Origin of the sequence: Skermanella sp. TT6 (assembly GCF_016653635.2) — a bacterium.
Classification (GTDB): domain Bacteria; phylum Pseudomonadota; class Alphaproteobacteria; order Azospirillales; family Azospirillaceae; genus Skermanella; species Skermanella cutis.
On record NZ_CP067421.1, the window covers coordinates 285,886 to 343,556 of the forward strand.

The 57,671-nt window shown below is 64.8% G+C and carries 48 protein-coding genes and 7 pseudogenes (2 of these 55 only partly in view); 17 read left to right on the forward strand and 38 right to left on the reverse strand.

Features of this window, described 5'->3' with window-relative positions; translation table 11 throughout:
- Together IGS68_RS29100 and IGS68_RS29105 are read left to right on the forward strand one after the other, a co-directional pair.
- On the forward strand, positions 1-1,053 hold the 3' portion of the coding sequence (locus tag IGS68_RS29100) for a cytochrome P450 (protein WP_201082620.1). It extends 342 nt beyond the left edge of the window; 1,053 of the gene's 1,395 nt are visible here — the last part of the coding sequence; the start codon falls outside the window, past its left edge; its stop codon occupies positions 1,051-1,053.
- A 168-nt stretch (positions 1,054-1,221) separates the two neighbouring features.
- Complete coding sequence (locus tag IGS68_RS29105; RefSeq protein WP_201082621.1) at positions 1,222-1,431, forward strand: CDGSH iron-sulfur domain-containing protein; 210 nt, start codon at positions 1,222-1,224, stop codon at positions 1,429-1,431.
- Between the two features lie 318 nt (positions 1,432-1,749).
- On the opposite strand, the gene IGS68_RS29110 is transcribed toward IGS68_RS29105, so the two are convergent.
- From IGS68_RS29110 to IGS68_RS29125, 4 genes and pseudogenes are all read right to left on the reverse strand, one after another.
- A complete protein-coding gene (locus tag IGS68_RS29110) occupies positions 1,750-3,177 on the reverse strand; it encodes a sensor histidine kinase (RefSeq protein ID WP_201082623.1) in 1,428 nt (475 codons plus the stop codon).
- A gap of 186 nt (positions 3,178-3,363) precedes the next feature.
- Positions 3,364-4,038: a LuxR C-terminal-related transcriptional regulator gene (locus tag IGS68_RS29115; protein WP_201082625.1), complete on the reverse strand. Its 675-nt coding sequence runs from the start codon at positions 4,036-4,038 to the stop codon at positions 3,364-3,366.
- Between the two features lie 430 nt (positions 4,039-4,468).
- Complete coding sequence (locus IGS68_RS29120; RefSeq protein ID WP_201082628.1) at positions 4,469-4,945, reverse strand: CYTH domain-containing protein; 477 nt, start codon at positions 4,943-4,945, stop codon at positions 4,469-4,471.
- 404 nt (positions 4,946-5,349) lie between these two features.
- A pseudogene (locus tag IGS68_RS29125) lies at positions 5,350-5,891 on the reverse strand (recombinase family protein).
- A 151-nt stretch (positions 5,892-6,042) separates the two neighbouring features.
- Here IGS68_RS29125 and IGS68_RS29130 point away from each other — a divergent pair.
- A pseudogene (locus tag IGS68_RS29130) lies at positions 6,043-6,372 on the forward strand (IS66 family transposase); the annotation flags it as partial.
- Between the two features lie 46 nt (positions 6,373-6,418).
- On the opposite strand, the gene IGS68_RS29135 reads toward IGS68_RS29130, so the two are convergent.
- The 4 genes from IGS68_RS29135 to istA (IGS68_RS29150) all read right to left on the reverse strand — a co-directional run bounded on the left by IGS68_RS29135 (position 6,419) and on the right by istA (IGS68_RS29150) (position 13,080).
- Positions 6,419-8,014 (reverse strand): hypothetical protein, encoded by a 1,596-nt coding sequence (locus IGS68_RS29135; protein WP_201082630.1) that lies wholly within the window; start codon positions 8,012-8,014, stop codon positions 6,419-6,421.
- A 783-nt stretch (positions 8,015-8,797) separates the two neighbouring features.
- Positions 8,798-10,438: an ISL3 family transposase gene (locus IGS68_RS29140; RefSeq protein ID WP_201082832.1), complete on the reverse strand. Its 1,641-nt coding sequence runs from the start codon at positions 10,436-10,438 to the stop codon at positions 8,798-8,800.
- Between the two features lie 415 nt (positions 10,439-10,853).
- The gene (gene istB / locus IGS68_RS29145) at positions 10,854-11,582 is read right to left on the reverse strand and encodes an IS21-like element helper ATPase IstB (RefSeq protein ID WP_201082833.1); all 729 of its coding nucleotides are present in this window, start codon (positions 11,580-11,582) and stop codon (positions 10,854-10,856) included.
- The gene (gene istA, locus IGS68_RS29150; RefSeq protein WP_201082632.1) at positions 11,569-13,080 is read right to left on the reverse strand and encodes an IS21 family transposase; all 1,512 of its coding nucleotides are present in this window, start codon (positions 13,078-13,080) and stop codon (positions 11,569-11,571) included. Before istA (IGS68_RS29150) ends, istB (IGS68_RS29145) begins: the two co-directional genes overlap by 14 nt.
- A gap of 236 nt (positions 13,081-13,316) precedes the next feature.
- On the opposite strand from istA (IGS68_RS29150), the gene IGS68_RS29155 reads away from it, so the two are divergent.
- Together IGS68_RS29155 and IGS68_RS29160 are read left to right on the forward strand one after the other, a co-directional pair.
- On the forward strand, positions 13,317-14,960 hold the full coding sequence (locus IGS68_RS29155; RefSeq protein WP_201082834.1) for an ISL3 family transposase: 1,644 nt from the start codon (positions 13,317-13,319) through the stop codon (positions 14,958-14,960).
- 251 nt (positions 14,961-15,211) lie between these two features.
- Complete coding sequence (locus IGS68_RS29160) at positions 15,212-15,907, forward strand: IS6 family transposase (RefSeq protein ID WP_201082634.1); 696 nt, start codon at positions 15,212-15,214, stop codon at positions 15,905-15,907.
- 443 nt (positions 15,908-16,350) lie between these two features.
- Here the strand turns inward: IGS68_RS29160 and IGS68_RS29165 are convergent, their stop codons facing one another.
- The 4 genes from IGS68_RS29165 to tnpA are packed head-to-tail and all read right to left on the reverse strand — an operon-like array spanning position 16,351 to position 19,297.
- Positions 16,351-16,920 carry a YecA/YgfB family protein gene (locus IGS68_RS29165; protein ID WP_247880890.1) on the reverse strand — a complete coding sequence of 190 codons (570 nt, stop codon included), beginning with the start codon at positions 16,918-16,920 and terminating at the stop codon, positions 16,351-16,353.
- The gene (tnpC, locus tag IGS68_RS29170) at positions 16,917-18,485 is read right to left on the reverse strand and encodes an IS66 family transposase (protein ID WP_201070909.1); all 1,569 of its coding nucleotides are present in this window, start codon (positions 18,483-18,485) and stop codon (positions 16,917-16,919) included. Before tnpC ends, IGS68_RS29165 begins: the two co-directional genes overlap by 4 nt.
- Positions 18,486-18,536: 51 nt before the next feature.
- Positions 18,537-18,890: an IS66 family insertion sequence element accessory protein TnpB gene (tnpB, locus tag IGS68_RS29175; protein WP_201070915.1), complete on the reverse strand. Its 354-nt coding sequence runs from the start codon at positions 18,888-18,890 to the stop codon at positions 18,537-18,539.
- Positions 18,887-19,297, reverse strand: a complete 411-nt coding sequence (tnpA, locus tag IGS68_RS29180) for an IS66-like element accessory protein TnpA (protein ID WP_201070912.1) — start codon at positions 19,295-19,297, stop codon at positions 18,887-18,889. The genes tnpB and tnpA overlap by 4 nt, the downstream gene beginning before the upstream one ends.
- A gap of 133 nt (positions 19,298-19,430) precedes the next feature.
- Between tnpA and IGS68_RS36380 the strand changes: the two are divergent.
- Positions 19,431-19,946: pseudogene (locus IGS68_RS36380) on the forward strand (recombinase family protein); the annotation flags it as partial.
- 549 nt (positions 19,947-20,495) lie between these two features.
- Here the strand turns inward: IGS68_RS36380 and IGS68_RS29195 are convergent.
- Positions 20,496-21,254, reverse strand: a pseudogene (locus IGS68_RS29195) (IS256 family transposase); the annotation flags it as partial.
- Between the two features lie 626 nt (positions 21,255-21,880).
- On the opposite strand from IGS68_RS29195, the gene IGS68_RS29200 reads away from it, so the two are divergent.
- Entirely contained in the window at positions 21,881-23,266 is a 1,386-nt protein-coding gene (locus IGS68_RS29200; RefSeq protein ID WP_201082638.1) for an amidase, read from the forward strand.
- Here IGS68_RS29200 and IGS68_RS29205 read toward each other — a convergent pair.
- From IGS68_RS29205 to IGS68_RS29220, 4 genes are read right to left on the reverse strand one after another with little or no spacing between them, the layout of a single operon-like run.
- Positions 23,199-24,341: a clostripain-related cysteine peptidase gene (locus IGS68_RS29205; protein WP_201082640.1), complete on the reverse strand. Its 1,143-nt coding sequence runs from the start codon at positions 24,339-24,341 to the stop codon at positions 23,199-23,201. The two genes, IGS68_RS29200 and IGS68_RS29205, sit on opposite strands and share 68 nt — an antisense overlap.
- Positions 24,253-25,098, reverse strand: coding sequence for a TfuA-like protein (locus tag IGS68_RS29210; RefSeq protein WP_201082642.1), 846 nt, complete (start codon positions 25,096-25,098; stop codon positions 24,253-24,255). Before IGS68_RS29210 ends, IGS68_RS29205 begins: the two co-directional genes overlap by 89 nt.
- On the reverse strand, positions 25,095-26,387 hold the full coding sequence (locus IGS68_RS29215) for a YcaO-like family protein (protein WP_201082644.1): 1,293 nt from the start codon (positions 26,385-26,387) through the stop codon (positions 25,095-25,097). Before IGS68_RS29215 ends, IGS68_RS29210 begins: the two co-directional genes overlap by 4 nt.
- Positions 26,374-27,150, reverse strand: coding sequence for a hypothetical protein (locus tag IGS68_RS29220; protein WP_201082646.1), 777 nt, complete (start codon positions 27,148-27,150; stop codon positions 26,374-26,376). The genes IGS68_RS29215 and IGS68_RS29220 overlap by 14 nt, the downstream gene beginning before the upstream one ends.
- 117 nt (positions 27,151-27,267) lie before the next feature.
- Between IGS68_RS29220 and IGS68_RS29225 the strand changes: the two genes are divergently transcribed.
- A complete protein-coding gene (locus IGS68_RS29225; protein ID WP_201082648.1) occupies positions 27,268-29,028 on the forward strand; it encodes a tetratricopeptide repeat protein in 1,761 nt (586 codons plus the stop codon).
- Between the two features lie 68 nt (positions 29,029-29,096).
- Here the strand turns inward: IGS68_RS29225 and IGS68_RS29230 are convergent.
- Positions 29,097-29,279: pseudogene (locus IGS68_RS29230) on the reverse strand (transposase); the annotation flags it as partial.
- A gap of 103 nt (positions 29,280-29,382) precedes the next feature.
- Between IGS68_RS29230 and IGS68_RS29235 the strand changes: the two are divergent.
- The 6 genes and pseudogenes from IGS68_RS29235 to IGS68_RS29260 form a co-directional block, all read left to right on the forward strand.
- Positions 29,383-29,658, forward strand: a complete 276-nt coding sequence (locus tag IGS68_RS29235; protein WP_201082650.1) for a transposase — start codon at positions 29,383-29,385, stop codon at positions 29,656-29,658.
- Between the two features lie 129 nt (positions 29,659-29,787).
- A pseudogene (locus IGS68_RS29240) lies at positions 29,788-30,987 on the forward strand (ISL3 family transposase); the annotation flags it as partial.
- Between the two features lie 128 nt (positions 30,988-31,115).
- Positions 31,116-32,720, forward strand: a complete 1,605-nt coding sequence (locus tag IGS68_RS29245) for an ISL3 family transposase (RefSeq protein ID WP_201070890.1) — start codon at positions 31,116-31,118, stop codon at positions 32,718-32,720.
- Positions 32,721-32,915: 195 nt separating this feature from the next.
- Positions 32,916-34,193, forward strand: coding sequence for an IS21 family transposase (gene istA, locus IGS68_RS29250; protein WP_201076556.1), 1,278 nt, complete (start codon positions 32,916-32,918; stop codon positions 34,191-34,193).
- Entirely contained in the window at positions 34,190-35,068 is an 879-nt protein-coding gene (gene istB / locus IGS68_RS29255; protein WP_201076558.1) for an IS21-like element helper ATPase IstB, read from the forward strand. Before istA (IGS68_RS29250) ends, istB (IGS68_RS29255) begins: the two co-directional genes overlap by 4 nt.
- A 106-nt stretch (positions 35,069-35,174) precedes the next feature.
- A pseudogene (locus IGS68_RS29260) lies at positions 35,175-35,567 on the forward strand (transposase); the annotation flags it as partial.
- 469 nt (positions 35,568-36,036) lie between these two features.
- Here IGS68_RS29260 and IGS68_RS29265 read toward each other — a convergent pair.
- From IGS68_RS29265 to IGS68_RS29275, 3 genes are read right to left on the reverse strand one after another with little or no spacing between them, the layout of a single operon-like run.
- Positions 36,037-36,519 (reverse strand): hypothetical protein, encoded by a 483-nt coding sequence (locus IGS68_RS29265; protein ID WP_201082652.1) that lies wholly within the window; start codon positions 36,517-36,519, stop codon positions 36,037-36,039.
- Positions 36,516-37,277 carry a hypothetical protein gene (locus IGS68_RS29270; protein ID WP_201082654.1) on the reverse strand — a complete coding sequence of 254 codons (762 nt, stop codon included), beginning with the start codon at positions 37,275-37,277 and terminating at the stop codon, positions 36,516-36,518. The genes IGS68_RS29265 and IGS68_RS29270 overlap by 4 nt, the downstream gene beginning before the upstream one ends.
- Positions 37,277-37,720 carry a hypothetical protein gene (locus IGS68_RS29275; protein ID WP_201082656.1) on the reverse strand — a complete coding sequence of 148 codons (444 nt, stop codon included), beginning with the start codon at positions 37,718-37,720 and terminating at the stop codon, positions 37,277-37,279. The genes IGS68_RS29270 and IGS68_RS29275 overlap by 1 nt, the downstream gene beginning before the upstream one ends.
- Positions 37,721-37,946: 226 nt before the next feature.
- Between IGS68_RS29275 and IGS68_RS29280 the strand changes: the two genes are divergently transcribed.
- Together IGS68_RS29280 and mobF are read left to right on the forward strand one after the other, a co-directional pair.
- Positions 37,947-38,279: a hypothetical protein gene (locus IGS68_RS29280; protein WP_201082658.1), complete on the forward strand. Its 333-nt coding sequence runs from the start codon at positions 37,947-37,949 to the stop codon at positions 38,277-38,279.
- A gap of 4 nt (positions 38,280-38,283) precedes the next feature.
- The gene (gene mobF, locus IGS68_RS29285; protein WP_201082663.1) at positions 38,284-42,681 is read left to right on the forward strand and encodes a MobF family relaxase; all 4,398 of its coding nucleotides are present in this window, start codon (positions 38,284-38,286) and stop codon (positions 42,679-42,681) included.
- Here mobF and IGS68_RS29290 read toward each other — a convergent pair.
- From IGS68_RS29290 to trbB, 17 genes are read right to left on the reverse strand one after another with little or no spacing between them, the layout of a single operon-like run.
- On the reverse strand, positions 42,678-43,082 hold the full coding sequence (locus IGS68_RS29290) for a hypothetical protein (RefSeq protein WP_201082666.1): 405 nt from the start codon (positions 43,080-43,082) through the stop codon (positions 42,678-42,680). The two genes, mobF and IGS68_RS29290, sit on opposite strands and share 4 nt — an antisense overlap.
- The gene (locus tag IGS68_RS29295) at positions 43,069-43,602 is read right to left on the reverse strand and encodes a lytic transglycosylase domain-containing protein (protein ID WP_201082667.1); all 534 of its coding nucleotides are present in this window, start codon (positions 43,600-43,602) and stop codon (positions 43,069-43,071) included. The genes IGS68_RS29290 and IGS68_RS29295 overlap by 14 nt, the downstream gene beginning before the upstream one ends.
- Positions 43,602-44,075 carry a hypothetical protein gene (locus tag IGS68_RS29300; protein ID WP_201082669.1) on the reverse strand — a complete coding sequence of 158 codons (474 nt, stop codon included), beginning with the start codon at positions 44,073-44,075 and terminating at the stop codon, positions 43,602-43,604. Before IGS68_RS29300 ends, IGS68_RS29295 begins: the two co-directional genes overlap by 1 nt.
- 1 nt (position 44,076) lies before the next feature.
- Positions 44,077-44,241 (reverse strand): hypothetical protein, encoded by a 165-nt coding sequence (locus tag IGS68_RS29305; protein WP_201082671.1) that lies wholly within the window; start codon positions 44,239-44,241, stop codon positions 44,077-44,079.
- Positions 44,242-44,244: 3 nt separating this feature from the next.
- A complete protein-coding gene (gene traF, locus IGS68_RS29310; RefSeq protein ID WP_201082673.1) occupies positions 44,245-44,763 on the reverse strand; it encodes a conjugative transfer signal peptidase TraF in 519 nt (172 codons plus the stop codon).
- Complete coding sequence (locus IGS68_RS29315; protein ID WP_201082676.1) at positions 44,760-46,580, reverse strand: type IV secretory system conjugative DNA transfer family protein; 1,821 nt, start codon at positions 46,578-46,580, stop codon at positions 44,760-44,762. Before IGS68_RS29315 ends, traF begins: the two co-directional genes overlap by 4 nt.
- Positions 46,570-47,811 (reverse strand): TraB/TrbI/VirB10 family type IV secretion system protein, encoded by a 1,242-nt coding sequence (locus tag IGS68_RS29320; protein WP_201082678.1) that lies wholly within the window; start codon positions 47,809-47,811, stop codon positions 46,570-46,572. The genes IGS68_RS29315 and IGS68_RS29320 overlap by 11 nt, the downstream gene beginning before the upstream one ends.
- Positions 47,808-48,224, reverse strand: coding sequence for a hypothetical protein (locus IGS68_RS29325; protein ID WP_201082680.1), 417 nt, complete (start codon positions 48,222-48,224; stop codon positions 47,808-47,810). Before IGS68_RS29325 ends, IGS68_RS29320 begins: the two co-directional genes overlap by 4 nt.
- Before the next feature lie 2 nt (positions 48,225-48,226).
- Positions 48,227-49,240 (reverse strand): TrbG/VirB9 family P-type conjugative transfer protein, encoded by a 1,014-nt coding sequence (locus IGS68_RS29330; RefSeq protein ID WP_201082682.1) that lies wholly within the window; start codon positions 49,238-49,240, stop codon positions 48,227-48,229.
- Between the two features lie 4 nt (positions 49,241-49,244).
- Entirely contained in the window at positions 49,245-49,973 is a 729-nt protein-coding gene (locus tag IGS68_RS29335; RefSeq protein WP_201082684.1) for a VirB8/TrbF family protein, read from the reverse strand.
- Positions 49,970-52,324: a P-type conjugative transfer protein TrbL gene (trbL, locus tag IGS68_RS29340; protein WP_201082686.1), complete on the reverse strand. Its 2,355-nt coding sequence runs from the start codon at positions 52,322-52,324 to the stop codon at positions 49,970-49,972. Before trbL ends, IGS68_RS29335 begins: the two co-directional genes overlap by 4 nt.
- Positions 52,324-52,536: a hypothetical protein gene (locus IGS68_RS29345; RefSeq protein WP_201082688.1), complete on the reverse strand. Its 213-nt coding sequence runs from the start codon at positions 52,534-52,536 to the stop codon at positions 52,324-52,326. Before IGS68_RS29345 ends, trbL begins: the two co-directional genes overlap by 1 nt.
- 4 nt (positions 52,537-52,540) lie before the next feature.
- Complete coding sequence (gene trbJ / locus IGS68_RS29350; RefSeq protein WP_201082690.1) at positions 52,541-53,278, reverse strand: P-type conjugative transfer protein TrbJ; 738 nt, start codon at positions 53,276-53,278, stop codon at positions 52,541-52,543.
- Positions 53,256-55,718: a VirB4 family type IV secretion/conjugal transfer ATPase gene (locus IGS68_RS29355; protein WP_201082692.1), complete on the reverse strand. Its 2,463-nt coding sequence runs from the start codon at positions 55,716-55,718 to the stop codon at positions 53,256-53,258. The genes trbJ and IGS68_RS29355 overlap by 23 nt, the downstream gene beginning before the upstream one ends.
- 3 nt (positions 55,719-55,721) lie before the next feature.
- Positions 55,722-56,009, reverse strand: a complete 288-nt coding sequence (locus tag IGS68_RS29360; protein ID WP_201082694.1) for a VirB3 family type IV secretion system protein — start codon at positions 56,007-56,009, stop codon at positions 55,722-55,724.
- A complete protein-coding gene (locus IGS68_RS29365; RefSeq protein WP_201082696.1) occupies positions 56,006-56,311 on the reverse strand; it encodes a TrbC/VirB2 family protein in 306 nt (101 codons plus the stop codon). Before IGS68_RS29365 ends, IGS68_RS29360 begins: the two co-directional genes overlap by 4 nt.
- The gene (trbB, locus tag IGS68_RS29370; protein ID WP_201082698.1) at positions 56,308-57,300 is read right to left on the reverse strand and encodes a P-type conjugative transfer ATPase TrbB; all 993 of its coding nucleotides are present in this window, start codon (positions 57,298-57,300) and stop codon (positions 56,308-56,310) included. The genes IGS68_RS29365 and trbB overlap by 4 nt, the downstream gene beginning before the upstream one ends.
- A gap of 320 nt (positions 57,301-57,620) precedes the next feature.
- On the opposite strand from trbB, the gene IGS68_RS29375 reads away from it, so the two are divergent.
- On the forward strand, positions 57,621-57,671 hold the start of the coding sequence (locus IGS68_RS29375; protein WP_201082700.1) for a hypothetical protein. Its footprint extends 432 nt past the window's final position; 51 of the gene's 483 nt are visible here — the first part of the coding sequence; it begins with the start codon at positions 57,621-57,623; its stop codon lies beyond the right edge, outside the window.

Below are 57,671 nucleotides of genomic sequence, written 5' to 3' on the forward strand. Positions count from 1 at the left end.
CAGCCGATCTTCCAACGTGACAAGCTGGATGGTCTCATTCCGATCATGACCGCTGCCGTGGAAGACATGCTGGTGCGCTGGAACGTTCTGGCGCGATCCGGCACTCCGGTCGACATCGGTGCGCAGATGGGACAACTGGCGCTCGATGTCATCACCCGTGCCCTATTCGGCAAGAGCGGCGGTCCGCTTGCGGAGGACGTGATCCGGTGCATTCCCATCCTCCAGGAATACACGGCCTCGCTGTTCTGGACCTTCAACCCCCTGGCCGGCAAGCTCCCCACCCCCAATCACCGCCGTTTCCGCGCAGCACTGGCCACGATCGACACCATCATTCTGCGCTTCATCCGGGAGCGCACGGCAGCCGGTGCGGGAGATGCCGACATGCTTGATGCCCTGCTCAGGGCGCGCGACCCGGAGACCGGCGCGGCGATGGACGAAAAGGCGCTGCGCGACGAGGTCATCACCCTGTTCCTGGCGGGACACGAGACGTCGGCCAACGCCCTGACGTGGACATGGTATCTGCTCGACCGGCATCCGGAAGCGCGCGACCGGCTTGAGGCGGAAGCAGCTGCCCTCGGCAGCGCGCCGACGACCGCCGGGGATCTCAACCGGCTGCGGTACGCAAGGCAAGTGGCACAGGAATCAGTGCGGATCTACCCGCCGGTCTGGAGCTTCAATCGCCTGGCGCTCGACGCGGATACTCTGAATAGTTATACCATTCCACAGGGAACGACCGTCTTCATCCCGCCATGGGTACTGCATCGCCATCCCTCCTGGTGGGAAGATCCCGAACGCTTCGACCCGGACCGGTTCACGTCAGCGCGTTCGGCCGGTCGGCCCCGGTACGTCTACCTGCCGTTCGGCGCCGGACCCCGCACCTGCATCGGCAGCCACTTGGCACTGATGGAAATGCAAGTGGTTTTGACGTTGGTGGCGTCGCGGTACCGGTTGCGGCTGACCTCCGATCATCCAGTATCGGCCCAAGCCCTTATCACCACGCGCCCGAGTAATCCCATAATGATGAGGTTGGAACCACAGGCGAAGGCCAGCTGATCTTCAGGCGGCAACTCGCCGACCCCGGACGGTTCTGTTGCATTTTTCGAGCCGCAGCGGACAGTATCATCGGTCCTTTTCCCACTAGCGGCGGCAGTGCATCAAGAAGTTCCGGAGCGGACCAGGCTCGCACGAGGGATGTGATCACCAGAAAGCGGAGGGCTGCTGATGGCCGAGGCAACAGTCGAGGCGACGCCGAACGGGCCTTATCTGGTCACCGGCCTGACTGAACTGCCTGATGCTGACGGCAAGGTTTTGCCCACCAAGAGCAAGGTCTGGCTTTGCCGCTGCGGCGCATCGACAATGAAGCCGTTCTGCGACGGCACTCACACCAAGATTGGCTTTCAGGCCGTGGCTGGGTCGGCCGACGGGGGCTGATCAGATAACGCCGGAGAACCGGCAGGATTATATGTCACGGCAGAAAAGCATGTCGCAGCCTAGTTTTTCGTAATGTTGATTCCGCGATCGGGCCGGTGGCGGATTGCCTTGTGATCTCAAAGAACTCAAGCTTTGCGCGAGGTTATGGGCACCGTTGAAGGCCGATTCTGGCCCTCTTGGCACAAACTCTGGTGCTGCCAAAGGTTGAGAGGCAGGGATGCAGACTGGCTTAGCGTATGATTCCGCCCGTTCTATGGGGTCGCCCCAAAAAGGGCGAAAACTTGGTAACGTTCTTGAAAAGTTCGACCTTAGCGTTGTTTACCTAACAACCGGCGCGCTACCCTCAACCAGCGCAGCATCACTGTCCGTCGGGAGCGCGCGTTCGGGCGGCAGCTCGACCGTCACCTCGGTGCCGATACCGGGCTCGCTCGACATCCTGACGGTCCCGCCATGACTTTCCGCCAGCTGGCTTACCAACGGCAGTCCCAACCCGGTCCCCTGGGCCGGACGCGCCCGCCGGCTGTCGGACTGCTCGAACGGCAAGAAGACGCGCGCCAGGTCCTCGGCCGGAATGCCGATGCCGGTGTCGGTGACGATGACGACCGTGCAGCCATCGGCGAGTCGCTCCACGGCAACCTCGATCCGACCGCCCTCGGGCGTGAACTTGACCGCGTTGGAGAGAAGGTTGTCCAGGACCTGGCGGAGCCGCAGCGGGTCGCCCAGCACCATCACACCACCGGCGACCGACGTGAGATCGACCGTGACGCCGGTGGCGCTGGAGGCCTCCCGCAGCCCCCGGATCGCCTCGGCCGCCAGCTTATCCAGAGCGACCGCTTCCTCCCGGAGCTCCAGCTTGCCGGCGTCGAGCTTGGCCAGGTCAAGGATGTCGCTGATCAGCGCCAGCAGCCGCTGGCCGGCATGGTGGATATCGCCGACATACTCCGCCTGACGGCCGGGCAGACGGCCGAAGATGCCGCTCGCCAGCGCCTCCGAGAAGCCGAGGATCGCGTTCAGCGGCGTGCGCAGCTCGTGGCTGACATTGGCCAGGAAGTTGGATTTGGCCTCGTTGGACCGCACGGCCATGTCGCGTGCGACGACGAGGCTCTCGCTCAGGTCCCGGAGCTGCCGGTTGGTCGCCTGAAGCCCCTTTTCAGAGCGCATGTGGCTGCGCATCAACCAGGCCAACGCGCCGACCAGCACGACGAAGCCGGCACCGTAGCCCAGCAGCTTCATCTGGAAGACGCTGACCTGGTGCTGTAGCCCCCCAACCAGCATGTTCTGCTGCTCTCCCATGGCAAGCTGCATTCGCCAGTGGGTGGCTACCGCCTCCTCGGCCCTGCGGTCCGCCACTGACCGGAAAGCAGCCGGATCGGTCCGGAGCAGGGGCAGGTCACGGTCGATCCGGTCGAGGACCTGCCGAACCTCCGCCACCCAGGTCTCGCGCCCGGCTGCCCAGGTGTGCCACCCGGCGCTGCCCGTCTCCGGAAATGCATTCAGCCGGTTGAACACGTTGTCGAGGCGGAGTTCCACCTCCTCGATCACCTCCGGCCGACTGTTCGGCTCAAGCGCCCGGACAGCCACCTGGAAGCGCAGCAGATCGGCGGAAAGCTCTCCGTCATACCGCGAGCCCGCGCCACTGGAGACCACGACCGACTTCTGGATCCCGATCAGGTCGGGAATCAACATCGGCGTGCTGCACAGCACCAGCACGAAGGACACCAGCCAGACGATCTTGCCCAGACCCACGAGATACTTCCCATGCCTGCGGATCAGCACAGGATGCATCATACCCATCAGAAATGTGCGAAACCCGAGAGATTATGCGTTCTGGTCACTTAAAACTGTGTGAAGCCGGGCTCGTGGTCCCTTGGAGGGCCATGCAGCAGGTCGAAGGCCCGGGCACGGGGATGCCCCGCTGCGTGTCCGTGCCTGTCAGGCGGAAACCAGCTGGAGGCCGCGGGTCGGCGTACCGGCGCCTTCCGCCGAGAAGCCGTTGTTCATGGCCCAGATCGCCGCCTGGGTGCGGTTGTTGACGTCGATCTTGCGCAGCAGCGTCTTCAGGTGGACCTTGACCGTCGCCTCGGTGATGCCGAGCTTGTTGGCGATCAGCTTGTTGCTGGCCCCGGTGACGAGGGACTGCAGGATCTCCTGCTCGCGGGGCGACAGGCCGCGGACCGAGTTCAGGGACGACGGTGCGCTGCTGATGTCGAGCAGCATCGCCGCGAGGTTGGTCGGGAACACCTTCTCGCCCAGCATAACCAGCTGGAGCGACTGGATCAGCGCTTCCGGCGAGACGTCCTTGCTCAGAAAACCGTCCGCACCGGCCCCCATCGCGGCGCGCAGCACATCGACCGACAGGTCGCCGGCCAGCACGACGATCCGGGCTGCGGGATAGGCATCCCGGAGTTGCTGCAGGTCGGTCTCGATCGTCACCGACTGTCCCGTGATCACCAGCTCCGGGGTTCCGGCAGCCTCTCCGGCAGACAAGGCCAGCTCGACCGTGCTGAACTCGGCACCCGTCTCGAAGCAGGTGCCGGAAAGCAGATGCTTCAGGCCCTGGCGGAACAGCCGGTTGGGTTCGATCAGGATGGTGCGGGAAGACGTCATGGCGGCTCTCCAGATGCGTTGGTGATCGAACGGCTGCGGGCTCCGAGGCGGTAGGGTACGGCGCGTTCGATGCTGCGTTGGAGAGACACTGCCCGAAAAATGTCACGCAATAAAGAGAAAATTAATACTTTATCGCGGATAAATGGTTCTATGCGGACTGCTGGATCTGCCAGGATCGCTTCAGCCTTTCAGCCTGATGGACCACTCTTATTGCGCAGGGGTGGTCGACGAAGAGCATAGGTCGCTGTCTTCCACGCCTGGCTTCCCAACGGTCGATAACCCTTCGTTAACCCTGATCCGCTAGAAAAGCCAAGCCGGCCAGTTCCCTCCTGTTATGGTCGGTAAAGTGAAGTAGACGTCTTCTGTGGTTCGTACAATTAGCTCGCTTGGGCGACGGGACGAAGGTAGCACGTCCCGTCGTTCAGTGCGTCTAATCGGCCTCCACCCAGGTAGTGTACGGATGCCGCGACAGGGCTGAGTTCGAGTACCGCGGATCTCCGGTGACCTCGGCACCAATCCAGTCAGGCTTCTCAAACGGCTGGTCGGGGTCGTGAAGCTCGACCTCGGCCATAACAAGCCCGGCGTTAACACCCTGGAACTCATCAATCTCCCAGACCACTCCGGCATGAGGCACCTTGTGGCGGACCTTCTCGATCAGGGGATGATGGCACAGCGAGCCGAGCATCTCCTCGGCGTGGTTGGCCGGGATCTGGTACTCGTACTCGTCCCGCACGAGCCCTGCCGGCTGGCTCTTGATCGTCAGGAAGGCTAAGTCACCGGCTCGCCGGACCCGGATGGTCGGCGGGTCACCGCTCTGCTTCAGATAGCCTTGACGGTACGGTTCACCGCCCGTGTTCCTCGGCCACCCATCGCGGACCAGGAACTTCCTCTCGATCTCCAGAGGCATCTTCTCTCCAAAGCTCAACTTGATCTTCGATGGGCCTCAACAGCCTCGTGCTCGCTTGATCGCGATGCACTTGGACGTCATCAGCCAGGGGCATAGCTCAGTTGAAGCTGGCAGGCGAGAAGCGCAAAGACGGTTTATTTCCTAAAATCTCACGTTTGGGTCTATAATCTTTCGTATAAGACCTTTTAGGCAGGTGCAGAGTTCTAAAATATGTGCAAAAAGAAAGCCGCCCCGAAAGGCGGCCTGAGTCTAGGGAGGAAACGCCCAAAGAGGCGTCGCGGTATCGCTACCGCACTGCAACAATGGTATCAAACGTAATTGTGTTCCAGGGAAAAATGCAGGCTACATGCCTGCTTTTCTTTTTTGCGCGCCCTGCCACTTCTGAGCCACTCCGTCGGTTGACCCTACCGCGCCAGCACCCGGTACACACTGGTGCGGGCAATCCGCAGCTTTCGGGCAATCGCGGTGCCGCCCAACCTCTCGGCCTTCAGCGCCAGGACGGCGGCCTTGTCGATCACCGGCTTTCGCCCCGTGTAGACGCCGGCCTGTTTCGCCTTGGCGATCCCCTCGGCCTGCCGCTCCTTCCGGAGGTTGGTCTCGAACTCCGCGAACACGCCGAGCATGTCGAGGAACGCCTTGCCGGCGGCATTGCTGGTGTCGATCGGCTGCTCAGTTGCCTTCAGCGCCACGCCCCTGACCTTCAGTTCGCGGACGATGTCTGGAGGTCTCCGATGGATCGCGCCAAGCGGTCGATCCGGGTCACCATCAGCGTGTCGCCCGGCTGGAGAAAGTCGAACAGGATCTGCAGCTCGGTCCGGCCGGTGCGCCGGGTGCCACTCGCCTTCTCCTCACGGACGACGAAGCAGCCGGCCGCCTTCAGTGCCTCCCGTTGGATGGTCAGATCCTGATCGCCGGTCGAGACACGCGCGTAACCGTAGATCGCCATAAATGCCCCCAATGTGTTGCGCTAGGTTCTTAGGATATTCTAGCACAGGGTTCCATTTGGCGGAATGGAACCCAAAAGGTACAGGCAGAATATGGCCGGGAATGTCTCTCAGCAGTGATGCGCTAGGGAATACTCAAGCGGTACAAATTAGCAAACTGTGCTGCACACCATCGTCCCCAGCCACGCCCGGGCAGTGGCCGCCGAAGTCCTGGGCGGGCATCGGCCCGAGGTGTGGATCTCCGACCGCTACGCCGGGCAGCAGGAACTGGGACAGGTCCATCAGGTCTGTCTGGCCTACGTTCTCAGGGACGTGCAGTACGCCATCGACTGCGGCGACACCGTGGTCGCGCCGAAGATCCGCGATCATCTGCGCTGGGCCATCCGTGTCGGCAAGCGAAGACCGGAACTGAAGGACGGCACGCTGGCAACCTGCGCCGCCAGGGCCGATGTCCGTCGGCAGCTTGGGATTGTTCTTCGGATCTTCCATATGGACAATTCGGTGTTCAACTTCATCGGCGGCAGATCGTTCATTGTGCAGGCAGGTCTGCCTGATCACGGCGTTGGAGATAGCCTATCCATCCAGGGGAGCAGACTTGAACAAGCTCCGGCAGACCGCCCCGTCGCACCCCTGTTGGCAACAACGGTGCGTATAGCGCGAAAGCCATATCCAATGCTCCCGGCTTAATGGCGTCGTAGCAGGACGGCTCTGAATCCTCCGCTGTTTCTTCTTCCGCCAAGCTGAGCCGAAAAGCTTGCCGTTCCAATTGGACACGCTTCAGGGTTTCCAGATCTACTGTCAAGCGGCCATCGCGGATTGCGTCGCTCCATTCGGTCACGGCAACCCGCGCTTCTGCCGGCGGCGTTCCGTTGAACTTGCCGACAAATTCGCTGATGGCGTGGTGGATTCCAGTCGGGGTTGCAAGGTGTTGTTTTACGGCAAGCGTCGCTATCGGGATCCCCCACTCTGTTCTTACTGAAAGGACGTGGCAGCCGTCGAACGCGCAGGCATACCCATAGGTCCCCACACAGTGGCTGAGACTTTGCGCCTCCTGCATCAGCAGGCGCTTATCGGTGAGGGGCACGACAAGATGGCCGTTGGTCGCCTGAAACGGGACGGTGAGCGGCTCCCATGAGAGGTCGTTCGACGTGGTGGGCGGGAAACTCTCACTCAACCGGAAATGAATGCCGATCTGGCGCTTGTGCCACGATTCGCAGACACGCAAGATGTGTTTCGGCCCACGCCCGTGGAACAGCAGACGGGAAGCCCGATCGTAATAGGTCGGCACGCGCCTGCCGGCTGTCACCGACATCAGTTTGGCGATGGCGGGACGGATCAGGTTCCGCGCGAGATCCTGCGCCACATGTCCGGGATAAGCCTGGAAGAGTTGATCTGGCGGGTAAGCGCGCCAGTTGCGCGCTGCCTTTCGCAGCATGTCCTTGGCTGCCGCGATCCGGACCTGTTCGGGCGCTTTTGATGGAACAATTTGATCAATCATGAACTGCATGGCCCGAAAGCTTTCCCAACACAGCGGCGATTGGGGCACTTGGGACGGCTCCAGCAGGCACACCCTCTGGAACAGCTCTGTAAGGTTAAGCTCGGCGCCTTCCGGCAGTAAGTCGGGTCGGAGCTGGTGAAGCAGCCGTACAAACCACGCTGCGCCGAAGATCCGCTGGAGCATGGGAGCTAGCGGCGCTCGGACAGCGATTGCATCGTCGATCGAATTGTCGCCGGCTCTTGCGAGTTCCCATATTACGAAAGGCAGAAGAGGATAAGATTGCGCTGCCTGAGCCCGCAGGTCAGCAAGATCGCGGGACGGACCATACCCCGACCGGCAGCCGGCAAACCAGTTCACGATGCGCTCATCAAGTTGCTTGAGCGTGAGGCCCACAGCCCTGATGCTTGCCAGGGTGCCCGCCGGCAAGAACTCCGCAAACCGCAACAGCGCCTCTTCGGGCTCGAGTTCGATTCCCGCCGTTTCCTGGTGCTGGAAGCCAGCAGGCGGGTCCCAGAGCAGTTTCACCGGTCGTTCCGGTGCGGCGGTAGCCCAGCAGCGCATCCGCGGGCAATGAAGAACGACGGTGCCTTGGTTCTCAATCAGCCTGAGACGCTCCCAGGCGATCATTCCGAAGGTCACCATGCCCCTGATTGTAGCCGAGCGATGCATGAACTGCTCCTGACCGCGATGTATGAAAGGCCCTCTGGGCCATAACTGGTGTGCGAAGGGTCAATCAGGGAGTCACCCGCACGGTTCTGTTGTGTGAATGATCGTTGAAGCCACTGACGGGTCTGGATGAGCCAGCCAGTCGAAACGCAGAAAGCATCACCTATTGCCTCGTGCCTGTTGCATTCCATCGCAGAAATGCTCCCCAAGATTTGTCGTTGCCCCAGTCAGCGTGATGAGATGAACGTCCCCCGTTTCCGGTGCGGCAGCGCTACATGACGGACAGGACGTTTTTCATCAGGAAGATTGTGCGATGTCGGCGGCGTCCGACCATCGATCTGCCGCAGGTTCAGAGCATGGAGGCGTCGGCGATGTCGGCCAGGGAGATCAGCCGGTAGCTCGGCATCGGGCGAGCCGGAAAAAAACCGCGGGCACGACCGTGCGGCAGTCGTCGCAAGGGCGCCGCCGTGTCCTGGCTGCCGCGTCAAGAATGATCCGACAGCGCCATCCCTCCGCTCCCCGGTGACGATAGACCGAGGTCGCCCTTTTTCAGCCCTTCGTCCGGCCTGCCGGAACCCCGCTGGCCGCCGGTCTGGTTCCAGGGGTGATCAGTCCCTGCTCCCGCGCGCGGTCGAGCAGCACTTTGACGCTCGACGGCGCCCAGGTGTCAATCGGCTTCGGAATCTGGGTTCACCCAAGTTTTGTGTGGATGACCCTGGCGTGTTTGGCTCCATCATATACTCGCTATGCATGTGCGAGCACTCGACAGCGGAGTAAGTCGAACCCGGCGCGCCCGTACATCTCGCGCTTGATGACCTTGAGCCGGTTGACCTGACCCTCGACTTGGCCGTTGCTCCACGGCTCGGTCAAAGCGGCGCGCAGCGCGTCCTCATCGCGGCGCAGACCGGTGGCGAACGACGTCAGGGCGCTTCCTTCCGCCTCGCGCAGCCAGCCATCGAGAGCGCCGGCCATCTGGTCCTTCACCATCGTCGTGAAGCGGCGGATCAGATCGACGGCGATGGCGATGGTCGGCGAGCGCTCCAGCAGTGCGGTGACGAACCGCCGGTCGTCGTCGCTGAGCTTATCGGCTTCCCCGGTCAGAAGGCGAACCGCCCGGCGTGGTGTCGGCGGCTCCGGGCTCTTGCTCAGGGCCGGTTTGCCGGGCGCCCCTTTCGGATCGCCAGGAGGGTCCTGCCGCCGGCGCTGTGTCGCCCAATCGCGCACGACAGTGTACTGCCCGGCAAAGCCCCGGTCCCGGAGTTCCCGCCAGAGTGCCGCAGCGTTGTTGCACCCGCTCCGCCAGCGTTCGTCCAGCCAGGCCTTGTACGGGTCGAGGATGCTGGTGCCGCGATCGGCATGACGCCATGTCGGGGCATGACCGGCCCTCAGCCAGCGGCGCACTGTCCTGCGTTCGATGCCGATCGTCCGGGCGATCGCTGTCAGCGACAAACCCTGCTCGCGGAGACGGGCGACTTCAGCGAAGCGGGCATCGCGGCGTTCCTGCGCCGCCTGTGACCGCCGCTCGGTTGTACGCATCGGCCTCTCTGCTGGTGAAGCCGGTTCCGGAACCTCCACAACTGCTGCCAGAGCCGCTGGCTGTGCTGCCGCTCGTGCGGCCGCGCGCAACTCGCGGTGATGCTGATCGAGGAGACCGCGCAGGGCGTCGCTGCCGTTGCGCAGCAGATGCCAGCGATCGAGAATCTGGATGGCGTCGGGCGCGCCCCGGGCGGCGCCGTCGGCATAGGTGCCGGCGCGGTCGCGGACAACTGCCGAGACACTGGGATGCTCCTCCAGCCAGGCCGCCAGAGTGTCGGCGCTGCGGTCGGGCAGCAGGTCGATCACCCGCCGGCGTTCGAGATCGCACAGGATCGTGCCGTAGCGATGGCCCTTACGCCAGGCCCAGTCGTCCACGCCGAGCACACTGACCGGCGGGATCGGCTCGGCATCATCGGCACGGACACGGTCCAGCAGGGTCGTGCGGCTGATCGGCACGCCCAGGGTAGCGGCGTGGCGGGCACCGGGGTTGCCGCCGAGTGCCAGGCCGATAGAGCGATGGATCGCGCGCAACCGGTCGGTCTGGCGTGCCCGCGGGCAGGCGATCCCGGGCAGCGGTTCGGCAAAGGTTCGTCGGGGACACGTGGGCATGGTGCAGCGGAAGCGGCGCATCCGGACGAGCAGGATGGTCGGGTGGCCGAAACACGCGACATCACCGAGGCTGCGCCAGTAGACCCCGTGAACCCGCCGGGACGGCATTCCGCACTCGGTGCACGGGGCCGATGCGGCTGTCGGTTGCGCGCGTAAGGTGATGCGGTGAAAACCTCGGTCGATTTGCTCAAGGACCTCAAGAGTGCCGGGGAAGCCGATGGAATGCAGGGAGATGTTCAAGAGCCAGGCCGCTATGGTGGAGATGACCACTCATATGGCAATCCGGCACTCCAGAGAGCCTTAGCCTCTTCGCGGCAGCAGGCCGGGAGCATCTCCACCTCTGGTTGGTCACACAAAACTTGGGTGAACCGGAATCTGACCCCGGATCGGCGTGCAATATTGACCCCGTGAGAGGGTACTGAACGGTGTGCGTTTTGATCTTCTGCCAGAACGGCACAGCGGACCCTGGTATTGTATCTGATGGCGGAGCGGAGGTTCGGGTGGGGATTTCCGGTCAAGCCCGAAGCCGCCGGAGGCGGGCGCATGCAGTGCGCGGCTTTACCGGGAAGCCGCACTCGAACAGCATAATCGCCAGATGCAATCCAGGCTGACCAAGGTTCGCGGATGAGCAGGAACCGTTCAGCGGCGAGGTCCCTCAAGCACGGTTCTTGAAGCGCCAGCTTTCATTGCCGGTTTCGATGATCTCGCAGTGGTGCGTGAGGCGGTCGAGGAGTGCCGTGGTCATCTTGGCATCGCCGAAGACGCTTGGCCAGTCGCCGAAGGCGAGGTTGGTGGTCACGATGATGGAAGTCTTCTCATAGAGGCGGCTGATCAGGTGGAACAGCAGCTGCCCTCCGGACTGGGCGAACGGCAGGTAGCCCAGTTCATCCAGAATGACCAGGTCGAGCCGGACCAGATGTTCGGCCGTGCGCCCCTGGCGACCGGCCCGGGTTTCGGCTTCGAGCCGGTTGACCAGATCGACGACCGTGAAGAACCGGGCACGTGCGCCGCCCCGGATGCAGCTGCGTGCGATGGCGATCGCCAGATGGCTCTTGCCCGTGCCGGTTCCGCCGACCAGCACGGCGTTGCGCTGCTCGGCCAGGAAGGTGCCGGTAGCCAACTCGCGCACCAGACCTTCGTTGATCGGCGTGCCGGCGAACTCGAACTGGCCGAGGTCCTTGGCCAGGGGGACACGGGCGATGGTCAACTGGTACTTGATCGAGCGCGCCTGCTTCTCGGCGATCTCGGCCCGGAGCAGATCGCCGACGATCCGCTGCACCGGGTGCTGACGCTTCAGCCCATCGGCGATCACCTCGTCGAAGGCGGCGCGCATGCCTTTGAGCTTCAGCTCGGTCATCATCTCCAGAACCTCATGGCGTTCCATCTGGCGAACTCCGCAGGCTGTCGTACCGGGCGCAATCGGCAGCCGGTTCATGTTGAAGGCGCAGGGCGGCGGGGGTGAGGATCGGTCCCGGCAGACTGGCCTCTCGCCTGCGGGCCAGGATGTTGAGGATCACGGCGCTGGACTGAACGCCGTCGCTCAAGGCTTCGCCGCAAGCTGCTTCCACGGCGGCCAGACCATCCGTCAGCACCGCGCTGAGAATGTCCACCATCTGACGGTCGCCGTCGGCCGCGGCGGCGAGCCTCCCCTGCACCCGTCCCAGGGCGCCCGGCAGAACCCAGTTCCGGAACGGCGCCCCGTTCCGGAGAGCCCCTGGCTTGCGGGCAAGAACGGGAACGTAGTGCCAGGGATCGTAGATGGTCTGGTCGCGACTGAACCGGCGGACATGCTCGGCGACAACCTCGCCGTCCTGGCGGATTACGATGTGGTCGGCATAGGCCTGGATCTCGACGGGCCGACCGACTGCCCGGGCCGGGACCGAGTACTTGTTGTTGTCGAAGCGCACCAGACAGGTCTTCGACACCGCCGCCGGCGTACTGTGGAAGCCGTCGAACCGGCCAGCATAGGCCACCAGGGCGGGGCGCTCGGCTTCGAACACCGACCACACCGTCCGGTCGCGCATCTCGGGATGGGGATGAGCCTTGGCATGGGCGACGCACCGGTCGAGCAGCCAGGCGTTCATCTCCTCATAGCTCTTGAACCGCAGGCGCGGTGTGAAGAAGCGCTCGCGCACCAGGCCGACCTGGTTCTCGACCTGCCCCTTCTCCCAGCCCGCCGCCGGCGTGCAGGCGGTCGGTTCGACCAGATAATGGCCGCACATCTGGAGAAAGCGCCGGTTGAACCGCCGCTCCTTGCCAACAAACACGGTCTCGACCGCGGTCTTCATGTTGTCGTAGATGCCGCGTGCGCAGGCGCCGCGGAAAAAGGCGAAGCCTCGGTCATGGGCATCGAACACCATTTCCTGGCTCTCACGCGGATAGGCGCGCACGAACATCATCCGACTGTGGCACAGCCGAAGATGAGCCACCTTGACCACCGTCGTGGTTCCGTTCAGAACCACGATCTCATGGCTCCAGTCGAACTGGTAGGCTTCTCCGGGAGCGAAGATCAGCGGCACATGAGCATCCACCGTGCCGGACACCTGGCGGCTGCGCCAGCGTTTGGCGTAGCGCCGAACCGCGTCGTAGCCGCCTTCATAGCCCAGTTCCCGAAGAGCCTCGAAGATCCGGATCACCGTCAGTCGCTCACGGGTCGGCTTGAGGGCGTTCTCCATCAGCATCCGGTCAAGTGTCGCAGTCCAGGCGCCAAGCCTGGGCAGGGGCTGAACTGAGCGCTCATACCCGAAGGACGTCGCTTCCGATCGCAAAACCTTGCGCACCGTGTTACGCGACAGCTTCAAATCACGGGAAATCTCCTTGATCGTCTTGCCCTTGACGAAAAACTCCCGTCGGATCCGGCCAATCGTCTCCACCGTCAACATCCCCCCGTCCGCCCATCTCGTGGTCGATCCGAGCAGCCTGAAACAACGACATGGAAGGGGGTTAATTTTGGAAGCCGATTACCCTTCTCTGGGGGTCAACTTTGGGTTCTTCGTTCTTTTGTGTGCACGTCCTGGAGTTGTATTAACAGCTTAAGCCAGCGAACTAGCAGGGGCTGATGCCATGGTGCACCGGCCGTCTTATATGAAGATGGCACTCTCAACAATGACGCTGTTTTCTGTTGATCACCCTCGACTTTTCCGAGCTCTTTCCAAGCCTCCACATCACCGATCGGATCGATCCTCACCGCTCCCGAATGACGCTCCGGGTGCAACTGGACCATGTGGACGCCGCCTGTCCGGCATGTGGCGCCCGGTCGGCGCGGATCCACAGCCATTACTGGCGCAGTCTCGCCGACGTCCCCTGTTTCGGACGTCCGCTTATTCTGCTGGTGCGCATCCGCCGCTTCCGCTGCGTCAACGCCGCCTGCCGCCAACAGACGTTCGCCGAGCGTCCGGCGGTGATTGCCCGCCCCAGGGCTCGCCACACTGATCGCCTGCGTGCCCTGCACTATGCCGTCGCCCTGGCGCTGGGTGGCAATGCCGGAGCGCGCATGACGGGTACGATGGCGATCCCCGTCGGCGCCACGACGCTGCTGCGCCGCATCCGCGAGGCGGTTCCCGATCCGGCGCCGGAAGTCCGTGTTCTCGGCGTCGATGACTGGGCTTGGCGCAAAGGCCAGAACTACGGCACGATCCTGTGCGATCTGGAACGGAGACGCGTCATCGACCTGCTGCCTGACCGCAAGGCGGTGACCCTGGCGGCTTGGCTGCGGCGCCACCCCGGCGTCGAGATCATCGTGCGCGACCGCGCCGGCGCCTATGCCGACGGGGCTCGTCAGGGAGCGCCTCGGGCCGTTCAGGTTGCGGACCGGTGGCATCTCCTGCGCAACAGCGGTGATGCTCTGCGCGGCGTGCTCGATCACCATCACCGTCATCTGACCGAAGCCGCCCGCGTCGCGGCAATGTCGGCTCCGGTCGAGACGGTCGCCAACGACAATTGTGCCGATGGCGCGGATGGAGTCGGGATGCCGTCTCCCAACAAAGCTGAACGTCGGTCACTGGAGGCGCGTGGCCAGCGAGAGGCCCGCTTCGAGGAAGCGGTTCGGCTGCGCGCGCAGGGGATGTCGATCAAGGCGGTGGCCAGAATGCTCGGCGTCGAGCGCAAGACGGTCCGGCGCTGGCTGCGCGCCGGGCGGGCTCCGACCTGGCTCCACGCCGACCGGGGCCGGAGCATTCTCGACCCGTTCCGGGATTACTTGGAGACGCGCTGGGATGCCGGATACCGCAACGGCGCCGGGCTATGGCGGGAGATCCGCGATCGGGGCTTCGCCGGACAGGACGGTGTCGTCAAGCAATGGGCCGCCCGGCGCCGCCGGGAGGATCAGCTTGCCAAACGGACTTCTCCCGCCAAGTCCTCGGCGAAGCCGGCACCGCCGCCCACGACGCGCAAAGCCGCGCGGATGCTGATGAGCGAACCGGACAAGCTGGATGCGGAGGAGCGCCGGTTCACGACGGCGCTGCTTGAGCTGTCGCCGCCGATCGCCCAGGCGGTCGATCTGGCGAAGGCATTCTCGACTATGATCAAGCAGGGTCTGGCCGGCCAGCTCGACGGCTGGATCAGCGCCGCCGAAGAAGGCGGCTTCAAAGGCTTTGCCCGGAGCCTCCGTCAGGATGTCGAAGCCGTCCACGCCGCCTTGACGCTACCCTGGAGCACCGGTCCGGTCGAGGGCCAGATCAACCGGCTGAAAGTCGTCAAGCGCACCATGTACGGCCGCGCCGGTTTCGATCTCCTACGCAGCCGCGTCATGGCAGCTGCTTAGGTGAAAACATAGCCTGAAATTCCTCCATAAGCTGTGCACACAAAAGAACGAAGAACCCAACTTTGCACGCCGAATAACAGAAACCGGCTACGGCAAGCGCTCCATGGCGGAAACCGCGATGTCGAGATACAAGCGCATCCTCGGCGACCACCTTCATGCCCGCAAGCTATCCGGTCAGCAGGCCGAAGCTGCCATCGGGCGTTGTCACGAGAACGGTGGCGCTCCGTCAGCGGCGACGATAATTTGCCTGAATGAAGCCGATCTCATATGCCCGTCACCAGTTCCCGCCCGCCGTCATCCAGCATGCCGTGTGGCTTTATCTCCGGTTCACGCTGAGCTACCGGGACGTTGAGGACCTGCTGGCGGAGCGCGGACTGGATGTCTCCTACGAAACAATCCGGCGCTGGGTCGGCAAGTTCGGCCCGGCGATCGCGCGCAACCTTCGGCAGCTGCGATGCAGACCTAGCTCGCGCTGGCATCTTGATGAGATGGTTGTACGGATCAACGGCAGGCAAATGTACCTGTGGCGGGCGGTTGATGATGAGGGCGAGGTGCTGGAAGTCCTGATCCAGCACCGGCGGAACAAAGCCGCGGCCCGAAAGCTCATCCGCAAGCTGCTCAAAAAGCACGGCTTTGTTCCGACCCGGATTACAACCGACAAGCTGCGCTCCTACGGCGCCGCGTTCAAGGAAATCGGACTAAGCGCCGAGCATGAACAAGGGGTCTACCAGAACAACCGGGCCGAAGTCTCCCACCAGCCACTCCGCCGACGAGAACGGAAGATGCAGCGGTTCAAGTCGCCGGGCTCCGCCCAGCGCTTCGTCTCGATGCATGCCGCCACCTACAACACCTTCAACCTCCAGCGCCATCTGATTTCCCGCCGTACCCTACGCGCCTTCCGGGCGCAGGCCATGGCCGAGTGGAATGCTGCAGTCGTGGCCGCCTGAACCAGTCGATGGCTCCCGGCCCTCTGCGAGTCAGTTCAGTTCGTGTGACAAAGCCCATGGCGCACATCGAACAGCAGGCGGTCAGGTCAGCCGATCGAGCATGCACGGTGACGAGCCCGGAACTGAGCTCGACACGGTCAACGACGAGCCCGTCCGGCAACAGGGACAACAGGGGTTCGGTGATCAAGAGCGATACAGGTTGAGAGGGAGCTGATGCCCTTTATGTGAGCATCCCAGCAGCTCTCTGCATCAAGTTCCACCGGGTTTGCGGAAGGGCCAGCATTCACTCGGCGTCTACAGGCCGGGCAGTTCATCGGCCCCCATGCGCCTTACGGTTACCGTTACCGGCCACGCCAGGACGGCACGTGCGGCCAACTCGCCATCGACGACGAGGAGGCTGAACGTAAGCGATGCGAGCGGACCCTTGGCCTTTGGCTGCGTGATCACCGCATGGATCGGTTGCGGCGGGCCTTGAAGTGTTCGCGCAACTCCAGGATGGCCTTGGCTACGGCCGGGACGTCGGCCTCGGCGATGGCCGCCGTGCCGAACAGCACGGGGCCCAGGGCCTGGAACGGAGCATGTTCCGGTTTGCCCGGGTTGGTCACGCTCTTCCAGGCGCGCGGCGCCAGCCGGGTGGCCACCAGGAACCCGAGGGACCAGAAGATCGGGTCCAGCCCTCCTGCGTGGTGCGGCGCCAGATGCGGCCGGTACAGGCCGGGGAACTGCGCCATCGTCTCCGACAGGCGGTTATGGTGGTCCGCCACGGCCTGGACGGCCCGGTGCTCCCGGCTGCTCTCCGCGGCGAGCAGGGCGTGGTCGCCCAGCAGGTCGCCGAGCCAGATCCGCGGATCGAGGAACTTCGGCCCGATCAGCACGGCGGTCAGGTAGCCGTCGAGGCCGTCCAGCCGCGACACCGGCGCCGCCCGGCCCCGCTGGTACGCTTCGAGCTCCTCCGCGTCCTGCATCGCCCTGGGCGCCGCCGGTCCGGTCTGCGCAGCGGGCTCGGCCGTCATGCCGCCCGGACCGTCCCGGCATCGGCGCCCCGCTCGGCTTTCCATGCCCACGGCAGCAGGCGGTCGAGATCGTTGGCCTTCACGGCACCCGACACGATGCGCTCCAGCACGTCGGCCAGGTAGGAGAACGGGTCGAGGCCGTTCAGCCTGGCGCTGTTGATCAGCGAGGCGAGGATCGCCCAGTCCCGGCCGCCCGCCGCGGAGCCGGCGAACAGGGCGTTCTTGCGGCCCAACCCGATCGGGCGCATCAGTCTCTCCACGGTGTTGGTATCCACCTCGATGCGGCCGTCCTCGAGGAAGGCGACCAGCCCGTCCCAGTGACCCAGGGTGTAGGAGATCGCCTTGGCCAGGCTCGACTGGCCGGAGATCTCCGCCCGCACCGCCATCAGCCGGACCTTCAGAGCTTCCAGGATCGGCCGGGACCGGTCCTGCCGGACCCGCAGGCGGGTCTCCGCCGTCGTGCCGCGGATGCGTGCCTCGATGGCGTAGACCTCACCGAGGCGCCCGATCACTTCCCGCGCCACCTCCGACCGGGTCGTCCTGAACACCGCCACGAACTTGCGGCGGGCATGGCTCAGGCAGAAGACGAGCCGGATCGTCGCCCGCCTCCGGCGGCGGACAAGCGCCTTGTAGGCCACATAGCCGTCCACCTGGAGAAGCCCGTCGAAGCCCGCCAGCTGGTCCTGGATCGCCGCCGTGTCCCGCCCCTCGGCGAACACGTAGCCGACCGCCGGTCGGGCCGGTCCCTGCCAGGGGCGGTCGTCCACCGCCTGGGCCCACAGCTGGCAGATCCTGGTGCGGCCCCGTCCGGGATCCAACCGGGGCAACGGCGTCTCGTCGCAGAACACCCGCTCCTGGGATCGGATGTAGAGCAGCAGCCGCTCGTACAGCGGCTTCAGCCACCACGCCGCCCGGCGAACCCAGAACACCAGCGTCGTCCGGTCCAGCGCGATGCCCTGGCCGGCGAACATCCGGGACTGCCGGTACAGCGGCAGGTGCCAGGCGAACTTCGCCACCACCACGTGGGCGACCAGCGCGGTGGTGGCCATGCCGCCGTCCACCACGCGCGGCCTGGCGGCGGCCTGGACCAGGGTGCCGCGGCAGCATCGGCAGGCATACTTCGGCCGGATGGTGCGCAGGACGCGCACAAGGGCCGGGATCACGTCCAGCGCCTCGGCGACGTCCTCGCCGATCCGGTGCATCGGCCCGGCGCAGCACGGGCACGCGGTGCTCTCCGGCTCGATAGTCGTCTCGACCCGCGGCAGATGCCGGGGCAGAGCGCCGACATTCCGGTTCGCCGGACGGCGCGGGTGCCGCCCCGGCTTCCCGGACGTGCGGTCCGCGTTGTCGTTGGCGGCCGGAGCCGCCTCGACGGCGAGGTCGCCGAGATCGAGGACGCCCTGCTCCGGGTCGATCATCGCGGCCCTCTCCGACTTCGCCCCGAAGATCATCGCCTTCAGGGTCTTCACCTGCGCCTGCAGATCCGCGTTCCTGGCCTCCAGATCACGGATGATCCGGACCAGTTCGGCGGGGTCTGCGGGGAGCGGGTCGGGAGGCTCGGCCATGCCCCGGAGCATACCGCAAAAGCCGGCAGCATCCCAGACGGATCAACGCCTTCAGCCCATCCACCGGGGCGTCTTCACGGGTGGCGGCGCGGCCGCGCGCCACTCCAGTCCGTCGAGCAGCAGCGCGAACTGGACCGCGCTCAGCCGGACCGCGCCGTCCCGGACCGGCGGCCAGGGGAATCCGCCGTCCTCCAGCCACTTCGTTGCGAGGATCAATCCGCTACCGTCCCAAACCAGGAGCTTGAGCCGGTCCTTGCGCTTGGAGCGGAAGACGAAGACGTCACCGCAGTAGGGATCCGCCTTCAGCGCCTCGGCCACCAGGGCGACCAGGCCGTGGACCCCTTTGCGGAAATCGATCGGCTGCGTGGCGAGCACGACCTTGAGGCCGGGACGCGGCGTGATCATCCCCGCCCTCGGGCGGCCGCGACGACCGCCGCGGCGAGGCCGGGATCGACGGCGCCGTGGAACACCAGCCGCCCGCTGCGCAGATCCATCTCGATCCGGCCCGGCGCCGTCTCCCGGGATGCTTGACGCCGGTCCCGCGGAGGAGCGGGCGCAGGCTCCTCGACCACCGTGACCGGAACGAACAGCGGCGTCTGCGCCGGGGTCGCTTCCGGGACCGCACCTGCCTCCCGGCGCCAGACCGTGAGCAGGCCGCGGTTCACCCCGTTCCGCCGCGCGACCTCGGAGATGTTGGCGCCCGGCACCGCGCTCTCCGCCACGATGCGCGCCTTCTCCTGTGCCGTCCACACGCGCCGTTGACACCGTCCCGTGATCACCTCGACCCGCCGATACGGCCCGTCTTCATCCATGGCTTCAAGCCTGGGATGAAGCCTGACGCCATCCTCCATCGCCCCCTCCGTGCTCCGTGAACCCGCGCGTAATCTCGCTCACAGACCCGGTTCCGGGAAGAAGGGTGCACTCGCATCGCTTACGGCTGAACTCGTGCGCACGCTTTACGATTGGCTGGTCGGGGAGGACCTGACCCTGCGCCAGATCCTCAGGCGGCTGAACTTCGGCCCCTGGGTCCCGCGCTGCGGCCGGCGGCCATGGTCGCCCTCGACGGTCCACCACATCCTGTCCGACCCCGTCTACACCGGAACCGCTTACTCGAACCGCTACGAATACCTGCCGGCCCGCAAGCCCCGTAGCCGCAAGCCTACCTACTCGGGCAAGGGGAGCCGTCGGCTGCGACCGCGGGAGGAGTGGATCGCAATCCCGGTGCCGCCGCTGGTCGACCAGCCGACCTGGGACTGCGCCCAGGCCCAACTGACACGCAACGCCGCCCTGTCATTCCGCAACAACACCAAGCATGACTACCTGCTGCGCTGCCTGCTGACTTGCGGGAAGTGCGGCCTGACCATGCACGGTGTCACCCGCAAAGCCGCAACGGCCAGTGGCGTGCGTCAGTACTACCGGTGCGCCGGCAAGGATTGCGTCCACACCGCCCGGCCGGTCCCTTGTCCGCGGGCCCAGGTAAGCGCCGACGATCTTGAACGGGCGGTGTGGGATCATGTCCGTAATCTGCTTGCCGATCCCGACCGCCTGCTCGCCCGGTTCAGCGAGTTCGCCGAGGAGGCTGGCCAGGCCGCGGCAGGAGGATCCGATGCCGAACGAAAGCTGCGGTCTCGGCTGGACAGTCTGGCGCGGAGCGACCGGCGTCTGCTCGACGCCTATCAGGCGGAGGTGATCAGCCTGGAGGAACTGCACGAGCGCCGCCGGCAAGTAGCCGACCAGCGCCGCGCTCTGGAATTCCAGCTCGACCAGCAGCATCGCCTAAGCGAACAGCGAGCCAAGGCCCGCGCGGTCATGTCGGACTTGACGGCGTTCTGTGGGCGGGTGCGGGAGCGGCTGGAGAATGCCTCGTTCGCCGATCGGCAGGCACTCTTGCACCTCGTCATCGACCGCATCATTGTTCACGATGACAGTCTGGAGATCCGCCATGTCATTCCCCTGCGCAACCCACCGCCGGGGCGGGAGGCTATCGCCGAAGCGAATGGTCGATTGCGTTCGGATCGTGTGGACCCGGCAGCGTTGCCATGTTGCTCGAAAGACCTTGGACACAGCCGCCTTGATGCCCTCGTGAGCGTCGGAGATCACCAGCTTGACCCCCGCCAAGCCCCGGCGCTTGAGCTTGCGCAGGAAGTCCATCCAGAAGGTTTCGGCTTCCGAGCAGCCGATATCCATGCCCAGCACTTCGCGCCGGCCATCGGTGTTGACGGCCACCGCGATGGTCACGGCAACCGAGACGATCCGCCCGTTCTGGCGGACCTTGATGTAGGTGGCGTCGATCCAGAGATAGGGCCAGTCGCCTTCGATGGGACGGGTGAGGAAGGTAGTCACCCGTTCATCGATCTCCTCGCACAGCCGGCTGACCTGGCTCTTGGAGATGCCGGACATCCCCATCGCTTTGACCAGATCATCGACCGAGCGGGTCGAAACACCGTGAATGTAGGCCTCCTGGATCACCGCCGTCAGCGCCTTCTCCGCCATCCGGCGCGGCTCCAGGAAGCCAGGAAAATAGCTGCCCTTGCGCAACTTGGGAATTTTCAACTCGACCGTCCCGGCGCGGGTTTCCCAATCACGGTCGCGATAGCCGTTGCGCTGCGCAAGGCGGTCGGCCGACCGCTCGCCATGGCCAGCGCCGGTCAGCGTCTGAATCTCCAGTTCCATCAGCCGCTGGGCGGCGAAGCCGATCATCTCGCGCAGCACGTCGGCATCAGTGCCCTTTTCAAGCATCGAACGAAGCGTCATCATCTCATCGGTCATCGTGGTCACCTTGGATCAGGTATGTGTTGTGGTGACCAGACTTTACCCGAGAACCACGATGACCGCCCGTTCCGGGGCAGGCCCTCCGGTCGGCTACGCCTCCCTTCAGGCCTGCCCCGGAACGGGCGCTGCTACACCACGCGTGGGGACAAGACCGCCCGCGCCGCCGAGGTCGCGATCGCCGCTGCGGTCCTTAACCGAATGCTCGACCTGGGACGCCCGAACTCCGTCCGCATCGCATGATCAACTCGGGGAATGGGGCCTTCCTTGCCTCTTCCCCCTCCGCGCAACACGCCGGCGGACATAGCCCATCGCCCTCCCGTGCGGCAGCCCTCATTCCCCTCAAAGTAGCATCCCGATCAGCACCGGCAGGCACGCCCCCTCTGCGAACAGTTTCTCACTCGGCTTCTACAGAATGCGCCCTCAGCAATTCCTACCAACCTTCGGATACGACCGAACTTCCAATCCTGGAGCGACTGTCAGATCACGCAAGGTGCCCGCCAGACGACGCTTACAGATTAAGCCTGGTGGGTGTTAACTTTATAGGTCAAGGGAACAATAAAATGTAGGCGATAATGTTAGTAAAATAACTTAACGGAAATGAGATGTTGCGCCAACGGAGTGTCATGATGAGCAGACGTGTTTGCGAGCAAAGCGACGTTTTACGATCTTCGGAGTCTGCAACTTCCTATATCCGGTCTCGAATCGAAGCTGCGCGAAGAACACAAGGAATTTTTACTGAATTGTTTGAGGCAGAAGCGCTTTGGGCCGCGAGGATGCTGGATGACCAGGCAGATCCACCACGCTGCGATGGTTTATCGCCGGCACTTTCGGTTTCGATCAAGGACGTATTCCGGGTCAAGGGGCACATCGCCCATGCAGGCTCCCATGTTTTCGACGACGATGCTCCGGCCATGCGAGACGCTCCGGTGATTGCAAAATTGCGTCGTTCCGGCGCCGTACTACTGGGTTACACGACGATGTCGGCATTCGGACAATCCAGCCTCGGCATCAACGAGGTATTCGGAACGCCGAAAAATCCTTTTGATGCCGACCGGATACCAGGAGGTTCCTCATCGGGCATCAGTGTGGCGACGGCACTTGATATCACGACCGCAGGCCTAGGAACAGATACGGGTGGATCCGTGCGCATTCCATCGGCCTTCTGCGGCCTTGTCGGCTACAAACCGAGCCGTAAGCGCTTTTCCCTGATGGGGGTTATCCCAGTTGCCCGCAGTATGGAGGCAGTTGGCGTCGTCGCGCGAACAGTCGAAACATGCATAACCATGGACACGGCCCTGACCGGCGGGCTTGATACCAATTTCATCGCCTGCTCCCAGACTCAGGCTCTCCGCTTCGCCATTCCGGAAACTTACGTCGTTCGGCATTGTGATGAGGCAGTATGGCAATCTTTTCGACACGCAGTGAGTGTTCTACGGGACGCTGGAGCCCAGATCTCATATGTGCCCTCCAATTTATTCGATGAAGTTGATGCAGTCGAACCGCTTTCCATAATCCCTGCGTTCGAGATATACGCTTGGCATCGTAGATTGCTCGAAACGCGTGGCCATCTTTATGAACCTGCTGTCCGAGATCTGATCGAGAGTGGGCGAACGATCGCATCACGCGAATACGCTCGCATGCAGGCTTGGAGGAAGCAGTTCAAGTCAGCCTTGGAAGCACTAATCCGCCACCATGGCACGCTTCTGACGCCGGCTGTATGTCTATTGCCGCCGTTTCGGCACGAGGTGGAGGATGCTGAAGCGGCAATGAAGCTCAACAGGCGCATGTTGACCTTCACCATGTTTGCAAACTTGGCCGACAGCAGTTCATTGACTCTACCCTGGCAAACCAACTTGGCTTCATTACCGATCGGGCTAATGTTGACTGGCTGCTGTGACCAGGATCAACGGATTCTGGATGAAGGTCTGGCTGTTCAGCATATCATTCGGCAGGTGACCGGGCATGATACAGGTCAAGAAAATTCAGCCACCCTGAGTGTTCAGCGCTGAAGGCCAGCCTAGTGTAAGCGTCGCGGCCCTTTTCGAACTGCTTGCGGAATGATGGAAACCAGATGGACAGGCCGCTTGCATCCTTGACGGTATAACCAAGCTTTTCGGCACGAATGCAGTTGGCATGGGCTGCTGCCATATCCTTTACAAGCTTGAGGAGATGTTCGTCGCCTGAACGATTGGCAACATTCCTGGTGAAATCCAACAGGTCGACGAAGCCGATGTGCAGGAAGGACTGAGCATAAATGCGACTTTTCCGGATATCCCCATACAAGGTCGTCACATTCTTTTGTAGGTAAGTGCCCAAATCACTCACTAATAACGCGAGGTGATCAAGCTTTTTCAATTCGACCACGGCGAGACAGATGCCGAAGGGAAGTCTCTCGTGATAGCTGGAAATATAATCAGCGATTAGGCTGTGGGTGACCGTTAGGGGATCAGGATTGGTATTGAGCTTAGCCAGCAGCTTATCGTACGGCCAGCCGTCGATCGGTTCAAGCGCTTGGGAGCCGATCAGGAGAGTGACGAAGTCCTTAAATTCGTACGCATTCTCAATATTGGACATCAGGCACGCATCGAAGCCTAGGATGGTGAGCGGCCGCTTCGGAGTGTACTCGCTGTTCTTCAAAGCGTTCCTGATGGAATTCATAGTCAAAGCACGCCCTGCAAGGTCGATGGTCACGCGCTGACCATCGCCATGCCCCCAGAGGACCAAGATTTCGTGGACGCTGGGATATCGCTCCCGCGACCATCTGAGAAACTCAGTGAGTGTTTTCTCTTCGTTGGCGCGGGGCTTTATCGCAGCATCGGGAATTCGCTCGATGACCATGCGGTAAGCAGTCCGACGCGGATCATGTGAATCGTAGCGGGCATCCGGTTCCGTTATTTCATAACGGATGAAACCAGAGAACTCACCAGTCATGCCGATTTCAACCACCGCGTGAGTATGCGGCGAAACGCCGACGCGGCAGAGTTCCCGTAAATCTTTAAGGCTTGCATTGCTCAAGTCGTTGTTGCCGGCATTGAACATCAGCATTGCCCATCGTTTGTCTAGTGAACTGCTCAATTCGGGCATGATCAAGCTTCCTTCCAGGGTAGCGGGACAACATCTCGCGGCGTTTCAACTCTACGGCCTGAGCCCAGAACACGGTGGCGCTGAACTGGTAGGCGACACGCTTTGGCGCCGATAAGTAATTGATATTTTGACTAAACCAATGTAACAGGCTCGATGCGTCACGTCGCTTCTGGTCAATCGCATGTCGGCGGATCCAATGTGACAGATCCGCAGCTTGGGCAGCCGGTAGTTGTGCTGCGGTGATGACCGCTTCGTAATCGCGTTTCGGAAAGAACTGTCGTTTGGCTATTTGAACCAATTGGCGCGCAGTATCTACCGTCATGACACCAGCGTCGGCAGCTGACGCGAAAGTTCGCCGCATGTTGACCAGTGCTTCGCTGATGGGCTTGTATCCGACCGCAGCAGGACCGTGGGTGATCGCGACTTCGTCCTCACCCTCCAGTCTGCCGTCGCGATAGGCCTCATAAATCCAGCCATGTCCGACCATACCGAAAGGACCAAGTTCGACGGCCCGCCAAGCGCCCATGCTGGCTGCGCCGAATACATGAATGCCTTGAGTCATAGCCCATAGGATTTCTTTGTGCCAGACCGCGGGCTGAAAGCCGAAATAGCCGTCGATGATGGCAATTGCGTCCGGCCGGATCAGTGTGGCTTCATAGACATCGCCCTGCGCAACGGGCGACCGGAATTCCGCATCAATAATGCTGGCGGCTTCACTCCGAGGCAGACTTGGTCCGAGGAAAACGATGATCTTCATGCCATGGCCGCGCTCAATCGAGGGCCGGCTTGGTAGTGAGCGGCTTCATACCCGTCCTCTGCCCCAGGAACTACGATCTTTACGACGGGAATACCAATCAGTTGCTGCGTCAGATCAACGGCCAGAACTTGGCTCAGACCGGCTTGGTCCAGTCGATCGACCATCATGGCGACCGCTTGCGCCCGGTCGACTGGTAGGCACCGTGGCGAGGCATCGCCTAGCCTTTCGGCCAGGGAACGAAGCGCCGTACCGGGTCGGGTCCGTAACCTTTGTCGTTGCGCTTCCAGAATGTCTTCCGGAAATGTGCCGTAGTAACTTCGATAATTGTCGTCACGGGCCCCGGCTATCTGTGTGACGCGGCCTTGAGCCGCTTCCAAGATGGCACCGGCTAGTGCAACGGCCGGATTGACGTGGCTGGCGGATCCATCCACCCAGCTGAATGGTGACGTGCCCCATACCTCCGCATCCATGATACGGCACAGGAAGGTCGGGATCAGGATCTTGTCGGCGATGTCCCACAGACCCACCAGCAGGCCTGCCTCGTGAATCCGGTGCAGCAGGTGCCGGCATACCGGATCGGCAACCTGATCAGGGTCGATGCGTCGTGCATCCTGCTCGGATGGTGTTCGGAAGCCCCAAAAAGATAGAGCATCCGCCTCGATGACCTCGGCCAACCCGTGCGCGATCGCCTGCCCGCGGGTGAAACCCGCCCCCAGACCTGTGCTGGACGGCGGGAACAGAGCGGAACCTTCTGGTAGCGGTATCGTTAAATCGAGATTAGCAAAAGCGAATGGCAGCCACGACCTTCGTTGATTTTTCAAGTCCTCGCCCTCAACCCAGAGTAGTCTTGTCCAGTCTGTCAGGATTGCTGAAGTGGCAAGCGGCAAGCTGGAAAGGTCTACTAATTTTCCTACAGAAACCATTTGAGAGGGCGTCGCCAGTCGCAACGGAAGCAGGATGTTTTCAGCGTGCCATGACTCCACCGACTCCATGATCGCCGATAGTTTCGCATCCTCTATTGTTAGCCCTTTGCCCATTGATACGGAAAGTGACTTGCTGTTTGGCCGAGAGGCCATCGCAACGGGTATGCCGATCCTATCAAGCCCGGTAGCGTCAGCGACACGAGTAATGCCAAGTGTCGGCATCCACCGCTTCAGGCGTAGCAATAAGGCGGTTACGTCACCCGTGCGTCCGCTGGAGTGTCGCCATGCATCAGCCACCGCATGAGTCGAGTCCCAGGAGGCGACCTCGCCGTCTGCAGGATGATCAGAAAGGTCAGTGCTGATCATTGACGCTGAACCGCATCAACACTGCGGAGTCCGCAAGGGAAGTAAGATAGGGACTCCGGGTGCGCTGGCGGGGCGCCGATCCCTGGAATGAGAGCCCGCTAGGCCCCGTCACCGACAGGAGATCAGCGTCAGGGCCGTCCTGCTCGAGAGGCTCGCCACGAAGAGCATTCCGAATTTTCCAGACGGGCGGACAGCGATCCAGCAACTCCTGAAGTGCCTGAGATGTTTCCGATTGGCATTTGGGCTGGACCTTTTCAGGTAAGCGATAGGCTTCCATCACCGTATCGGGAATGAAGGACAGCGTTCCATCCTCGCCACGAACTAGAAGTCCGGAATGTTGACTCGGCTGGTATTTGGCCAGTGAGTCCCGGCCCCAGGACCAAGCCCTAGATGAAAGGGCCGGGCTCGTCTCCGCCGCGATCTGTTGCAGACAATCAAGCTCGATCGACCCGACCGGCTGCGGGGCTGGAACACATGTCGATGAGGACTGGGACAGGCTCAATGACAGCAACGGGACCTCGTCTTCGAGGCGTAGGAACGGACCCCGCAGAGCATTGCAGATGCCCCAAATGACAGGACAGTGGTTGAGCAGCCTTTGAAGTTGGTCCCCATCCTCACCATCGGGCAGCATGGGATCCCCACCGGGCTGCTGGTCTTCCGGTAGTTGTAGTTGGGTTAGGTCAAGGTGTTCATCCGGAACAAAGTATAGGTAGCCGTTTCCGTCACGGACCAAGAGACCTTCAATCATAATTTCGTTAGGCATGTCCTATCTCACTGATTATAGTGTTTTATTGAAGAGTATAAGTGGGATAGATAGTCGGTTCGCTACAGGAATAAAGATCACATTCGTTTGGGCAGGTGAGGGCAAGGAACACGCCGTATGACGGATGTCCAGAAACTACGTCGCAAATTGACCGCCGTCATGGTAGCCGATATGAAAGGCTACAGCTGTATGGTCCGCGACGATGAGGAAGCGTCTTACTGGAGCACGGCAGAATGCCTGGATGTTTTCAGGCGTGAGATTTCGTCTAACTGCGGGCGGATCATCCGCGTTGCTGGGGACGGCTTGCTTGCCGAATTCGACAGCATTGTTGTTGCCGTTGAGGTAGCTATTGCCGTTCAGAAGCAGATCTCCCTTATACCCAATAGGCACCGTGAAAACAATTTCCGGCCGCAGTTCCGAATCGGCGTCAATGTCGGAGACGTCATCGACGTAGATGGAATGCTGCACGGCGATGCCGTGAATATTGCCGCCCGCCTTGAGGCTTTCGCTGATCCAGGCGCCATCTGCATTTCGGATGTCGCCTACAACATGCTAAAGAACAAGCTAAAATGCGGATTCAGGTATCTCGGCGAACACAATTTGAAGAACATAGCGGAACCTGTCGGTGTCTATCAAATCCACTTCGATAATGAGGCGGACAGACGTAGACCCACGATGCGGCCGCTTACTAGCGCGAGAACCCATTCTGCAAAGCCATCGATCTGTGTCCGCCCGTTCGTCAGCCTTCAACAACGTAGCCAGTGCGACAGCTTCAGTGATGGGATGACAGAAGACGTCATTGTTAACCTGTCGCGTTTCCACGAACTTTCTGTAACTTCTCGTGATACGGCGATGATGTTTCATGACCGAGGTGTCACGAACGCTGAACTGGCGCAACGGATCAACGTACAATACGTCGTCGATGGTTGCATTCGTCGGCAAAAAGGGCGGTTGCGCATGACAGTTCAACTCGTTGATGCATTGAGCAACCAAGTTGTCTGGAGTGACCAGTTCGACGAAAACATGCATGATGTCTTCATCGTGCAGCAAACCTTAACATCCCGACTGGTTTCCAAGCTCCCGATCCGAATCGAACAGGCCGAACAGTCCAAAGCCTTCCGGGTCCACTCGGAGCGCCTGGAAGCCTATCATTGCTACCTCAGAGGCAACTTCTTACTTTATCAGTATGGACGCGCCTCGAACGAAGAGGCCAAGACATTCTTTCGAAAGGCTATGGATCTCGACCCCTCCTTCGCTCGCGCTCACGCTACTCTGTCACGAGCCTTCCATTTCGACTGGCGTTACGGCTGGTGCACCGATCCTGATCAGGCACTCAGGACAGCCCTAGAGTCTGCACGAACAGCCGTAGCACTCGACTCAACAGATGCTCGTGGCTATGCAGAGATGGGATTCGCCTATTTGTATTTGAAACAACAAAAACCTAGCATATGTGCTTATGAGAGGGCACTTTCACTCAATCCGAATGACGCCGATGTATTGGCTGATTACGCGGATGCTCTGTCATATGTGAATCGAGCGGATGACGCCATCGCCTGTGTGTTGCGCGCCATCGAATTAAACCCTTACCATCCCGACTGGTACCTCTGGAACTTGGCTGATGTCTATTTCGTCATGGGTGATTATGCTCAGGCGATCCAAACGGTCAACAGGATGAACAATCCCTCGGAGTGTTACCGGCTTCTCGCAGCCTGTTATGCGCTTAGCGGAGCGATTGAGGAGGCTCAGTTCTTCGGTGTGCGGGTGCTGGAACAGCATCCAGAATTCACCGTGGAACAGTGGGTGGATAAACAGCCTGACACCGTGCCAGAGGTGTCACAGCGCTTCGCCCGCGGCTTGCTACTGGCTGGATTGCCATGACTGGCTACGTTGGTGAGATGGACGGTCCCCCGCATTGAGGCACGTTCAGTGCCATATGGCTGCGCTGGTGCACGGATGCGGCGCCAGCACGGGCCGATGGCCGGATACTTGCGTCCCCAGGCGCTGTCCTCGAAGGCTTCCAGCGCGGCCTCGGCGGTCGTGGCGTCGATCGCCCGGTAGATGTCCTTCAGGGCGGCTGCGACGGCCCGGCGGTCCTTCCAGGAGACGAACACCAGGCTATTGCGAAGTAAGCGTCGTCTGTGGGCTGCCTTGCGGGAGGTGCGGGCACCGTGCTGAATGCTGGGCGCCGGCGGCGCCCGAGGGTGTGTCCGGCTTGGCATCGTGGCAAGCAGCGTGGTTTGCACTGTGGCGGTCCAGCGTATTGAGGTCATCACCGGCGCCGGAGGGCGACGGACCTATTCGGCCGAGGAGAAGATCCGCCTGGTCGGCGAAGCCCGCGGCGGGCGTGGCGCTGTCGCCGCGGTGGCCCGCCGCTACGGCATCTACACCAGCCTGATCTATCGCTGGCGCCGGCAGCTCCAGAGCGGCGAATTGGCCGCCCCCGCGGCCTTCGTGCCGGTGCACGTGCTGGAGGCGCCGCCGTCCTGTGCATCGGCGTGGAAACAGTAGGTTCACCCAAGTTTTGTGTGACCAACCAGAGGTGGAGATGCTCCCGGCCTGCTGCCGCGAAGAGGCTAAGGCTCTCTGGAGTGCCGGATTGCCATATGAGTGGTCATCTCCACCATAGCGGCCTGGCTCTTGAACATCTCCCTGCATTCCATCGGCTTCCCCGGCACTCTTGAGGTCCTTGAGCAAATCGACCGAGGTTTTCACCGCATCACCTTACGCGCGCAACCGACAGCCGCATCGGCCCCGTGCACCGAGTGCGGAATGCCGTCCCGGCGGGTTCACGGGGTCTACTGGCGCAGCCTCGGTGATGTCGCGTGTTTCGGCCACCCGACCATCCTGCTCGTCCGGATGCGCCGCTTCCGCTGCACCATGCCCACGTGTCCCCGACGAACCTTTGCCGAACCGCTGCCCGGGATCGCCTGCCCGCGGGCACGCCAGACCGACCGGTTGCGCGCGATCCATCGCTCTATCGGCCTGGCACTCGGCGGCAACCCCGGTGCCCGCCACGCCGCTACCCTGGGCGTGCCGATCAGCCGCACGACCCTGCTGGACCGTGTCCGTGCCGATGATGCCGAGCCGATCCCGCCGGTCAGTGTGCTCGGCGTGGACGACTGGGCCTGGCGTAAGGGCCATCGCTACGGCACGATCCTGTGCGATCTCGAACGCCGGCGGGTGATCGACCTGCTGCCCGACCGCAGCGCCGACACTCTGGCGGCCTGGCTGGAGGAGCATCCCAGTGTCTCGGCAGTTGTCCGCGACCGCGCCGGCACCTATGCCGACGGCGCCGCCCGGGGCGCGCCCGACGCCATCCAGATTCTCGATCGCTGGCATCTGCTGCGCAACGGCAGCGACGCCCTGCGCGGTCTCCTCGATCAGCATCACCGCGAGTTGCGCGCGGCCGCACGAGCGGCAGCACAGCCAGCGGCTCTGGCAGCAGTTGTGGAGGTTCCGGAACCGGCTTCACCAGCAGAGAGGCCGATGCGTACAACCGAGCGGCGGTCACAGGCGGCGCAGGAACGCCGCGATGCCCGCTTCGCTGAAGTCGCCCGTCTCCGCGAGCAGGGTTTGTCGCTGACAGCGATCGCCCGGACGATCGGCATCGAACGCAGGACAGTGCGCCGCTGGCTGAGGGCCGGTCATGCCCCGACATGGCGTCATGCCGATCGCGGCACCAGCATCCTCGACCCGTACAAGGCCTGGCTGGACGAACGCTGGCGGAGCGGGTGCAACAACGCTGCGGCACTCTGGCGGGAACTCCGGGACCGGGGCTTTGCCGGGCAGTACACTGTCGTGCGCGATTGGGCGACACAGCGCCGGCGGCAGGACCCTCCTGGCGATCCTGTAAGTGCCGGGTGAATACTGGTCCATCCGCATTCCCGGTGCAGGGCGAGTGCGCCAGAGGGTGAGGATAACCATATGAGGGGAAACGCTTTTCCCCCGAGAGTGCCGTCTTCTCCGTGTCCAGTTCGTTGCTGTCCCTGCTGCCCGCCGGTCTCGCGGTTGAGCGGGTCGTCGTCCGCCCTGATCGTGTTGTCGTCGCCGTTCGTGCTCGCGCCGCCACGGCGTCCTGTCCCTTGTGCCGGCGCCACTCGCGTCGCGTCCACAGCCGCTACATCCGGCATCTTGGGGATCTCCCCTGGCAGGGGAGGATCGGCCATCTCGAGCTTCAGGTCCGTCGCTTTCGCTGCTCCGCCCCAAGATGCCCGCGCCGGATCTTCGCCGAGCGCCTGCCGGAGGTGGCCCTGCCGAGGGTTCGGCGGACCGTCCGCCTCGCCGAGGCGCAACGCCGCATCGCCCTACATGCCGGAGGCGAGTCGGGCGCCCGCCTAGCGGACCGCCTCGCCATGCCGGTCAGCGGCGACACCCTGCTGCGCCTGATCCGGGCGGCTCCCCTCCCGGTGGCACCGACCCCGCGCGTCGTCGGCATCGATGATTGGGCTTGGCGGCGTGGCCGGCGCTACGGCACCCTCATCGTCGATCTGGAGCGCAGCCGCCCCATCGACCTGCTGCCCGATCGCGACGGAGAAACAGTTGCCGCCTGGCTGAAGGCACACCCCGGCGTGGAGATCGTTGCCCGAGACCGGGCCGGTGCCTATGCCGACGGCGCCCGGACCGGAGCTCCGGACGCGGTCCAGGTGGCTGACCGTTGGCATCTTCTGCGCAATCTCGGCGACGCCCTGGCCGGCGTTCTCGACCGGCATCACCGGGCCATCCGCACTGCGACCAAGGCAGCCACGGCGGTGACGACGGTTCCGGTTCCCAACGCTCCGCCGGAGCCCCGGCCTCTGCCCCGCAGCCAGCAGCGCACGCTGGACAAGCGGGCGGCGCGGCAGGCCCGTTTCGAGGAAGTCGCAGCACTGCACGCCCGCGGCTGGTCGCAGAGTGCTATCTCCCGCAGCACTGGCCTGGACCGCGCCACGATCCGGACATGGTTGCGGGCGGGCCGGCCTCCGTCGTGGAGCAAACCGGCTTATGGGAGCACAATCGACCGCCATGCCGAGTACCTGCGGCAACGCTGGGCCGAGGGCTGCACCAACACCGCCCGGCTGTGGCGGGAAATCCGCGACCGGGGCTATTCGGGCCGACCCAAGACCGTGCAGGAATGGGTTCGGCGCCGGCTGCGGGGCACCGGTGCCGGGCCTGCCGACCTGGAGTCGTCTACGACCGCCTGGAAGGCGCCCTCCGGCCGGCGCGCGGCGTGGCTGGTGGTGGCCGATGCCAACGAGATCGACGAGACCGCAGGGAAGTTCGTCGAGGCCCTGCTCGCCGGATCGCCGGACTTGGCCGTGGTGATCGCGCTGGCGCGGGAGTTTCGCGCGATGGTCCGAGAGAGGCGGGCCGACGGATTGGATCCGTGGCTCGCGGCAGCGCAGGGAACGGCGCTGACCGGGTTTGCCGGCGGCTTGAAACGGGACTTGGCGGCGGTCCGGGCCGGGTTGTCGCTGTCGTGGAGCAGCGGCCCGGTGGAAGGTCAGGTCAGTCGACTCAAGACGATCAAGCGTACCATGTGCGGGCGGGCCGGCTTCGACCTGCTGCGCTATCGGGTTCTGGAGGCCGCATGACATCGGAGAAAATATGACGTGGAAATGCACTTGCCGCTTGTGCACCGGGAATGCGGATGGACCTGAATACTCCTCAGATCGGGCGGATGAACTTTCCCCAGGCTGACGCAACGGCACGGCTCCGGAGCAGGCGCCTCGGAACCGTGTAGCCGCCCTTGGCCCATAATCCCCTCAGTCGATTGAGGGAGGGCGTGGGTGGTCACACTTGGGGAACTCGTCATGATTCTCGATCTCGCCCGCCAGGGGTTGAGCGTGTCGGCAATCGCGCGCCGGACCGGCCTGGATCGCAAGACCATCCGCAAGTACATCGCCAATGGGCTGGAGCCGCCCGCCTACACGCCGCGGCCCCCGCGGCAGACCCTTGTCGGCCCCTTTGAACCCTACCTGCGGGAGCGCCTCCAGGCCTTCCCGGAACTCAGCGGCCGACGTCTGCTCCGGGATATCCGCGCGCTCGGCTACCAGGGCGGCTATACCGTGCTGAAGGATTTCCTGCGCACCGTCCGGCCCAGGCCCGAGACACAGTTCGAGCGCCGGTTCGAGACACCGCCCGGCAAGCAGGCCCAGGTCGATTTCGCCTTCTTCAAGACCGTGTTCACCGACCAGCCCGACGTCGAGCGGATCGTCTGGCTGTTCTCGATCGTGCTCGGCCACAGCCGCATGATGTGGGCCCGCTTCGTCGCCCGCCAGGATCTGCCGACCGTGCTCCGGTGCCACATCGCCGCCTTCGAGGCGTTCGGCGGCGTGCCCGAGCAGATCCTGTATGACCGCATGAAGACCGCCGTGCTCGGTGACGTCGAGGACCCCGACCAGCCGGCCAAGGGGATCGCCTACAATGCCAAGCTCCTCGATCTGGCCGCCTGCTACGGTTTCCTGCCGAAGGCCTGCAGGCCCTACCGGGCGCAGACCAAGGGCAAGGTGGAGCGGCCCTTCCGCTATGTCCGGGAGGACTTCTTCCTCGCCCGCACCTTCCGCAATCTGGACGACTTGAATGCCCAGTTCGTCCAGTGGCTGGACCAGGTCGCCAACGTTCGCCTGCACGCCACCACCCAGCGTGTCGTCGTCGAGCATTTCGCCGAGGAGCGCGATCACCTCAAGGCCCTCCCGGCCGGTCCCTTCAACACCGTGCTGGCACTCGAGCGCCGCATCACCCGCGACGGCATGGTCTCCGTTGCCGGCAATCTCTACTCCGTGCCCGACAGCACCCGCCGGCGGACCGTCGAGGTGCAGATTACCGCCGGCGCGGTCAACATCCTGGAGGACGGCATGCTCATCGCCTCCCATCCGGCACAGGAAGGCCGCGGCCAGCGCCGGATCGCTCCCGGCCACCGTACCCAGCCGCCGCCGGCCAACAGCAGGACGGCCCGGGAGGAGACCAGGCCCGAGCCTCCTCGGGGCAGCACGGTGACACCCCGTTCGCTGGCCATCTACGACGCGATCGGCCGCCGTCTCGCCAGCCAGCAGGGTGCCCCATGACCGCAACCACCCTCGATCCGGCGGCCAGCCCCGCCACGCTCGACCGCATCCGCGCTCACCTGGTCGGTCTCAACATGCCGCGCGCGCTCGAAGTGCTGGAGCATATCCTGCGCCGGATCGAACGCGGCGAGATCTCGGCCCTGGAGGCCATCGACACCCTGCTCGGCGAGGAACTGACCCTGCGGGAGGGGCGACGCGTCAGGTCCGCGCTGAAGATGGGCCGGCTGATCAACATCAAGACCCTGGGCGGGTTCGACTTCTCCTTCCAGCCCTCGCTTGACCGCGACCGCATCATGGCGCTGGCCCAGCTCGACTTCGTCGATCGCCACGAGGCGGTCCATTTCCTCGGTCAACCCGGCTGCGGCAAAACCCATCTGGCGCTGGCCCTCGGTGTCGAGGCGGTCAAGTCCGGTCGTTCGGTCTACTTCGCCACCCTGGCCGACATCGTCAGTTCGCTCGCCAAGGCGGAGCGGGAGGGCACCCTGCGCGAACGCCTGCGCTTTCTGTGCCGGCCCCAGCTGCTGATCGTCGATGAGATCGGCTATCTGCCCGTCATCCCGGGGGGCGGCAACCTGTTCTTCCAACTGGTAAATGCCCGCTACGAACGCGGCGCGATGATCCTGACCTCGAACCGCGGCTTTGCCGAATGGGGCGATGTCTTCGGCGGCACCGTCGTCGCCACCGCGCTGCTGGACCGCCTGCTACACCATGCCGTTGTCGTTCAGATCGAGGGAGCCAGCTACCGGCTCCGCCGCCACGCCGACCTGATCCCGGACAACACTCGAACCCGATCCATCACTGCCCCTCAACCTCAACCACGCCGCCGGGGACGACCACCGAAAATGACCTCTGCCCAGCCAGACACCGACCTATAACCTGATAAACCGTCTGGGGATTATTCACCCGCCCGATCCGGGGAAGCTTCATCCGCCCTTTACAGATCCGAAAGGGGCGCCCGGCAAACCGGCCCTGAGCAAGAGCCCGGAGCCGCCGACACCACGCCGGGCGGTTCGCCTTCTGACCGGGGAAGCCGATAAGCTCAGCGACGACGACCGGCGGTTCGTCACCGCACTGCTGGAGCGCTCGCCGACCATCGCCATCGCCGTCGATCTGATCCGCCGCTTCACGACGATGGTGAAGGACCAGATGGCCGGCGCTCTCGATGGCTGGCTGCGCGAGGCGGAAGGAAGCGCCCTGACGTCGTTCGCCACCGGTCTGCGCCGCGATGAGGACGCGCTGCGCGCCGCTTTGACCGAGCCGTGGAGCAACGGCCAAGTCGAGGGTCAGGTCAACCGGCTCAAGGTCATCAAGCGCGAGATGTACGGGCGCGCCGGGTTCGACTTACTCCGCTGTCGAGTGCTCGCACATGCATAGCGAGTATATGATGGAGCCAAACACGCCAGGGTCATCCACACAAAACTTGGGTGAACCCAAAATTCTTCCAAAAGCTTAAACAGCACGAGGGAGCTGCAACATCTGCCTCTGAAACCATTACTCACCCGATGGCGTAGATCAGGCACCCGCTTACTTCGGCTCGGCATAGCCGAGGAAGTCGATCCTGTTCTGCCGCGGAACCAGATCAGACCTGCAAATTCGGGGGCCAGTTTCGCGGCCTTGCTCCGGCACAAAAGACCTGCTCCCTCGTTCTCCTCCCGAAATATGAAGGACATCGATACGCGAGATCACTGACCGTCGCAATGACTGCGGGGAAAATTCTCGATCTCACTGTTAACATCCCGTCTAAAGGAGCCTCATCTCACACATGCTGGGAACGTTTTTCCAGGATGGAATGCCTTAACGTTTTCCGGGAAGCGGACTATGCAGCATGATCGGTTCCATTGGCTTAGCCTCCCCGCTTGACCCACACCGGCGGCAAATCGCACGCGATCCCGCCCGCCTCACGCCGTCGCGTTTGGCGGCACTTCTCCGCCATAGCCCGCGCATCGTTGAGCGCAGCCACCTGAGCGAGGAATGTCGCACCTTCGAAAGCCGCCACTCCCTGCCGCTGACCGTCCCAGCGCCCGACACCGTAGCCGACGCCAGCCAGCAGCAACCCCGCCACCATCAGCACCGCCGCCGTGGTGATGCTGGAGCGTCGCACGATCCGTGCCGCCTCGCGCTCGGTCACCGCCGTCGCCGCCAGCGCAACGCGCCGGATCAGATCGGCTTCCCCTTCCGGCGTCAGGCCGCGCGCGCCGCCCTTCACCGCTTCGGCCGCCGTCTCGGCCGTATCCATGACGGTGACCAGCGCTAGGCGCAACGGGCTGTCTTCCTCCATGCCCGCTTGGATGCAGAAGGTCTCGACCTGCCGCCGCCTGTCGCTCACGGCAGCCAGCCCGCCTGCGCCGCCCTCTCGGTTTCAAGATCGCGCAGCCATTTCTTCACCATGAAGGCATAAGTCGGATCGAGCGGCTTGCCGCTGGCCCCCTTCGCCCCCGACGCCGCGCCGTAGAAGCCGAGGCCGGATTTCCGCACCAGATCCATGCAGGCGAGGCGGCGCATCATGATCAATTCCGCACCCGCCTCGACCATCTGCGAAAAGCCGGGGTGGCTCAGCGTCTGATCGAATGCGCCCGCCATGGTCTTTCCCTCCCGGATGACTCCCTCGTTCGTCACGAGCAAGGTGCGCTTCGGCCGGAAGTAGCCCGCCTCCCAGATCGACAGGACGTGCTTCAGATCCTCCTCCTCCGGGCCGAGGAAGTAAAGCGCCAGCGGCTCGATGCCGTATTCCTCGCAGAATTCCACCAGACCGAGATCGCGGCCATATTCCTGAAGCACCCGGTCGCCGCCGCCGAGATCGAGCACGGCGGAGCGCCTCTCCTCAATCATCCTGTTCAGGAGGTCGGATATCCACTCCTTCACATCCGGCAGCTCCTCGGAGCGGGGACGGGTCGCATCGGGAAACATGCTGGCCAGCGTCTTGGAGCGGGCATCCCCATCGGCCACGATCACGTCGCGTCCCTGATTGCGCGCCCGCCAGACCAGCTCGGACAGGCCGGTGGACTTGCCGCCGAACCCGCGACCGAGACCGACCGCCAGCACGGGAGCCGATGCCGTGGCGTCGTGCCCATTGCCATTCGCCATCACTCTGTCCTTCCTGAATGCCTGTTAATCTTCGAGCGGAACTCGGCCAACTTGGCAGAACCGTCCGACGCCGGGGTGGTCGCCTCCTCCGGCGGCATTGCCGTCACGGGGGGCAAAGCCTCCCGCACCACCGGCATTGCGCCGACCGGCTTGCCCTTCGGTTTCTTTCCCTCCTGCGCCTTGGCATGCCGCTCTTTCACCCGGAGCCACAGCCGACGGACCGACTGCGGCTGGAGAGGTTTGCCGTCCACGCCGGTGAAGCCGCGACTGGTCAGCACCGTCGTCACCTGTTGCCAATTCGGCGGCGCTTCGTCGAACAGCTCCACCAGTTCGTCATGGTTCCGGTACATCCACTGATACAGCGGGGACCGGAGACTGCCGCCCTTCTGCTGCAACGCCGCCTTCAGGTCGGCCAGAACGCTGGGATCGTCTTGCTTTGCCATGAAAAGAGGTTGCCAGAGACGCGATAGGTACGTCCACGGCACGGACGAGGTAGGGACATATTTGGTAGACATAGACGGGACACATAGTGCTACAGTCGTGGACAAAGACGAGACATATATGCCGGGCAGGAAAGATGACTAGACCAAGGCATTGGCCTAACGGCCATGCGACGGATTGGGACGGTGGAATTTCCTTGAGAAAGGGATCGCAATGAGGGTGTCGCGCATGGCTGAGGATGAGATCGCCGCCCGCTTCGACGACCTGCAAACCAGCCTCGACGCCCTGACGCGGGGCTTGGGCGCGATGAACGAAACACTGGAGACGCACACGGAAATGCTGGCCGCCCTGCTGGAAGCGGCGACGGTGGAGCCGGAGAAGGACAGCCCGCTGCAGAAGACGCTGGAGAAGATTTTTCTGACGCTGAAGACGCAGACGGACGTGCTGGTGCAGGTCGGCGGCATGCTGGACCGGATGGGGCCGACGGTGGAGATGGCCGTCATCCGCGGCGTGCATCGGGCGGTCGGCACCGTCGATGAAGACGGCGTGATCCAGGAATAGGCCGGTGCTGACCTATGCCACCATCGCCGCCGGAAAGCCGTCCGAGATGGCGCCGATGTCGCGGCACATGCTGACGCAGACCATCCCCAAGGAAGTGGCCGATCTGGCCCGCTATTACACGCGCGGCATGGAGGTGAAGGCGGATGAGGCGGTGCCACGGCACGACATGCACCCGCTTGCTGCGCGTGGCCTGGGCATCGATCCAGACAGGCCGGTGAGTCTGGAGCAGATCAACGCGCTACTGGCGGGCAGGCGGGCGGATGGTGAGAAGATCACGGGTAAGCGGTACGTTCCGGCGCGGGAATGGACGGATGAGAAGACCGGCGAGAAGAAAGAATCCATCCCCATTGGCAGCGTGGATTTCTGCCTGACGCCGGACAAGAGCGTGTCGGTGGCGTGGGCGTTCGGCACGCCGGCGGAACAGGCCGCGATCTACCAGGCGCACCGTGACGCCGCGCAGGACGCCACGCGCTACGTGGAACGGCACATCGCCTGGGCACGCAAAGGCGACGGCGGGAAAGGCGGGGCTGATCCGGGGCATGTCGGCTGGATCAGCTTCGACCATTTCACCAGCCGCCCGACGCTCTGGATCGCGCGGGACGAGAACGGCAGGCAGGTGACGGAGGCCGTGCCGGTGCAGGTGGCGGGCGATCCCGACCTGCACACGCACTTCACCGTCATGAACGCGGTGTTCTGCGAGAACGGGCGCGTCGGCTCGCTCGACCTCGACCGGCTGGACGGCTTCATTAAGGAGGCGGGGGCGCTGTATCAGGCGCATCTCGCCACCAACCTGCGCGGCTTGGGCGCCAATGTCGTGCTGGATCAGGATACGGGGTCGGCGCGGCTGAGCGCGATTCCCGAACATGTGCGCGACCATTTCAGCAAGAAGACGCTGAACGGCGAGGAAGCGGCGCGCAGCTTCGCCGCGGCACAGGGGCTGGACTGGGACGAGCTGTCGCCGGAGCGCCGCGCCGGTCTGCTGAAGGCGGGCGTGCAGGGCCTGCCGACCGGGCTGGATGACGAGACGCGGGCGAAGCTGCGCAAGGACGACATGGCCGACTTCGCCGAATGGCGGCGGCAGACGGACGAGCTGGACTGGAAGCATGAGACGGTGTTCACGCATGATTTAAACCGGTCGAAATCGACCGGTTTGGACTTCGGCGTGTCCCAAGATTTTGCATCAAATGATGCAGAAAAATGGGACAGGCCATCAACTCGGCAGCGCCTCGACCGGGCATACGTGGAAGCCCTGCATTGGTTCGAGAAAGAGATCGACCGCCGCGCCGTCGTCTCCGAGCATGAGGCCCGCACCGCCGCCGCCCGTGGGCTGATCGCCAGCGGCATCGACGATCACCGGGACATTGATCGCGTCATGGACGCCTTCCGCGAGCGCGGCGTGCGCCAGTACGGCGAGATGACGACGCTCATCTTCGGGCAGGAAGCGGGCAAGAAAGCCCGCAGCGTCACTACCGGCCTGCATGAGCGGCACGAACGGGAATTCATCAAGAAAGCCCGGACGGCCGCCGCGGATCGCTCGGCAGCGCTCCGTCCTGAACAGATCGACGCGGCGGTGGCGGCTTCCGGGCTGGACTTCACCAGCGACCACGGCCAGGCGCAGCTGGCCGCCATTCACCGGCTGGGCGAAGGCGGCAAGCTGGGTGTGATGGTCGGCGCGGCCGGGGCGGGCAAGAGCGCCCTGCTCCAGCCGCTGGTGTCGGCATGGCGGGATCAGGGCGACGAGGTGCACGGCATTGCGCTGGCATGGCGGCAGGCGGATGACCTGATCGACGCCGGCATCGACAAGGCGAACACCAGGGCGATCAGCGTCTTCCTCTCGGCGGTGGATCAAGGCACCGTCACGCTATCGGAACAATCCGTGGTCGTGGTCGACGAGCTGTCCCTGCTCGGCACCCGCCAAGGGCTGGAGCTGTTGCGCCTGCAGGCCGATCACGGGTTCCGGCTGGTGATGATCGGCGACGAACGGCAGGCGCAAGCGATCGAGGCGGGCCCGGTCATCGACCTGTTCCGCAAGGCGCTGGGCGACGAGGCCATTCCCGAAATCCTCACCACCATCCGCCAGCAGACCGAGCGGGAGCGCGACATCGCCGGGCTGTTCCGCGAGGGCAAGGCCGCGCTGGCGCTGGGCATGAAACGCGAGGACGGCACGGCGGAGCTGGTGGCGGGCGGCTACCGGGAGACGGCAGAGCGCGTGGCGGCACTGGTGCGCGAGCGGCTGGAAGCCAACGCCCACAATCCCGCCTTCAGCCTGACGGTCTCCGCGCCGACCAACATGGACGCGCACCAGCTGGGCATGGCGATCCGCGAGACGCGGCGGGCGATGGGGCAGGTCGGCCCGGATCTGGTGACGGTGCCCGCGGCCGACCGGGACGGCACGCCCTACGACCTTGCGCTGGCCAGGGGCGACAAGGTGCGGCTGTTCGCCAGCACGCGAGCGGACGGCGAGCGTGGCAGCATCGGGCGCAACGGCTCAATCCTCACCGTGCGCGACGCCAGCCGGCGAGGCGTGCGGCTGGCGACCGCCAAGGGGCGCGAGGGCTTCGTGTCGTGGAAGACGCTGGCAAAGGACGGACGGGTGCGGCTGGCCTACGGCGAGGTGCAGACCACGCACACGGCGCAGGGCTCGACCGCCAGCGAGCATATCTACGCCATGCCCGCCGGGACGAAGGCCGTGACGGGCTTCTCGGCCTACTCCAGCGGCACGCGGCACAGGCAGCGCTCGTTCATGGTGATCAGCGACGGCGCCGAGCGGGCGGAGGTGAAGGCGCGGCGTCCGCTGAACGACACGCGGATCATCGGGGAAGACGATGTCTGGGCCAACGCGGCGCGCAACCTGTCGCGCCAGCCGGTGAAGGCGACGGCGCTGGACTTCCTCGACAAGGCCAGCGGGATCGAGCGCGGGGCGGCGCGGGCGATGCAGCGCGGCCTGCAACGCATGGAACTGCGGCAGCGGCGTGGACAGGTCCGCTCGACCCTGCACACCCTCTTCCAGCGCGGCCGGGAGGCCGCTGCGGCGCGTCTGGTCGCCGAACGGCTGGACCAGGCGGCGGAGGCGCTGGAGCCCGTCTCGGCGCGTCTGGCGGACCTGGGCGAGCGCATCGGTGCGGCGGTGGAGCGCGGGGTGGCCGAGGTGAGGCAGCTGGCGTTGGACGAACGCAGCGGCGGGCCGGTTCCGAGATGGCCGAAAACAACCGGAGACGCTGGCGCGAAGAGGTGGGATCGTCTACGAGAAGTTGTGCCCCGTATCCCGAAACACCACATTGACGACCTCAAGCGCTCCGTGTCGCTCACGCACCTGATCGGCCAGACGGTGCCGCTCGACCGGCACGGTAAGGCACTGTGCCCCTTCCACGAAGAGAGGACGCCGAGCTTCCATGTGAACGAGCGGAAAGGCACGTTCACCTGCTACGGCTGCGGCGCACACGGCGACGCGGTGGACTGGCTGCAGCAGGGGCGCGGCCTGTCGTTCAAGGATGCGGTCGGCTATCTCGAAGGCCGCGCAGGCATCGAGCTGCCGCCGCCAGTGATCGTTCCCCAGACCACAAAAGAGCCAAGCTGGGTGCCGGTGTTCCCGGTGCCGGACGGTGTGCCCTCGCTGTTCAAGGGCGGCGGCTGGACGGCGGAGGTGTTCAATCCGAAGGCCGCTGAACTGGGCCGGGACCGGGTCAGCAAAGCCTACCGACCGGCGCATGTGGCTGAATACCGAGACAGCGCCGGGCAGCTGGCGGGCTACGTGCTGCGCGTCGAGCATGCGGACGGCGGCAAGTTCACGCCGCAGGTGACGTGGGCAGTACCGGCGGCGGAAAAGGACGCCGATCCGCTGGCGGCGGGCCGGTGGTGCCTGATCTCGATGGACGGGCCGCGGCCGCTCTACCATGCCGAGGCGCTGGCGCGGCACCCGGATCGGCCCGTCCTCGTCGTCATGGGCGAGAAGAAGGCCGACGCGCTGCAGAAGGTGCTGGGCGACGGCGCTGTGGTAGTCAGCTGGGCCGGGGGCGACAACGGCCGGTCGCTGGCCGACTGGTCGGTGCTGAAAGGCCGGGACGTCACGATCTGGCCGGATGCGGACCGGAGCGGCAAGGCGGCGGCGGTGGGCGAGAAGGATCGGGACGGCCGGCCGAAACCGGGCGTCTGCCATTATGCCGAGATGGCCGGAGCCGCGTCGGTGAAGGTGGTCGTGCCGCCATCGAAGGCTCCGAAAGGCTGGGACGCGGGCGACATGATCACCGCCGGAGCGGACCGCCGGCTGATCGAAACCTTCGTGGCCGAGCGGGCAGTGGAGCCGCAGCGGGCGGCACGGGCGTTCGAGCGGCAGGAACTGGAGGCGGCGGCGAAAGAGCCGCAAGCGCCGGAGAGAGAACAGGGCGTGGGGATAGGGCTTTAACGTCGCACCATCATCGGACGCCGCTTGTATGCCTCCCGCCGTGCGACGCGGTTCGGCTCATAAGGATGATAAGGGGCCTCTTCCGTGACCGTTGCCGCCTTGGGTTTGCTGAACAGCGCCCGCCCTGCCCCGCCTACCATGGCCGCCAGCAGGTTCACGCCGATCACTGCCCCGATCAGCAGCCCCACTGCTTGCCAGAAGAACACGCCCGCCTGCGCGTTGCCGTTCACCTGCCAGTCGTAGAGGAAGACGCCGGAGAACACCATGCCGCCCAGTGCCAGTCCCCCCAGCACGAGGAACAGCCCGAACACTGCCACGCTGGCGAGCAGGGTGAACACCGTGCCGATGGCAAGCGCCACCTGCATGACGATGAACCCGATCAGCCTACTAATTATCCGCATGTTGAACTCCCGGCCAATGAACAGCCGCGCTTCCAAGATAAGGATTGTTCGCTTCTGTTTCCATTGGCGCAACATTCAATGCGGGCACCTGCCCGTAATATTTGGCGATGTACTTCGCCCCCCGGGTCAGGCTGCCGGTGTTGTAGGCCGACAGGGCCGCCTGCAACGCGCGCTGTCCCGGCCCGTGCAGCTTGACCGCCCGCGCGTAGCCTTCCGACAGGATCGCTGCCCCGGCGCGCAGGTTGGCGCAGGGTTCCAGCACCTGCTCGACGGTGAGACCGAGCGCGGGGAGGTTGACGCTGTTCACCTGAACAAGGCCCAAGTCCACCGTGCGCCCCTTCGCCATCCACTCATAAGCAATGCGGGCGGCTTCCTCCCTGGTCTTCGGCAGGACCGGCTGCACCTTGACGCCGTTGACGTTCAGCGCCAGCGGGTTGCCGCCGGACTCCACGCGGATGATCGCCTCCATCGTGGAGACGGCGACGTTCGGGGCGCATTCCAGCGCGAGTTCCGCCCACATCAGAGGCCAAGCCCCTCCTCGTGACCGCGCTCCCACTCGCGCTGCTGCTCAATGTTGTGCTCCATCATCACGTAGTATCCCGCGTTGCGGGCGTCTTCCGGCGTGACGAAGGTCTCGCTGCTCCAGCCAGTCTCGCTCGATCCGCCGAGCAGCGACGTCTCCACGGCGTAGTGATAGCCGTCCCCGTCCTGACCGACATTCACCCGTGTCTCGGTGCGTCCGTCATCCTGCATATGCCAGTCGCCCAGCTCGACGATCCGCATGGGGTCGTCGAGATCGTCTTCCAGCCCGATCTGCTCCCACTCGGCCAGCGTCATGCCGGACTGGATGAACTCGCGGTCCTCCACCGACAATTCCGGCATCACGTCCTGGATGAGCCCGCCCTGCTGCCAGCGCTCAAGCTGCTCCTGGGTAACCGGAATGTCGCGGGTGCGGGTGATGCCGGAGGCGAGGCTGGTGCGCGTGATGTCCACATCATTTCTCCTCGGCCGTGGCGGTGAGTTCGGGGGCCGGGCCGAGCGCCTTCAGTGCCCACAGCACTTCAAGGGCGGATCGGTCGGAGTCCATGATGGCCTGATAGCGCTCGTGCCACTCGCGCAGGGCAGCGGCATGATCGGGCGTCTGAAGCGTGTCTTGCATGGCTTAGGGTTCCCATATCAGCAGAGGACGGGCGGCGCCCTGCACCACGGCGAGCGGCAGCGGCCCGAAGTACCGGCTGTCGAAGCTGCGACGGTCGCGGGTGGCGAGGATCCAGAGGGTGCCGGGCTGGACCACGTACCGGCCGGGGGGTACGGCGGTGATGGGGCAGCCCGCCGTGTCGGTCACCAGCGAGGCGCTGCCGTGCACGGGGCGGCCGTTGACGGCCAGGCCTGACGGCGTGACGGTGACGGTGTCGCCTTCCAGCGCTAGCACGGTCTTCAGCAGCGGCTCAGCATCGCCGGAACAGGTGCCGCTGCCGACATACCCCCGGCTCCTTGCCATGGTGGCCACAGCATTCGGCAGGCAGACCGTGACGGCATCGCCGGTCCTGAACGAGGGCGTGGTATCCACCCACCAGAACCCCAGCGGCATGGACGCCGAAACATTCAGTCGAAGGTGGTCCTGCGCCGCCAGCATGACGGCAGCGGCAGCGAGGGCCGAAAGGGCAAGACCGCATTTCAAGGGTTTCCTCCTGTGGCCGCCGGGATCGACACCCGACGCACGAACTCGGGATCGCGGAAGAACAGGCTCTGGACCGCCAGCACCGGCGGATGACCGGCGGCGAACACCAGCACGTGACCGGCCTCGACGATCCGGCCCGCGCCGTCCTTCCGCGGTGCTTTCAGCCGCATCACCTCGTCGGGCGTGATCAGCGGGCGGGACACGGTGCGGAAGCTGCGGGTGGTGTTCTTCTTCATCGAGCCGGGCGCGCCGCTCTCGGTCACGTCCTCGACCACCACCGTCGCATTGCCGCTCAGGTCCGACAGCCATTCGGCGGTCCGGTAGTTCGTCGGCGCGTAGGCCGCCTTGATGTGGCAGTGGCTAGTGATCGTCTCGTTCGGACCGTATTCGGCAATGATCTGCTCGCGGTCCTGCACCAGCAGATACGCCTTGATGCCGTAACCCGCCGACTTCGACAGGGCTTCCTGCACGGCCTCCATGCGGCGGAGTGACGCGAACTCGTCGATCAGCACCAGCAGCCGGTGGCGGTGCGGGGCGACCGGCTGGCCATTCTCAAAGCGCATGTCGGCGGAGAGCAGGCGGCCGAACATCATGGTCAGGAACAGCCGCACCAGCGGGCGCAGGCGCAGCTTGTCCTCGCCGCGCGTGACGATGTAGAGCGTCACCGGATCGGGGCCGTTCATCAACTCGTCCAGCCGAAAATCCGACCGGCTGGTGTTGCGCGCCACGATGGGATCGCGGAACAGGCGCAGCATCAGCGACGCGGTAGAGTGGATGCCCGACCGTTCGCGTACGTCCTTGTTCATCATGTCCTGCCCGACGGCGGCGATCTGCGGGTGCGGCTGGCTGCCCAGATGCCGGTTCGTCCGCATCGCCTCGTAGAGCTGGTCGCGGCCGCGCTGGGGATCGTTCAGGGCGTGCAGGACATCGGCAAGGCTGGCGGTTTGGCCGCTGGCCCGGCGCTCGTAGCAGACATGCAGCGCCACTCCGTTCAGCGTCACGGCGGCGCTGGGCTTCCAGTGATCGAACAGTCCGGTCCCTTCCGGATCGACCACCATCTCCATCACGTTGGCGATGTCGCGCGTCTCGTACTCGGTGCTAAGCCGCACCTCGCCGAGGAAGTTAAAGGCGACCGTGCGATCCGCCGTACCGGGCTCCCAGCGCAGCACGCGGTTGCCGCCCTCGGTGCCGCGCCATCCAGCGGTCGCCTCGAAGATTTCGCCCTTCTCGTCGTAGACCACGGCGGAGTGCGGCCAGGTAGTCAGGGTGGGAATGACCAGCCCGACCAGCTTGCCGGAGCGAATTGGCCCCAGCGCCAGCACATGCTCCGGCCCGTTATGGCGGAGGTAGTGCAGCGTGCCGTCCCGCGCCTCCCATGCGCCGCAATAGACGCCCGCGCCGCGCTGGTCCTTCTCCGGCAGCAGCCCGGCATGGCGCAGGTCGGCGTCGGTGCCGAAGCGGGCGGTGCCGTGCACGTCCTCGTGGCGCTTCGGCTTGCGGCGGCTCGACTGGCTGACGCCGCCGAGCAGCACCAGAGTGGCCAGCGCGCCGCCGCCGTACAGACCGAGATCGAGCCAGGCGAAGGTTTGGGGCGCGGCAGTCTCGAACTGTTGTCGCCACTGCCACCAGCGCCACGGCGGATACAGGTTCGCCACGACGGGCGGCCCCAGCGCCGGGTGATAGGACAGGTGCCACGCGACGAACTGCGTGGCGGCGACGTTGACGCCGAGCGCCACGCCGGTCAGCCCCCCCAGCGCGATCAGCGCCCGGCGCCTGGCCTGTCCCCAAACTGGGGCAGAGGCGAGGCTACTGACCATAGCGCACCGCCATGCGTGACTGGCCGGGAACGGTCGAGGGCGACCACGGCCTTGCAAAGGCGATATCCTTCGTGATCATGATCGTGAAGGGATAGCCGTTGCGGATGCGGTTGGTCGGCGGGATGTCAAGCCCGCGGCGGGCGAACTCCTGCCCGAGCTGGCCAAGCTGCTGGCCCATGGACGAAGCCACCGTCTGGCCGGGGCTGTAGTTCTCCCCCTGGCTGGCCTGCGGCTGCGACAGCTGGGTGCCGGCGGAGAACAGCGACAGCAGGATCGCGTTGCCGAAAATCTGCAGGTAATGGTGATCCGTCTGGTCCTGGAACCCGGCGTAGCCTTCCTGATCCGACCCGGGCATGCGGCCGAGGTCGAGGCTCTCCGAGCCGGGAGCCGGGTAGATGACGCGCTGCCAGCCGACCACCACGCGGTTCTGACCATAGGCCACCGCGTTGTCATAGACGCCGACCAGCGTGGAGCCTTGCGGGATCAGGATGTGCATGCCCGTGGCATGGTCGTAGACGTTCTGCGACACGACGGCCTTGATGATGCCCGGACCTTCCGAGTTCAGGCCGGAGACCATGCGCCCGGAGATGATATCGCCCGCCTTCAGCTCGTAGGCGCTGATCGGCGCCGTCACGGTGTAGGGCGAATAGTCGGTGTCGGGCGAGGCTCCGTTAGCGGACAGGAACGATTGCTGGTGCTGGGCGACCGTCTGCGGCGTCTCGCCCCCCTGCCCTATCCCCGGCACGGAAGGCATCGCGGGCGGCGACGCGAAGCCGCTGCCGCCCTGCCCGGCCGCAGCCTGCTCCACGGCGGACGGGCCGGAGAGCGCCGCGACCAGGGCGTCACGCCGGCGTTTCTGCGTCTCGGCCAGCTGCTGGTAGTAGTCCTGCCACGCGCGCCGTCGCGCCTCGATCGCCATCTCGGTCATGTCGGGATCGACCGGCCCGGTGGGCTGCGGCGCGCGCAGTGGAACAGCCTCTACCGATTGGGCCGGCGGCACGTAGGCGATCGACTCGCCGTCCGGCGCGCGGGCCAGCACGTCGTCGGCGCTGGACGGGAACTGCACGGGCGGCACGATCTCCTCCGGGTGCGGCTCCTCGTTCGCCTGTAGGATGGTGTAGGCGGCCACCGACACGATCAGCGCCGCCGCACCGCCGCCGAGCATTGCGGGCAGGCGGTTCAGCCGGCGCACACCGCGGGCGGCGGGCTTCAGAGTGGCAGGCCCGGTCACGGCTCGACACTCAGCACGGTGAAGGGATAGCCGAATTCCAGCCGGCCATTGGGGCGGCGGCGGACGACGGTGGAGACCTCCTGCTCGTCGATCATCATGCGCACCAGCACGTCGCGCCCGTAGGGGCCGACCTCGTAGCGCACCTGCTGGACGTTGGGACCGGTGCGATTCACGAGCTGATAGCCCTGGTCGTAGAGCGCGTCGTGGAGAGCTTTCGACAAGGCGGTCTGGCGGTTCGGCGCGACGAGATGGACGGGGCGGGCGTAGTCCAGCCCGCTGAGTAGGCTCTCCTTCATCAGCCAGGACACATAGGTGACCTCGTTGGCGGGCAGCTCGCCGCTCTCGCTCTTCAGCGGCGACGTGGCGCAGGCAGAAAGCAGGACGGCGCAGACGCAAAAGGCAGGAAAACGCATGTTCAGCCTCCGATGGCTTTGACAGTGACGATCCGCTGGCCGGAGCCGATGCCGTCGACCAGCTCGAAATGCGTCAGCAGGCCGTCCACCACGAAGCGGTGGTTGACGAAGCGCATGTTGACCATCTGGCGGGTGGGATCGCTGAACCAGGAGCCCTCCTCCACCACCGCCAGCAGGGCGGGGAGGTTGTGCGAGCCGATGTCGGCGGGCAGCTCGACGCAGGTCTTCTGGCCGACCGGGGTGGAGACGGCGAACACCTGCACCGGCCGGAACGGCGCTTCGCCGCTGATCCGGTAGCTTGCTGGCGGCGTGGTCGGCGGCTGGTCGCACGGGCTGACGGGAGCCTGCGGCTGCCCGGCGACATACTCGGCCCAGGATTTGCGGGTCTTGTCGGCGGGGTAATCGAACGCGACCAGCGGCATGTAGTCGCGTTCGCGCGAGGTAAGCTGGAGGGAATAGGTCCGGCGATCGGTCTGCACGATCATGTTGGTGGTCAGACCGACGTCGGACGGCTTGACGATGATATGCGTGGTCTGGCTGCCGTTCGCCCCGCTGCGGCCCGGCTCCGCCGTCCAGCGGTGATCGGCGAGGAAAGGCGGCGAGGTGACGGTCTCCCCGGCCTCCAGCGCGATGTCACAGACATGCAGCGGGGCGCACACGATGACCGGCTCACCCTGCCCGTACTGGAAATAGACGACGCCGTCGGCACCCAGGCTGGGAGTGGCCGACTGGCGGCGCCAGCGCCCCGCCTGCCGGATGCCTTCGCGCTCCTTCCGGGTGATCGGCTTCTCCGGCGACAGCACCGGCACCCGCGGCGGCGGCTGGCGCGGGACCTGCAGCACCGGGATCTGGTCCGGTGGCAAGCTGCGCGGATCGCCGTCCCTCACCGGCGGCAGCGGGAAAGCCGGGAACGCCGAACCCCCGGAGTAGGACGGCTGGAGAGGGGGGATGTCCTGGGCGAGCGCTCCCGATGACAGGAGAAGGCCCAACCCCGCCACGAGGAGCAGCGATCGCATGGCGTCAGCTCCCCCGCTTGGTCCAGGAATAGTTCACGACGTAGATGCCCGCCGGGTTGCTCTGCACTTCCGACGCCGTGCGCGGCGGCGTCACGACGAACGTCACGGTGGCCTGCCACGGCTCGTGGCTGATGACGGTGCCGTCGCGGGCCGAGACGGTCTCGGTCCATTCCAGCCGCCAGGTCTTGCGGCCTTCCTGATCGCCGTCGCTGACCGGCAGCGCCGACTGGTTGGAGACGGCGACGGTTTCCTTGCGCGCCCGCTCGAAGGGATCGGCGGCGCGGTACATCTCGCCCAGCGCCTGCGCCGCGGCGCTCTGCTTGGCCGTCATGGCGTAGGCGTCGAGGATGAGGGCCTTCAGCGCCTTCACGTCGGTATAGACGGTGCGGACGTTGCGCACCCAGCGCTTCAGGTCGGCGGCCACCTGCGCGTGGTCGGGGTTCTCGGCTTTCTCGACCGAGCGCACCGCCACCACGTCGCCGAGACCGTCGCGCACGACCACGAACGGCACCACCTTGCTCTGGATGCCCTGATAGACGTTGCCGAGCATGGAGGCGGACCCCACGAGCAGCGTCAGGACGAACATGCGCTTCCAGGTCCGCTCGCGGGCGATGGCGTCCCCGATCCGCTCGTCCCATTCCTGACGGCCGCGCTTGTAGATCTCGGTCAGCGGATCGCCGGATGCGAGGGTGACCGGCTCCTCCCGCCCGGTCTTGCGGAACATGACGTTCATGGCGTGCCGCCTTTCTTCGTAGCAGAAGCTTGGGTCTTCATGTCCTCGGCCATGCGCCAGGAGGCGTGGCCGAAGCGGTTGCGGCCGACCATGCGCTGGCCGACATCGTGGGCGGCGGCGGTGCCGAGATTGCGCGCCATCAGGCCGGTGGTCATGGCGGCGCGCTGGGCGAAGCTGGGCGACTGTCCGCCGGTCTGGCCGCGCTGCGCGATCTGTGCCTGGGACAGCTGATAGGCGGCCTTGGCGGCCATCCCCGAGCCCGCCAGCCCGGCGGCCACCGCGCCGGCGGCCGCGGCCACCGTGGCGGCGGTGTGCCCCAGATGCCCGCTGGAATAGGTCGACACGCCCATGATCATGTCCTGCGCCCGCTGGGGCAGGATCTCGGCCAGCCGCCACATGACAATCGGCGCGCCGAGCAGGATGCCGATGGTGGTCCAGTTCATCGCCCCGGCGGTGGCGACCGTGGTCGCCCAGCCCGTGATGATGCCCTGCGCCAGTCCGACGATCAGCTGGAGGACGAAGCGTTTTGCGCCGACCGAGATGGCGTAACGGAACTGCGCGATGGCGTAGTCGCGCGTGAAGGCCGAGCCGCCGAAGCCCATCATGATGATGCCCGCGTAGGCGACGAAGGCCGACTCCACCAGCACCTCGATCAGCTTGGCCGCGATGATGGCGTAGATGCAGATGTTGATGATGCCCGCCAGCACGAGCAGCGTGGACAGGCCCGGATTGGTGATGGTGATGCCGTTCCAGATGATCTGCCCCATGTTCAGGCCCGAGGCGAAGATGTCGGAGGGCGACAAGTTGGTCATGCCGCCGCCGGCGGTGCTGGCCCGGTTGGCCGCCTCGCCGAAGCTCGCCACGATGGCCAGCACGAAATCCGCCGAGTTGATCAGCAGCCAGTAGAAGAAGCCGATGGTCACGACCTGCATGACGGCGATTTCCAGCAGGTCGGCGAAGTCGACCCGGCGGGCGAGCGCGCGGCCGACCACCCAGGCGACCTCGATCCCGGCGAGGACGGCAAACAGGTCGAGCGCCAGCCCCTGCAGCGTGGTGCGCCACAGGCTCGCCTGCCCGGTGAAGGTCTCGACGATACCGTTCAGCACGCCCGGCCCGAGTGGGGTGGCCTGCGACAGCACGACCGCGTTGGAAATGTTCGTCAGGACCGTGGAGGGCGGCGCGGGGGCTGGCGGTGCGGGCGGCTGGACGGGCGGCGAATAGACGACCTGCGGCGTGCCGGGAGATGGAGCGGTCGGCATGTCAGGGATAGGCGGCAGGGCGGGAGGCATGGCCACCGTACCAGGATCGGGCTGCGGCGGCAGGGGTGCTGCCGGATCACCCGCGACCGGCACGCCGGGCGTGATCGGAACGCCAGGAGTGGATGGCGGCGCGACGATCGGCGTCGTCAGGTCGCCCGCCCCAGCATCGGCCACCGTGACGGTGTTGTTCCGCACCGTGTTGTCGTGGCTGGCGATCGCGCCCGACCAGAACACGTTGCGGCCATTGCTGACCGTGCCGTTCAGGTCGTTGCCCTCCATGGTGATGCCGGTGGCGCTGATGAGCCGCACGTTGCCGTTAATGACGTTGCCCGTCACCGTGCTGTCGCGCGCCTCGTCCCCACCCTTGAACTGCGGCGACATGCGGTCCCAGCGGGTATCGCGGCTGTCGCCGTACCCGCCGTTGGAGATCTGCACGTCGGCATCGATGTCGAACAGGTTGCCGGTGATCTCGAAGTTATGCGATCCGGCCTTGTAGGTGAGGCCGCTGTTCCCCGCCCTGCCCTTCACGGTGTTGTTGGCGATGACCATGTCCTGCACGGACACGTTATCCATCGCCTCCTCTTTCCACGTACCGTCGAAGAGGTTGCCGAGGATCATGTTGCCCGCGGCGCCCTCCATGAACTTCACGCCGTCGTTTGCGGTGCCGGTGATGCGGTTGCCGACGATGGCAACGCCGGTGGCGGGCCGGGTGAACGGGCCGCCGATATGGACCACGTTCAGATCGGCGTCGCCCTTGTAGCTTCCCTGCAGCGTGAAGCCCTGGACGGTGACGTTGGAAACGCCCCAGGCGCTGACCGTATGACCGTCCGCCGGGCCGACGATGGTGGCCCCGAGCGGGTTTTTCGCCTGAATGGTGATCGGCGCGTTCGCGGAGCCGTAGACGCCGGAGAGCGACAAGGTGCCGCGATAGGTGCCGTCATTGACGATGATCTTATCACCGGCTTGGGCGCGGCTTACCGCGGCCTGCAGCGGCTTGATGGTGCCGCCCGCGTCCGGCGAGACGGTGATGGTTTCCGCGCCTGCGGATGCTGGCCAGAGCAGCAGCGCGAGGGCGAGGACGAGGCGGCGCATCAGTAGCGCTTCCCCTGATCCATTGGCGGCGGGGGAGCCTCCATGAAGCGGCGCATCGGCTCATCGCTGAGCGGCGAGGAGGTCGTGACCGAGCATTCGGCGGTGGCCTTCACCGCCTGATAGGTCACCAGCCCGCCGACGGCGAAGCAGAGCATCCCGCCGAACACGAGTTGGAGCAGGTTGACGGTGACGGTGTGCATGTGGGTCTGCATGGCGTCAGTACCTCTTTCCGCCGGTCATGGGCGGCGGCGGCGCGGACAGGAAGTTGATAGTGGCCTGATCGGCCTCGGCGTGACGGGCAGCGTCGGCGTTCATGTAGGCAGCGATCGCCTGCCCCTGGCTCATCATGGTCTGGTGCAGCTGCATGGTCTGGCTGATCTGCACCGAGGCCATCTCGTTGGCGGCCTGCAGCACTTGCATCTGGCCGGTCGCCGAGCCGGACTGAGCCTGGATGGCCGACACTAGCGCCGCGTCGGACTGCATCTGGTTCTGCGCCATGCCGAAGGAGAGCTGCATTGCGGTGACGTTCTGCCCCGCCATCTGCGACCAAGCATTGTACTTGTTCACGATGTCGGACAGCCCCAGCACCTGGCTGGCCGCGGCGTCGAACTGCGCCAGCTTGGCCGTAATGCCGCCCGCGTTCCCGGCAAGCAACGCGCCGATATTGGCGAGGTTCTTGATCTGCTGGATGTCGTTCGTGACCATGCTCCAGAGCTGCTGCGGCAGCGCCACGGTGTTCTGGATCATGTTCAGGTACTGCAGGATCTGTGTGCGGTACTGCTGGAGCTGCACACCGACCGAATAGACCTGCTGGGCGTATTCCATCAGCTGGTGCCAGATGGTCGAGCAGTTGGTGCAGACCACCGCGATGGCATGGGCGGGCATCGGGACCGCCGAGGCCAGCGCCAGCGCGGATGCACCGCGCAGCAGGTCACGCCGGGAGATAGCGGGCATAATCCACTCCTTTCTGGTCGAGAAAGCGCCGGACCCATGCCTCGCCGTGAGTGGCCACCAGCTCGCGCACGGTCTTGGCGTCCGCCTCCGAGGTCGCCCCGGCAAAGGCGAGCGCCAGCGGGCCGAGGGCGAGGTCAACCAAACGACAGCCTTCCGGGGTGACGACGTAGTATTCGCGCTTGGGAACGGCGGTGCGAATGATCTCGATCTGGTTGTCGTTCAGCCCCATCGCCCGGTAGAGGTCGTTCGGACCGGGCGTCTCCGGCGTGCCGCGTTTCAGCGCCTCGTCGTTGGGCAGGTAAATCTTGGTTGGGCAGGACTCCACCAGCACGTCGAGCAGCCCGGACCGGGACGCGTCGGACAGGCTCTGCGTCGCCATCACGACGGCGCAGTTCCGGGAACGCAGCAGCTTCAGCCAGGCGCGTAGCTTCTCGCGCCAGACCGGGTTGCCAAGCGCCACCCACGCCTCGTCGAGAAACAGCATGGCCGGGCGGCCGTCCAGCCCCCGCTCGAAGCGGCGGAACAGGTAGAGCAGCACCGGCAGGTAGGCCTTCTCCTTCAGGCCCATCAGGTCGATAGTCTCGAACACGTTGAAGTGGCCGGTGATGATGGCGTCGGCGCGGGCGTCCAGCATGTATCCGGCCGCCCCCTCCAGCGTGTAGTAGCGAAGCGCGTCCGCCACGGACGCATCCTGCACCAGCACGAGAAAGTCGCTCATCGAGCGGAAAGGCTGGCGGGCGAGTCGCTCCAGCGCCGTGTGGGTTTCCTGCCGCTGGTGGGGCGTGAAGGAAGCTTCGGTCTGAAGCTGGTAGCAGGTCTCCAGCCATTCCTCCGCCCAGGCCCGGTCGTTCTCGCTCTCCAGCACGCCGAGCGGGCAGAGCGCCGGCGTGTCATCCCCGCCGATCTCGAAATGCCGGCCGCCGCAGGCCTGCACGGTGGCGAGCAGGCCGCGCTTGTAGTCGAACGCGGTGATCTGCATGCCGGGATAGCGCAGCGCCTGCATGGCCACGGTGGCGAGCAGGGTGGACTTGCCCCGGCCGATCGGGCCGAACACCAGCCCGTGGCCGACATCGCCGACATGGAAGTTCAGGCGGAACGGGATCGCGCCCACGGTCGCGGCGTGCATCAGCGGCGGGGCGGGCTGGGGATAGAGCGGACACGGATTGGTGGCCGATCCGGTCCAGATGCCGGACAGCGGCCAGAGATCGGCGAGGTTGGCGGTGTGGATCAGCGGACGGCGCACGTTGCAGAAGGTCTCGCCCGGCAGGGAGCCGAGCCAAGCGTCCATCGTGTTCGTCGTCTCGATGCGGGCGGCAAAGCCGCAATCGGCGACGTGGCGCACCACTATCCGCGCCCAGAGCTGCACGGTCTCCAGATCCTCGTGACGCAGCACGATGACGGCGGTGTACCAGCCGTAGCGCACCGTGCCGGACTCCGCGAGCGACAGCGCCGCTTCCGCCTCGTCGCGCATGGAGACCGCGTGCTGGTTCCTGGACGGGGCGGCCTTCTGGCCCGTCACGGCGGCCAGCAGGGAGGTGGTCTTCTGCCCCCACTTGCGCTTGAAGCGCCCGATCTCGCGCAAGGCGTCGGGGCCGTCGAGATAGAGCATCCGCTGGCTGAAGCGGTAGGGGATCGGTAGCGTGGAGAGCCGGGCGAGGATATTAGGAAAATGCTCGCCCGGAAACCCGTCGATTGCCACGCAGCAGAGATAATCGCCGCCGATGATGGGCGTCTCGCCGGTGTGGACCTCCTGCCCGCCGATCAGGCTGTCGAGGTAGCAGCCCGAGGCGGGAAGCATCAGCGCGTCGGGCTTTCCCGTGACGCAGTAATGCAGGTAGTTGACCAGTTCGTCCTGCATCGCCTCGCGCCCGGAGGCGTCGCGCACCCGGTAGGACTGCATGCGGCGCAGGCCGACCAGCGCGCCGATCTGGTCCTCGATCCGGTGCAGGTGGCGCTGCACGCCGTCATGCAGGCGGGCGAAGGTGGTGGGACGCTTGGTGGTCCGGTCGCTGTAGAAGATATCGGTCAGCTTGGCGACCTGCTCCAGCGGCGGTGTGTAGGAGATCACCAGCACTCGCTCATTCTCGAAGTGCTCGCCCTCTGCCTCGAAATGGCGGCGGCGCTCCTCGTCCACCGCAGCGGACACCGGATCGGGAAAGGCCGAGGCATGGCGGGGCGGGTACTGGCTGGACGGGATGCTGGCGACGTCCGCCCAGGACCCCCAGCCGGTACCGAAGCCGAGCGACGCCTCGTTGACCCGGGAGCTGATGTAGGCCTGCATCTCGTCGCTGGCCGAGGCGGCATCGGGTGGGCGGAAATAGAAGCCCGCCAGCAGCGATCCCCGCTTGGTCAGCACCAGACCGGAGTCCGCCAGCATGCCCCAGGGCAGCAGGTCGGACAGGCCGATGGTCTGGTCGCGTGTCACCTTGAGCGGCCACATGGCTCACCGCCCCCCGAACGCGGAGGGCCGCGCCGGATAGTAGGGTCGGTAGATCAGGTAGCGGCGGTACACGTCGAACATCTGCGGATCGCGCTTCGCCATCGCCTGCACGACGGCGAGGCCGGCGGTGAGGCACAGCAGGCCGATGGCCGCGCAGAGGACGGAGACGAACTGCCAGCCGAAGGCCAGCAGGCCAAAGCCGGAGCCGACCACCAGCCCAGTTGGGATGCGCTCGCCGCCCGCGACCAGCAGCGGGCGCACCAGCGCTTGGTTGAGACGGATGGTGTTCACAGCACCGCCCCCGTCACGCCGATCGTGGTCAGGAAGGTCACGACGCCACCCACGATGCAGGCACCGATGATGACGCGGGCGATCGTCTGGAGCATGCCTTCGAGCTGGCCGCCGGCGATCCACAGGCCGACACCGCCGATCACACCGATCACGATCAGGATGCCCGCGATCTCTCCGCGCAACGAAGTAGAGAAGGTATTCAGGCCGGTCGAATAGGGCATGCCGCCGCCCGCCGTCACGGCGGCGTGGGCGGCTTGGGCGAAGAGCAGGACGGCGAGAGCGACAGGGGCGGTGCGCTTCATGGGAAAGGCTCCTCTTGGTCAAGGTCGGAGAGGGGGCGCAGCACGTAGTCGGAGTCGTCGAAGCCCTCGACGGAGACGAGCTGCGAGACGCGGCGGGTGCCATCCGGGCAGCGCTCGACGCACAGGATCAGGTGGACGGCCTCTCCGATCAGGCGCTGCATGGGGGCGGTGGTGGCGAGGGAGACGAGGATTTCCAAGCGGGTCAGGGCCGCCCGGGGATGGCTGATGTCGGAGTGGACGGTGCACAATCCGCCGGGATGGCCGGTGTTCCACGCCATCAGCAGGTCGAAGGCCTCCGCGCCGCGCACCTCCCCGACGATGATCCGGTCGGGAAACAGTCGCAGGGCGGCGCGCAGGAGCTGGCGGATAGTGACGGTTTCGGTGGCGCGCATGAACACGGCGTTGCGGGCAGAGCACTGCAGCTCCCGGGTGTCCTCGATGCCGATGATGCGATGGGCGGGCGTCAGCTCGTCGATGGCGGCGAGGATGGCGTTGCCCAGCGTCGTCTTGCCCGATCCAGTGGAGCCGCAGACCAGGAGATTGCGGCGCTGGCAGATCGCCTTCTCGATCAAGCGGCGCTGACGGCGGGTCATCAGCCCGCGCTCGACGTACTGGCCAAGGGTGAACACGGCGCTGGCCTTCTTGCGGATGGCGAAGATGGGACGCGTCACCACGGGCGGGATGATCCCCTCGAAGCGCGACCCATCGATCAGCAGCTCGCCCTCGACGATGGGACTCTGCCTAGTGACGACGGTGTTGAGGGTGCGGGCGGTGGCCGCGATCAGCGCTTCGGCCTCGTGGGCCGCCATCGCGCCGACGGGGGCGCTGTCCTGGCCGAGCCGCGTCACCCAGAGCGTGCCGTCGTCGTTCAGCACGATGTCGGTCACGTCCGCCGCCAGCAGGAGCGGACCGACCGTCTCGCCCAGCAGGCGCGTCACGACCTCGACCTGCCGGGCCTGAACCGTCTGGATACCACCGGAAAAGCTCATGCCACCGGCTCCATTTTGTAGTAAAATTACTAGCACCAGTGCGGCGTTCTGCCGGCTGGTTCGGAGTTGTTGATCATTGCTTTAGGTGCTAGTAAAATTACTGACGAGATTAACACCAGCTTGGGACCCACATCAATTAGCCCACAAGGAGCAGAGACAGTCCTCGATAGAGGAGAAAACGAACACAAAATGTCATAGAATCATTGCTAAGCGACGGGATTTGCGGCAAACCTTCGGCAATCCGGCTCTATGGGGATTTTATGCCGAGGAAGCGCCACCCATCTGTCTTCACGACCTCAATATCGGGGATCCCTGAAGAATTGTGGATTTTCTACAAAAATCAGGTAATAAGATATAGAACCTTGTATGAT

Bases quoted from the DNA above. Each gene is read 5' to 3' on its own strand.
- IGS68_RS29105 (WP_201082621.1), top strand. From the start codon at position 1,222: ATGGCCGAGGCAACAGTCGAGGCGACGCCGAACGGGCCTTATCTGGTC.
- IGS68_RS29115 (WP_201082625.1), bottom strand. From the start codon at position 4,038: ATGACGTCTTCCCGCACCATCCTGATCGAACCCAACCGGCTGTTCCGC.
- IGS68_RS29120 (WP_201082628.1), bottom strand. From the start codon at position 4,945: ATGCCTCTGGAGATCGAGAGGAAGTTCCTGGTCCGCGATGGGTGGCCG.
- IGS68_RS29135 (WP_201082630.1), bottom strand. From the start codon at position 8,014: ATGATCGCCTGGGAGCGTCTCAGGCTGATTGAGAACCAAGGCACCGTC.
- istB (WP_201082833.1), bottom strand. From the start codon at position 11,582: ATGGAACGCCATGAGGTTCTGGAGATGATGACCGAGCTGAAGCTCAAA.
- istA (WP_201082632.1), bottom strand. From the start codon at position 13,080: ATGTTGACGGTGGAGACGATTGGCCGGATCCGACGGGAGTTTTTCGTC.
- IGS68_RS29160 (WP_201082634.1), top strand. From the start codon at position 15,212: ATGAAGCCGATCTCATATGCCCGTCACCAGTTCCCGCCCGCCGTCATC.
- IGS68_RS29165 (WP_247880890.1), bottom strand. From the start codon at position 16,920: ATGACGGCCGAGCCCGCTGCGCAGACCGGACCGGCGGCGCCCAGGGCG.
- tnpC (WP_201070909.1), bottom strand. From the start codon at position 18,485: ATGGCCGAGCCTCCCGACCCGCTCCCCGCAGACCCCGCCGAACTGGTC.
- tnpB (WP_201070915.1), bottom strand. From the start codon at position 18,890: ATGATCACGCCGCGTCCCGGCCTCAAGGTCGTGCTCGCCACGCAGCCG.
- tnpA (WP_201070912.1), bottom strand. From the start codon at position 19,297: ATGGATGAAGACGGGCCGTATCGGCGGGTCGAGGTGATCACGGGACGG.
- IGS68_RS29200 (WP_201082638.1), top strand. From the start codon at position 21,881: ATGATGAGCAGACGTGTTTGCGAGCAAAGCGACGTTTTACGATCTTCG.
- IGS68_RS29205 (WP_201082640.1), bottom strand. From the start codon at position 24,341: ATGCCCGAATTGAGCAGTTCACTAGACAAACGATGGGCAATGCTGATG.
- IGS68_RS29210 (WP_201082642.1), bottom strand. From the start codon at position 25,098: ATGAAGATCATCGTTTTCCTCGGACCAAGTCTGCCTCGGAGTGAAGCC.
- IGS68_RS29215 (WP_201082644.1), bottom strand. From the start codon at position 26,387: ATGATCAGCACTGACCTTTCTGATCATCCTGCAGACGGCGAGGTCGCC.
- IGS68_RS29220 (WP_201082646.1), bottom strand. From the start codon at position 27,150: ATGCCTAACGAAATTATGATTGAAGGTCTCTTGGTCCGTGACGGAAAC.
- IGS68_RS29225 (WP_201082648.1), top strand. From the start codon at position 27,268: ATGACGGATGTCCAGAAACTACGTCGCAAATTGACCGCCGTCATGGTA.
- istB (WP_201076558.1), top strand. From the start codon at position 34,190: ATGACCGCAACCACCCTCGATCCGGCGGCCAGCCCCGCCACGCTCGAC.
- IGS68_RS29270 (WP_201082654.1), bottom strand. From the start codon at position 37,277: ATGGCGAATGGCAATGGGCACGACGCCACGGCATCGGCTCCCGTGCTG.
- IGS68_RS29275 (WP_201082656.1), bottom strand. From the start codon at position 37,720: ATGGCAAAGCAAGACGATCCCAGCGTTCTGGCCGACCTGAAGGCGGCG.
- IGS68_RS29280 (WP_201082658.1), top strand. From the start codon at position 37,947: ATGGCTGAGGATGAGATCGCCGCCCGCTTCGACGACCTGCAAACCAGC.
- IGS68_RS29290 (WP_201082666.1), bottom strand. From the start codon at position 43,082: ATGCGGATAATTAGTAGGCTGATCGGGTTCATCGTCATGCAGGTGGCG.
- IGS68_RS29295 (WP_201082667.1), bottom strand. From the start codon at position 43,602: ATGTGGGCGGAACTCGCGCTGGAATGCGCCCCGAACGTCGCCGTCTCC.
- IGS68_RS29305 (WP_201082671.1), bottom strand. From the start codon at position 44,241: ATGCAAGACACGCTTCAGACGCCCGATCATGCCGCTGCCCTGCGCGAG.
- IGS68_RS29315 (WP_201082676.1), bottom strand. From the start codon at position 46,580: ATGGTCAGTAGCCTCGCCTCTGCCCCAGTTTGGGGACAGGCCAGGCGC.
- IGS68_RS29325 (WP_201082680.1), bottom strand. From the start codon at position 48,224: ATGCGTTTTCCTGCCTTTTGCGTCTGCGCCGTCCTGCTTTCTGCCTGC.
- IGS68_RS29330 (WP_201082682.1), bottom strand. From the start codon at position 49,240: ATGCGATCGCTGCTCCTCGTGGCGGGGTTGGGCCTTCTCCTGTCATCG.
- IGS68_RS29335 (WP_201082684.1), bottom strand. From the start codon at position 49,973: ATGAACGTCATGTTCCGCAAGACCGGGCGGGAGGAGCCGGTCACCCTC.
- trbL (WP_201082686.1), bottom strand. From the start codon at position 52,324: ATGCGCCGCCTCGTCCTCGCCCTCGCGCTGCTGCTCTGGCCAGCATCC.
- IGS68_RS29345 (WP_201082688.1), bottom strand. From the start codon at position 52,536: ATGCAGACCCACATGCACACCGTCACCGTCAACCTGCTCCAACTCGTG.
- trbJ (WP_201082690.1), bottom strand. From the start codon at position 53,278: ATGCCCGCTATCTCCCGGCGTGACCTGCTGCGCGGTGCATCCGCGCTG.
- IGS68_RS29355 (WP_201082692.1), bottom strand. From the start codon at position 55,718: ATGTGGCCGCTCAAGGTGACACGCGACCAGACCATCGGCCTGTCCGAC.
- IGS68_RS29365 (WP_201082696.1), bottom strand. From the start codon at position 56,311: ATGAAGCGCACCGCCCCTGTCGCTCTCGCCGTCCTGCTCTTCGCCCAA.
- trbB (WP_201082698.1), bottom strand. From the start codon at position 57,300: ATGAGCTTTTCCGGTGGTATCCAGACGGTTCAGGCCCGGCAGGTCGAG.